Source organism: Bradyrhizobium sp. CCBAU 11386 (genome assembly GCF_028128955.1).
Classification (GTDB): domain Bacteria; phylum Pseudomonadota; class Alphaproteobacteria; order Rhizobiales; family Xanthobacteraceae; genus Bradyrhizobium.
Window position 1 is genome coordinate 1 of record NZ_LBKA01000260.1, and the last position, 57391, is coordinate 57391.

Sequence of the window (57391 nt, forward strand, 5' to 3'; positions counted from 1 at the left end):
GCGCAGCGGATGGCGCCGCGGTCGGCGCGACATTGGCCGGCGCCACCGGCGGCGTCCCGGGCCTTGCCGTCGGCTGGATCGTGGCGCTCGCCGGCATCGGCGCCTTGCCCTGCTGGATCAAGGCGGCGCGCTGCGCAACCGCCTGCGGCACGGCTGCACCGGCCGGATTGGCGCGGCCGGCAACCGCCGGCGCGAGATTGCCCGGTCCGGCCCCTGCTCCCACTCCCGCGGCAGGTGCCGGCGGCTGGTTGATCACGGTGTTGATGACCGTGGTGTTGTGGATGTTGGCGTAGATGATGTTGTTCGGCGGCGGCGCGACATAGACCGGCGGCCTGACGAACACCGGGATCGGCACGAACATCGGCTGCGGCAGCACGAACAGGCCGACCACGGGCAGCGGCGGCTCCAGCACGACGAAATCCGGCGGCGGCGGCGGCAGATAATAGACCGGCGGCGGCGGTGGCGGCGCGAAGCCAAAATCGGGATCGCTGAAGTAGAGCACGGGACGGTCGACATAGACCACCTCCTCCGGCGGCGGCGGCGGCACGTCATAGTCGATCATCGCGAAGGTCGGCGGCGGCTCGACCGGCGCGGTGAGGATCGCGAGGCGACGGCGCGCATCGCCTGCATGCGGGCCGCGCGGATAGCGGCGCAGATACGACCAATAGGCCTCCGGCGTGTCGGTGCGATAGGTCCGCCGCCAGGTGATCGCCTCGCGGCGCGCCGCAACGATCGCCATCACGCGCCTGGACATCGGATCGTTCGGATAGGCCGCGAGAAATTCCTCGTAGGCCGGCAGCGTGTCGCGCTGCAGCGCGGCGGCGTAGGCGTCTTGCACGCCGAGATCGCGGATCGGCTTGCTCCGGATCGCGGCGACCTGGTCGGCCGAGGCTTCCGGCGGCGGCGCGTCGGGCCCGCGATCGAAGAACGAGAATGGCGCCGATATCTTCTGCTCGTTCCAGGGCACCTGCGCGCCCTTGGAGGCCTCGTTGACGCGCAGCCGGACGCGATCGAACACCTCAGGCAGCGGCAGGCCGCCGGTGCGGATCATCTCGGCCAGCGACTGCGCATAGATGCCGTAGGGCCCCGGCTCCTGCGGCGCCACCGTGCCGGGCGCGGCGTTGAAGGCGATCAGCATGTTCGGATCGGGCTCGACCAGCGCCAGTCCGCTTGCGATCGGCTGGCCGCCCTCGATGAAGGGCTGCGCGCGGGCTGCGTCGAGCACGACGATGTTGGCCTTGAGCGGAATGGAAGCGAGCTGACGCGCATAGTCGCTGATGCGCAGGGCCTCGGTCGGGATGTCGGTGTCGCGGGTGATGTTGGAATCGACCGGGATGAAATAGTTCTCGCCGGCAAGCTGCACACCGTAGCCGGCAAGATAGATCATCGCGACGGTGCCGGGACCGGAGGCCTGCGCCTTCTGGATGAAATCGCGAAAGCTCTTGCGCAGCGTGTCGCCGTCGAGATCGCGCGCGCCGACCACGTCGAAGCCCGCCGCTTGCAGCGTCTGCGCGATCAGGCCGGCATCGTTCGCGGTCGTTGCCAGCGGCGACTTGGCATAGGCGCCGTTGCCGACCACGAGCGCGATGCGCTTTTCCTGCTGCTGCGCGCGCGCCTCATCCGGCGCGCCCGCGGCAAGGGCCACGATCGGCAGGAGAAGGCAGATGAAGATTCTAAGCGTCCCACGCATGGCTTGCCTGCCCGCTTTTGTTGTTGAGGTGCCGCCGCGCATCAGACGCCCGGCCGCCTGAACGGCGCTTGAACGAAAAGCTTGGATTGAGGCGGTGGCATGGCCACGCCGCCGGCGGCGTCAGCCCCGCGTCAGCCTTGCGCGATCAGGTCGACCGTTCCCGTCGTAAGCCGGTAGATTCCACCCACGACCTTGAGCTTGCCCTGTTCCACGGCCGCATTGAGAATCGGGGCGGCCGATTTCAGCTTGGCGATGTTGTCGATCACATTCTGCCGGATCGCATTGTTGAGCACGTCCCCGCCTTGCTGCATCGCAGCTTTTGCGGCGGGCGCGATCGCATCGACCAGCGAAGGGATGTGTCCCGGCGGCGGCTTGTCGTCCTTGATCGCCTTCAGCGTCGCATCGACCGCGCCGCAGGCATCATGGCCGAGCACGAGGATCAGCGGCGCATTGAGCACGGCGACCGCATATTCCATGCTGGCAATGGTCTCGGTGCCGGCAAAGTTTCCGGCCACGCGGCAGACGAAGAGATCGCCGCGGCCGGTGTCGAAGGCATACTCCGGCGCGATGCGCGAGTCGGCGCAGCTCAGCACGGCCGCGAACGGGTTTTGCCCGCCGGCCAGCGCCTCGCGCTCGTGCTTGAAATCGTGGCGCCGCGACACGCCGGCGACGTAGCGCGCATTCCCCTCCATCAGCCGCTTCAGCGCCGCGTCGGGCGACAGCACGTTCTCTGGCTTCGGCGGCGGCTTGGTCTCCTTGGCGAAGGCGGCTCCGCCCAAGGCCAATCCGAGCGCAGAGACAGTCAAGTGGATCAGCGACCTCCGCGAAGGCCCGATGTGGACGTCGCGATCGTAACCGCAATTCTCGCACATGCCTTGCTCCTCCCCACCGAGCCGCGTTCGTTGATGCAGCGGCAATCATGCCGCGCATCTTACTCGACCGCTTGCAACTCGGCGAGCTTGGTTCGCGCGGTCGTCTCGTCCAGCGCGACGAGCTCGGCCGGCCCGGGATTCGCCTCACCGGCCGTCGCGACGGAAACGACCGCAAGCCCGGCGAGGCCACCGAGGATCGCTCCCCCCGTGGCGGCATCGTGCCTGGGGCTGCTCTTGATCAGGTAAAAGTGCGTCCGGCCGGATTCCATGACGATCTCGCGCTTGGTGTCGCCGGGAAACATCAGCTCGCTCACCAGCACTTCGTGACGGCCGGCCGGCCGATCGGCGTAGGCATATTTGCCGGCCACGATCTTGCCGAGCGGCGCACCGTCGAGCTTCACCTCGCAGGCGCAGATGGCCATGCTGAGCCCATTCCTCTTGTCCTGCAGCAGGACGATGCGCGAATGCCCGGGGCGCGGCGGTCCGACCTTTTTTGACACCGATGCAAAGTCGGTTCCGACCTGATCGCTGACGCATCCCGTCAGCATGGCACCAACGGCCAACAACAACGCGCCCCGTCGCAGCATCGCACACCCCAGCCTATTCCCCGGATGTATGCTAGCCGGAAACAGCGCAAGGTTGCAACACTCTCCGACGACGACAACGACGACGACAGCGCAGAGTGGTTGCTAGAGCTGCTGCACGTCCACCACGCCCGCCACCGCCTTGATCGCGCCGGCGATCTGCGGCGAGACCTTGAAGCGGCCGGGCAGCTTCATCTCGACCTCGGTCTCGAGGTCGAGCATCATCACCAGCGAGACCTCGCCATCGCCATTGGAGCGCGGCGCAATCCCCGGGCTGCCGACCTTCGGCGCAGCGCCGTTCGACGCAGCCATGTCGGGTCCGGCGAGACGCTTGGCGATCGATTCCAGCGGCTTGGTGTCGCGCAGGAAGATGCGCAGGCCCTTCTGCGTCTTGGCGGCGGCATCGTCGAGCGGCTCGGCATGCAGCACGCGGGCGCGCACGTCCTCGCCCTGGAGCTCGGCGCCAAGCTGGAGCAGCACGGCGGCACCCGGCTCGAGCACGTCGCGATATTGCGCAAGGCCCTCGGAGAACAGCACCGCCTCAAAGTGCCCCGTGGGATCAGAGAGCCCCATGATGCCCATCTTGTTGCCGGTCTTGGTGCGCCGTTCCATGCGCGAGACCACGGTCGCCGCGACCTTGCCGGCGGTGGCGCCGGTCTTCACCGCGCGCGAGAACTCGGCCCAGCTCTGCACCCGCAGGCGCTTCAGCACGGTAGCGTAATCGTCGAGCGGATGGCCGGACAGGAAGAAGCCGATCGCGTCGTATTCGCGGCGCAGCCGCTCAGCCGGCAGCCACGCCTCGATCTGCGGCAGCATGATGGTCGGCGCATCGGCCGCGCTGCCGAACATGTCGTTCTGGCCGATGGTCGCGGCCTCATGCGCGCGCTGGCAGGCGGCGAGGATCGCGTCGGCGCCGGCGAAGACGCGCGCGCGGTTCGGCTCCAGCGTGTCGAAGGCGCCTGCGGCGGCGAGACTCTCGATGATGCGCTTGTTGATCGCACGCGGGTTGACGCGCGCGGCGAAGTCGGCAAGCGAGGTGAAGAGACCGTTCCTGGTGCGCTCCTCGATGATCTGGTCGATCGCCTGAATGCCGACGCCCTTGAGCGCGGCGAGCGCGTAGTAGATGGTCTTTTCTCCGACCTCGAAGGTCGCCCCGGAGCGGTTGATGTTCGGCGGCTCGACCTTGATGCCGAGACGCTGCGCCTCGGAGCGGAATTCGGAGAGCTTGTCGGTGTTGTTGAGATCGAGCGTCATCGACGCCGCGATGAACTCCACCGGATAATGCGCCTTCATGTAGGCGGTGTGGTAGGACACCAGCGCATAGGCCGCCGCGTGGCTCTTGTTGAAGCCGTAGTCGGCGAACTTCGCCAGCAGCTCGAAGATGGTCTCGGCCTGCCCCTTCGGCACGCCGTTCTTCACCGCGCCGGCGACGAAGATGTCGCGCTGCTTGTCCATCTCGGCGCGGATCTTCTTGCCCATGGCGCGGCGCAAGAGGTCGGCGTCGCCGAGCGAATAGCCCGACATCACCTGCGCGATCTGCATCACCTGTTCCTGGTAGATGATGACGCCGAAGGTCTCCTTCAGGATCGGCTCCAGCACGGGATGCAGATATTCCGGCTCCTCGTCGCCATGCTTGCGCGAGCAGTAAGTCGGGATGTTCGCCATCGGGCCGGGGCGATAGAGCGCGACCAGCGCGATGATGTCCTCGAAACGGTCGGGGCGCATGTCGATCAGCGCGCGCCGCATGCCCTGGCTTTCAACCTGGAACACGCCGACCACATCGCCGCGCGCCAGCATCTGGTAGCTCTCGGCATCGTCGATCGGCAGCGTCGCGAGATCGACATGGATGTTGCGCGGCTTCAAGAGCTTCACCGCGACGTCGAGCACGGTCAGCGTCTTCAGGCCCAGGAAGTCGAATTTGACGAGGCCGGCCGGCTCGACCCATTTCATGTTGAACTGGGTCACCGGCATGTCGGATTTGGGATCGCGGTAGAGCGGCACGAGCTCGCTCAGGGGGCGATCGCCGATCACGATGCCGGCCGCATGGGTCGAGGCGTGGCGCGTCAGGCCCTCAAGGCGCTGGGCGATGTCGAAGGCGCGCGCCACCACCGGATCCTCGTCGCGGAACGCCTGGAGCTTCGGCTCGCTCTCGATCGCGGCGGCCAGCGTCACCGGCGCGGCCGGATTCTGCGGCACCAGTTTCGTGAGCTTGTCGACCTGGCCATAGGGCATTTGCAGCACGCGGCCGACGTCGCGCAGCACGCCGCGCGCCTGCAGCGTACCGAAGGTGATGATCTGCGCGACCTGGTCGCGGCCGTAGCGCTGCTGCACGTACTGGATCACCTCGCCGCGGCGGTCCTGGCAGAAGTCGATGTCGAAGTCCGGCATCGAGACGCGCTCGGGATTGAGGAAGCGCTCGAACAGCAGGCCGAACTTGATCGGGTCGAGATCGGTGATGGTCAGCGACCAGGCGACCAGCGAGCCTGCACCCGAGCCGCGGCCCGGCCCGACCGGAATCCCTTGCGACTTCGCCCATTTGATGAAGTCGGACACGATCAGGAAGTAGCCCGCGTACTTCATGCGCATGATGACGTCGAGCTCGAACGCCAGGCGCTTGTTGTAGTCCTCTTCCGTGGTGCCGTGCGACAGGCCATGCACGCGCAGGCGGTTGGCGAGCCCCTCCTCCGCCTGCCGCTTCAACTCGGCCGCCTCGACCGCGGCCGCATCGGAGCTGCCGGCGGCGCCGACGGTGAAGAACGGCAGGATCGGCTTGCGCGTCATCGGGCGGAACGAACAGCGTTCGGCGATCTCGACCGTCGAGGCCAGCGCCTCCGGAATGTCGGCGAACAGCACCGCCATCTCGGCGCGGGTCTTGAAGCGGTGATCGGGGGTGAGCTGCACGCGATCGCTCTCGGCGATCAGCCGGCCGCCGGCGATACACAAAAGCGCATCGTGCGCCTCGTAATCGTCGGTCGCGGCGAAATACGGCTCGTTGGTCGCAACCAGCGGCAGGCCCTTGGCATAGGCGATGTCGATCAGGCCGCTTTCGACGCGCCGCTCCTTGTCGATGTTGTGGCGCTGCAGCTCGATGTAGAGCCGGTCCCCGAACAGCGTGGCGAGACGCTCGCAGCGCGCAGCCGCAAGCTCGGCATGGCCGCCGGCAAGCGCCAGCGAGATCGGCCCGTCAGGGCCGCCGGTGAGCGCGATCAGGCCCTCGGTCTCGCCATCGAGCCAGTCGAACTTGATGAAGGGTGCGTGGCTGTCGGGCGTTTCCAGGAACGCGCGCGAATTGAGCCGCATCAGGCTGCGATAGCCGCGCTCCTGCGCCGCCAGCAGCACCACGCGCGACGGGCCAATGGCGTTGCGTGCATTGGGATCCTGGTCTGCGAAGTCGATCGCGAGCTCGCAGCCGACGATCGGCTGGATGCCGGAGCCCGCCATCTTGTCGGAGAACTCCAGCGCACCGAACAGATTGTCGGTGTCGGTCAGCGCCAGGGCCGGCTGATGGTCCTTCTTGGCGAGCTCGGCGAGCTTGGCGATCTTGATCGAGCCCTTGAGCAGCGAATAGGCCGAGTGAACGTGAAGGTGGACAAATCCGGCGCTCGGCATGGTCGCGTGACGGCCTTTTGCAGATGAGATGGAGCGGTCGCCGACCTCAAGGGGATGCCGAGGGGATCATGAGAGCATCCTGCACCCGCGCTCCACCCGTCTTTGCCGACTCGCCGCATCATGGTGGGGCGTCGCTGCCGCAGAGTCCACGCCGGAGCGGCCGATCGGCCACCTCGTCCCGCTTTTCCCCAAGCGCGCCCAGGAGTTCCCGGGCGCCGGTTTTCCAACCGCTGCTCTAGAGCTGCGGAATCACCTGCGCCCAGATTGCGATCATCCCGACGAACAGCGTGATCGATGCCAGTGCGGCGGCTTCTTCCACGAAAATCCTGAACATGGCCTGCTCCCTTGCTGGAACGTATGAAGAACATTGTTCTCATTTCGTTCTAGGGAGTCAAGCCGCCTGAGCCATCCCGCAAAGGAATGGTTAACTCGTTGACTTCAAACAACAAAAAAAGCCCCGGCCAACGGGCCGGGGCTTTCGACAACCGCTTCTTGCGAAGCGATCAGTATCAGTAGCGGCCGAGGATCGGGCCACCGAACTTGTAGTTCAGGCGGACGAGACCCATGTCGACGTCCTGACGGATGCGCTCCGTACCGGCGAAGCCAGCGAAGGTCACGTCCTTGTCGGACAGGAAGATGTGGTTGTACTCGACGCCAACCGACCAGTTCGGCGCGAAGCCGTACTCGAGGCCGGCACCGACCGTACCACCCCAGCGGGTGTCGCTGGTCGAGGCGAGCAGCGCGCCCGCCGTGCTGGAGATCTCGTACTTGTCGCTGACCACAGCCGCACCGCCCTTGACGTAGATCAGGACGTTGTTCCAGGCGTAGCCGACCTGACCGGTGATCAGACCGAACGCATCGATCTTGGTGCGGTTGCGAGTCGCGAACAGCGCGCTGGCATTGTCGCCCGAGAAGTCGGCCCAGTTGCCCTGGCCTTCCACGCCGAACACCCACTGGCCGGACTGCCAGCGATAGCCGATCTGGCCACCGACCGTGCCGCCGGTCGCATCGTGCGAGCCTTCGCGACCAACGCCGACGAAATCCCAGGTCGCGTGCGACGAACCGCCGCCGCCGTTGATGCCGATGTAGAAGCCGCTCCAGTCGTAGATCGCGGCGACCATCGCAGGCGCCTTGGTGTACGGCCGAGCCGCGAGATCAGCAGCCAGCGCCGGTGCAGCCGCGCTCAGCGCGACGAGGCTCACAGCAGCAAGCAACAAATTCTTCTTCATTTGAATCCCGTTCCAGTTTCGTCGTTAGGCCCCCGGGCCGTTGCGTGGTCATAACAGCGATCGACGGAATTGCTGTAACCCCGACGCAACAGTTCGCTCCAAAGGGCCGCGCTTCATTAATGAAGATTGATCAGAGCGCGCTGGAAACCCTTTGAAACAAGAGTTTTCAGCGATTCCAATGTCGACGACACGAGATGCACTGCGGACGCGCGTAACATCGCCGCGCGCACATTCGCGTGATTGGAGATTCGAGATGCGTGCTTTGTTTACGCTCCTCATTGTCGCCACATTTTCGCTGGTAATCGCCACATTCGCGCTCGCGCTCAGCGCAAGCACACCGGCGCGCGTACGCAACGCATCATGCTTTATGCTTTTTGCCTGACCGGTGATGAATGCTTTGCCCTGCCCCATCCAGCGTTTCACGAACCCTGCCCTGGAACTGGACGTTGCGGCTGCAAGCAATTGCAGCGCGGCACGGGTCTCGAGCGATCTAGTGCCAGGGCGGCGCGCTTAGCGATGGCGCGATCTCGATCGCACCCGCCTCACCGCGCTGCGCGATACCATCACATCGCGACAGAGCTGCATCGTCCACCGCGCGATGTGGTTCGCGCGCGGCAGGCCCTTGCCGGCCTGCACACGCTCCCGCCATCGCCACCCGCAAATCGGGACGCTGATATGCGGCCAGCCTTGCATCGCGGCTCCGGTGTTGACGCAGACTGATCCCGGTTTAAGTACGACAGACAAATCTTGCAGGGGTGGCGACGTTCGCTGGGCTGGTTCCCGTTGACGCCACCAATGCAGGACACATGTCGATATCGCCTCAAGCGACCTCGCCCCGCGCGACCACGGCCTCCGCGCCCCCTCACCTCGCCATCGTCCTGTTCTCGCTCGCGATGGGCGGCTTTGCGATCGGAACCACCGAATTCGCATCGATGAGCCTGCTGCCGTTCTTCGCCGCCGACCTTGGGGTCGACGAGCCGACCGCGGGACACGCGATCAGTGCCTACGCGCTCGGCGTGGTGCTGGGCGCACCGCTGATCGCCGTGCTTGGTGCGCGCTTCGCCCGGCGCACGCAGCTCCTGGTCCTGATGGCCGTGTTCGCGCTCGGCAACGCGCTCACCGCGCTTGCGCCGGGCTATGGCTGGATGATCGCGGCCCGTTTTCTCGCAGGGCTGCCGCATGGCGCCTATTTCGGCATCGCCGCGCTGGTCGCAGCCTCGCTCGTTCCTCAACATCGCCGCTCAAGGGCGATCGGCCAGGTGATGCTCGGCCTGACTGGCGCCACGATCATTGGCGTTCCCTTGGCCAATCTGGTCGGCCAGACGGTCGGGTGGCGCGCCAGCTTCGGCCTCGTGTCGTTGCTGGCGCTGCTCACGGTCCTGCTTTGCGCCCTGTTCGCGCCGCGCGACCAGGCCGGCAGGTCGGACCCGCTGCGAGAACTCGGCGCCCTCAGAAGCGGCCGCGTCTGGATCACGCTGGCGATCGGCGCCATCGGCTTCGGCGGCATGTTCGCCGTCTATACTTACCTTGCGACGACATTGATCGAGGTCACCAAGGTCAGCCCCGCGGTGATTCCGTTCTTTCTCGCCGTGTTCGGCGTCGGCGCGACGCTCGGCAATCTGTTCGTGCCGCGCTTCGCGGACCGCGCCTTGATGCCGACGGCGGGCAGCATCCTGTTGTTTTCAGCGGTCGCGCTGCTGGTCTTCCCGCTTGCGGCCGGCAATCCCTGGCTGCTCGCGGCAGACGTCTTCGCGATCGGCGCCGGCGTCTCGCTCGGGGCTGTCCTCCAGACGCGCCTCATGGACGTCGCGGGCGACGCGCAGGCGCTCGCTGCGGCGCTGAACCATTCGGCGTTCAACACCGCCAACGCGCTCGGCCCGTTCCTCGGCGGCCTCGCCATTCGCGAGGGGCTGGGCTGGACTTCCACTGGCCCCGTCGGAGCCGCGCTCGCGCTTGCGGGTTTCCTGATCTGGATCATCGCCTCTCGCGACGCCGGATCTGCGCCGGTCAAGGTCACCTCGGGACTCGACGCTGCTCTGCTGAAGAACGCTGCCGCGAGACCGGCGCCGCCGCTGGCGCCGGATGACCGGGGCCGTTCGGCTTATCACAAGGATCCGGTGGCATGACGTCACCCCTGGCCGGGCGACGCTGAGACGTCTCGGGCTCTGGCCAGGGCGGCCCTTAACCGGCCATCGTAACGATCAACGGTCCGTGTCGGGTGGCGACAACAGTGTGTTCGTACTGCACGGTCGGCGCCTCGGGACAGCTGTAGAGCGTCCACGGATCATCACCATTCTCTGCCCACTCGGCGGCAAAGGACAGGAATGGCTCGACGGTGAACACAAGGCCGTCGCTCATGATGCGGCGTTCGGAGGAATCGGGCCATGTTGCGATCTCTGTCGGCTCCTCGTGGAGCGACAAGCCGACACCGTGACTGGCAAGGTTTCTGACGAGGCTGTAGCCGTTTTTCCGCGCAAAGGTCCCGATGGCTTGGCCAATGCCGGCAATCGGTTTGCCAGCCCCAACCTGCCGCAGGCCCGTCCACATGGCCCGCCGGCCATCTCGGCAAAGACGTTCGATCGCACGGGTTACGGGTGGAACGGCGAACGAGGCTCCCGTATCCGCAAAGAAGCCGTTCTTCTCAGCTGAAACGTCGATGTTGACCAGGTCGCCACGCTCGATCCGTCGGTCCCCCGGGATGCCATGAGCGATCTCCTCGTTCACGCTGATGCAGGTCGCCCCCGGGAAGGCATAGGCCAGCTCCGGAGCCGAACGTGCGCCGACAGTCTCCAGGAATTTTCGTCCGATCTGGTCCAACTCGGAGGTCGTCATGCCCGGTTCGAGCGCCTTCCCCATCGCCTCGAGGGTATTGGCGACGATGCGCCCGATCTCCTTCAGGCGGGTGAGGTCGTTGTCATCGGAGATTGTCATATCGGGCGCTCTCGAAAGCCCGGGCATAGCGGTTGCGAACTCGACTTGCAAACGCGAGAGCGCACGCGAATTCGCAAAAGCTCGCTCATGGGGCCGGATGAGGCTGCGTTCGTGGATGCGGAATAATCGGCGCTCCGATACGCCACCAAAGGTTGTGACCTCGCCGATCTTCATATAGCTTTCGCTTCTGTTTTCGCCCCGCGTGGTCCCGTCAGTTCATGCTCGCCCGTATTCTGCTCCTCGTGACCTTGCTGTCGATCCCCGGCGCATTGCGGGCAGAAGGAGCGCCGGCCGAGAAGGCCGGATTTGCATCCAGGCTGACGATCTATCTTGCCAAAGGTGCACCGGACGCGTGCGGGCCGGGTTGCGACCGCTGGATTGCCATCGAGGGCCAGATCGATCAGGACGCGGGGCCGCGCATTCGCCGCTTCCTCGCCGGCGTCAAGGACACGCAGCGTCCGATCTACCTTCATTCGCCCGGCGGCAACGTGGAGCAGTCCTACGTCATTGGGCGGTTGCTGCGCAGTCGCCAGGCAGTCGCCCGGGTTGGCCGCACCATTGTGACTGCGTGCGCCGCGGGCGCGCAGGTGGACGCCGCATGCCTGAAGGTGAAAAACGCAGGCGGCGAGATCGAGGCCGAGCTCACCACCCGCAATGCGATGTGCAACTCGGCCTGCGGTTACCTGTTTCTCGGGGCGACCTCCCGCGAGGTGGCGCCCGACGCGGCGCTGGCGGTCCATAACTCGAGGCTGGTCCTCGCCTTTCACGGGCATCCTCCTCCGGAGGTGATCGCGGAGGCCCGGCGGCGTCGAACAGCGACCGCCGACCGCGACCGCGCCGCCTTCATCGCGGCGATGGGCATCAGCCGCGAGCTCGATGCTCTCATCCGGACCGTGAAGTTCGAGAACCTGCACGTGTTGACGCGCCCCGAGCTCTATCGTTTCGGAATCGACACCCGCCCGCTGGCCGAGTCGATGTGGAAACTGGAGAAGGAAGCGCGCCCGTTTGTCCGCAAGATCGCGGTATTGAAGAAGGAGAACGGCGCTTCGTTCCGGATGATGGAGTGGCGCCTGTCTTGCGAAAGCAGGAAACGCGTGCCGCTGACGTTCGCGGGCGAAATCGACGAGGCAGTCACCGGCAAGAGCACGATCCTGGTGACGGCGGACGCCGACACGGACAGGGAGACCGGAGGCGCTCCGCTACGCGCCGGCAAGGTCGAGGTCTGGCGCGGCAGCATCGACCCCGACATGGTCAAGGCGATCCTGGCGTCCCGCTCGCTGCATGTCCGGGAAACCATTTCGATGCCGGACGACAAGACGGACATGACGAAATTCGACATCGACTTGACGGGCCTGGCGTCGGTGTGGACGCAGCTCAAATCATCTTGCGCTCTGTCGACGCTCAACCCGATAAGCCCTTGGCCAGCCACGCTGCCGAACGCCAGCACAACGCCTCCGGCCGCACCGGCACCGTAAGCGGCGGTTTAGCGGGCCAAGACGGGTTCAATCGCCTTCCGAGCGTTCAATTTCACCAGCGACCAGGCAGCCGGCTTCAACGAACTCTGGGCCTTGCTATTTAAGGACCAATTGGTCTATATATTAGCGATGAGCCGCCAAGCCCCCATGCAGTTGCCCCGCGGTCGCCCCCGCAGCTTCGACGTGGAAGCCGCCGTCGAACGCGCGATGGGTGTGTTCTGGTCGCGCGGCTATCACGCCACGGCGCTGCCGGACCTTCTTCGTGCGACGAAGCTCTCGCGCGGCAGCCTGTACGCCGCTTTCGGTGACAAGCACTCGCTCTTCCTGCGTGCGCTTGATCGCTACATTGCCGATGCCCTGACACGCATGGATGTCGAACTCGACCCCCGTAGAGAGCCGGTCGACGGCCTGCGGGCCTTCTTTGCCGGCTATGTCGAGCGCATGAGCGGCGCCAATGGCCGGCGCGGATGCCTGCTGGTGGCCACGGCCATGGAACTGGCCGGCCAGGATGCTGAAGCTGGTCGTCGCGTCGCGAGCTTTTTCAAAACCATGGAAGCCAGGGTGGCGGATGCATTGTCCCGTGCGAAGACGGCGGGCAAGTTGGCCGATGGTGTCGAACCTGCAAGTGCCGCCCAAATTCTCGTCTGTTTCCTTTGGGGGCTACGAGTGGTCGCCAAAACGGCACCGACGCGGATCACATGGCAAGCCACCGTTGACGCTCTTCTCGATCGCTTCATCAGGTAAACAACAGCCCATGGACGCCTTCGCTATTGGCGCGTCCATATCTAGACTGATCGGTCTTGAAAGGAAGATGCCATGTCTGCCATCCAGATCGTCTGCGCGGTGGCCGTTCCCTTGCTCTGGGGTTACCAGTTCGTGGCCATCAAGGTGGGCGTGACGGAGTTTCCGCCGCTCTTCTTCCTCGCGCTGCGCTTCCTGGCCATCGCGCTGCTGCTTGTTCCGTTCGTTAAACGGCCGACGCGTCAACAGTTCGGCCCTGTCGCAGCCATTTCGATTTTTCTTGGCGGACTGAACTTCGGGCTCTTCTATGTTGGCCTCGGGCTCGGCTCGGGAAGCATGTCGGCCGTCGCATATCAACTCGCGCCGCCTTTCACCGTCCTGCTGGCCTGGCCGCTGCTCGCGGAGAGGCCGTCTCTCACCACGTCCGCCGGCGTGGTGCTTGCATTCGTCGGCGTGGTCGTGCTGGCAGCGGGGCTCGGCTTGTCGGCCAACGCGCTTCCGCTGCTGCTTGTGGTTGGGGCAGCCTTCTCATTCGCTGTGTCCAACGTCTTGACGAAACGCTATGGCCCTTTTGATCCCCTGATGTTGATGGGGTGGTCGTCGCTGCTCACGGTGCCGCAGGTCATGTTGATGTCGTTGCTCCTTGAGCATGGACAACTGGCGAGCCTCGTCACGGCGGATGAACGTGGCTGGCTGGCCCTCGCCTACACGATCTTCATCGGAGGAATTGTCGGGTTTGGCCTCTGGTTCTGGCTGATCGCCCGTTGCTCCATGGGCCGCGTCGCCCCCTTCGGTCTGCTACTTCCGGTGTTCGCGTTGCTTTCAAGCGTGTTGTTCCTTGGCGACCGCATAACCCCGAAGTTGATCGTCGGTGGGCTGCTCGCGATCTCCGGCGTCGCCATGACACAAATCAGACCGAGCGTTCGCGCAACCTAAACCCCGGAAGCTCGTGAGTTTACCGCCATCTGACGAATGCCGAACCGCCCTGCCGCGGCCACGCCGGCAATTCGTCGAGCTCGCCGCCGCACCATCAACAAGCGTGATCAATTCCCGCCATTTCAGCGCCCCCCAAACACCCTGATCGCCAGCGTAGGGGATTCTCGGCTTAGATCTCGTGTGCTTCCCACCAACGGGATCGGCGACGTCAGCGCTTTCGCAATGACGCCACGATTTCCGCCGAGGCAGCCTGAAGATCCGCCAAATAGCGCGCCGCGAATGCTTCGACGGTAGAGGCAGGTCGGAGCCACAGCATGTTGATGGCTCCAATGACCCGGCCGGCATCTTGTAAGGGCACTGCGATCGCCAGCAACCCGTCGGAGTATGGCGGCCCACCATATTGTCCGCCGAGATGCATTGCATCCCGCGTTCCGTATCCGCGCGCGCGTGTCTCTGCGAGGATTGCATTCAGCCTTTCCGGATCCCGCGCGAGACGGTCCTCAGGCCTGGAGGATGAACGTAGCAAGTTGATGACCCGCTGCCGTTCCTTCGCCGGACAGAACGCGAGGTAAGCCCTGCCAACACCAGTTAGCAGCCAATTCACCTCCCAACCGACGCGCTCCCGGTCCAGTAAAAAAGGACTCCGGCTTCGGCTGGTTTCCCGGATTTCCATGTGATCTCCCGAGGGCACCACCAAATCGGATGGCCAGGAGGCGCGCTGACAAAGTCGCTCGAGGACTGGAGCGGCAGCCTCAGCGATGCGATCGCGATGCTCTCGACGGGACGGCGTCTGCGAAAGATTCGATCCGAGGCGGTAGCGTCCGTCGGCGAGACGCCTCGTAATGACCTCCGATTGCGCCAATGTATGCAGTATGCGCAGCAAGCTGGGCTTGGAGATGCGCGTCAGAATGTGCAGCTCATGCAACGATGAGTCAGGCTGCATTTGCAGAGCCTGAAGCACGCGCAGGCCCCTTTGCAAACCCTTGATAATGGGACCATCGGCCATTGCTCGGCATTCCTCAATGCGGAACGTAGCATTCCGCATTCCGGAATGCACGTCGTTTTCGGTAGCGCGCCGTGCCTCATGAGCCGAAGGTCCCATTGTCGCAGACCGCGATCCATCGTCCAGGAGCTTAGTCATGATGCAGCGATCGCTGTACCCGTTGATCGCGTCTGCCACGGTCCTTGTTTGGGCCGCCAGTGGAATTGCGGCCGGAGCACAACAGCACTCTTACCCTTCAGGGACCATTCGTTTTGTGGCTCCGAACTCTGCCAGTACACCGCCGGATATTATAAGCCGCATCGTCGCCAAGGAATTATCGGAGGCCGAGGGCTGGCGCGTGATCGTGGAGAATCGGGCGGGTGGCGTCACTACGATTGCGGCCCATGATGTTCTGACGCAGCCTGCAGACGGACATTCGCTTTTGGTGATGGCATTACCATCGACAGTTGCTCCTTCACTGGTTCCAAATATCTCGTATCATCTCGAGCAAGATTTCGAGCCCGTGATCAAGGCATCCGTGTCGTACAACGTGTTGGTGGTCAACCCGTCAGTACCCGCCAACACGGTTGCAGAACTTGTGAGCCTTCTAAAAAGCCAGCCGGACAAGCTGACGTTTTCCTCAGGCGGATTTGGAACGCCCGCGCATCTGATCGGCGAGCAATTCAAGCTGGAGACAGGGGTACGGGCGCAGCACGTGCCGTATCAGCAGTTTCCTCAGGCCATCGGCGATCTTCTCAACGGCACCAACGCATTCATGTTCATCACCATGCTTCCCGTCATAGACCTCATCAAGACAGGCAAGCTGCGTGCCCTGGCGGTTACCGGACCGAAACGGGTGGCGGCGCTGAGTGAAGTCCCCACCATCGTCGAGGCGGGATTTCCGTCGCTCGTGGTGGAAGACTGGACCGGCTTCGCGGTAAAGCGCGGAACGCCCCCGGCCGTCGTCGCTCAACTGAACGCCGCCATCAACAAGGCGCTCGCCAAGCCGTCCGTTCGCGAGGCATTTGCCAAGCTAGGCGCTGAGGCAGTTGGCGGCACTCCTGCTCAATATGGCAGCCTGATCAACGAACAGGCTGCACACTGGAAGAAGGTGGTGACCGAAGCCAACATCAGGCTGGCGCAGTAATGGCTTCGACGTTTCGGGTGACGTTGCTCGGGACGGGGGTTCCTATTCCCCGTCCCGACCGTTTTGGTCCGGCCACGCTGGTCGAGGCCGGCGACCAGACCATTCTCATCGACGCCGGCCGCGGCGCCACCATCCGATTGTTCGAACTGGACGTTCCGATCGGCCGTATCGATGCCTTGCTCCTCACGCATTTTCACTCCGACCACACGGTGGGCATTCCCGATCTGTGGCTTACGGGCTGGCTAGGTTCGTATTTCGCGGCGCGACGAAAACCGTTTCATGTGATCGGACCGGCGGGAACGAGCGAACTGATGCATCACCTGGAAGCAGCCTACGCTCGCGACGTTGACATTCGCGTGGAGGACGAAAAACTTGGAAGAGAGCACGCTGCCATCACGACGGAAGAGTTCGTGCGAGATGGCGTCGTCTACGAGAGAGGCGGCCTGCGGGTGATCGCCTTCACGGTCGACCATGGTGACGCTATCAAGCCGGCCTATGGTTATCGTATCGAATACGACGGTCGCTCCGCGGTGCTCTCGGGGGACACGCGCTACAACGAGAACGTCATCAAGTTCGGTGCCGGGGCCGACCTGTTGATCCACGAAGTTGCGATGGCACGACCCGAATTGGCGGGTGATCCCCACATACGGCGCATTCTCGATCATCACACAACGCCGCGAGAGGCGGGACTTGTGTTTGCGAGAGCGAAGCCGAAGCTTGCAGCTTACACCCACCTTGTCATGCTCGCGGGTGAGGACATCGCTCCCCCATCAATTCAGCAACTCATCGCCCAAACCCGGGAATCATACGCCGGACCTATCGAGGTCGGAGAGGACTTGATGTCATTTGAGATTGGCGCCACCGTAACCGTCCGGCGTTCGTCGCGATGAGCCTCCGCTATGGGACGCTACGATGATGCTCCGACTCTTATTTCGGGTTTGCCGCCAGAAACAGGAGCCCGTACCTCAGAGCACACACTCTGGATCTAACGGCGTGTAGATCACGAGCTTCAGCGCGGGATCGTCATTGGCCTGGAAACTCGTGTGCTCGAACCGGAGCAGGCCCTTGGTCGGATGGTTCATGGTCTTGAGGCCCGACGACGTGCTGCGGATCTCGTGCGCCTCCCACCATTTGACGAACTCCGGACTGCCCTGGCGCAGCCGCGTGAGCAACTCGGTGAAGGCGGGATCGCCGGCCCATACGTCGTGGGTGGCGCGAAACATCGCGACCATGCTCTTGGCAACGTCCGTCCAGCCCGCGCCGTAGAATTTCCGCGTCTGCTTGTTCGTCATCACCAGCAGCAGCGTGTTGCGATCCTGCTCGGGCAACTGCCCGAACCCGAAGATGTCCTCGGCGGCGGCGTTCCAGGCCAGGACGTCCCAGCGCCGCCCGGTGATGTAGGCCGGTTGCGTCAAGCTCTCGATCATCCGCCGTATCGGCGGCGGCACGATCTCCCGCACGAAGGCGCCCCTCGCGCCGTCGCGCGCCAGCGCCTTCAGATGCGCATGCTCGGTCTTGCTGAGCCGTAGCGCGCGGGCCAGCGCGTCGACGGTGGTCACCGACGGGCTGACGGTGCGGCCCTGCTCGAGGCGGATGTACCAGTCGACACCGATGCCGGCGAGCTGGGCGACCTCCTCGCGGCGCAGACCCGCGGTGCGCCGCCGGAGCCCCGCCGGAAGCCCGACAGTCTTGGGCGACAGCTTTTCGCGGCGGGACCTCAGGAAGTCGCCGAATTCGACGCGGCGTGGGTCGGCCATGATGTCGCTCCCGCGATGGAGGGTCCAAGGAATACTAGGATAATACCAGGCCTTCTTGTCCCCTCCAAGGCGGCGCATATGCGTTTCACCCCACTTCGAGGTGAACATCATGAAAGCCGCCGTACTCAAATCCTTCGGAACGCCGCTGATGATCGAGAATGCCCCTGAACCGGTGCTCGGCACCGGCGAGGTCATCGTCGACGTCGTCGCCACGCGCGTGCTGTCCTATATGAACGAAGTCTTCAGCGGCGAACGAAACTATGCGCTCGATTTGCCGATCATTCCGGGCCCAGGCGGCATCGGCCGGGTACGGGCGATCGGTCCCGACGCAACCAAGCTCAAGATCGGCGACTGGGTGTTCTGCGACCCGACGGTGCGCTCGCGCGACGACGCAATTGCGCCCGACATCGCCCTGCAAGGATTAACGGCCGCCGGCGCCGGCGGCATGCTTCTGCAAAAACATTTCCGCCACGGCTCGTTTGCCGAGCAGATGCGGGTGCCGACCGAGAACGTCAAACGCCTTGGCGCGATCACGTCCGAGGAAGCCACGCAATGGTGCGCGCTGGGGACGCTGCTGGTGCCCTATGGCGGCTTCCTCGCCGCCAACCTCCAACCGGGCGAAACCGTGCTGGTGAGCGGAGCGACCGGCAACTTCGGCAGCGCTGCGGTGTCGGTTGCGCTGGCGATGGGGGCGGCCTGCGTGGTGGCACCCGGCCGCAACGAAAAAATCCTCGCCGACCTCGTCCGCCGCTTCGGCAGCCGCGTGAAGCCGGTCAGGCTCACGGGCAACGAGGACGACGACCGCGAGGCGATGAAGCGCGCCGCGCCGGGGCCGATCGACTGCGTGTTCGACATCATGCCGCCTTCGGTGAGCCCCAATGTCGTGCGCGCGGCGATCATGACGGTGCGCGCTTATGGACGCGTCGTGCTGATGGGCGGCGTCGGCATGGCGGGGGGCGCGGGCCTCGAGCTGCCCTACCCCTGGATCATGCGCAACTGCATCAGCATCCACGGCGTCTGGATGTACCCGCCGGATGCGGCCAGCCGCCTGATCGCGCTGGTGCGATCAGGGCTGTTGCGCCTGGAGGAGTACGAGACCACGGCCTTCGACCTCGACCACGCCAACGACGCCGTGGCGCATGCCGCGGCCAACGGCGGACCGTTCAGATTGACGGTGATCCGGCCGTAAACGGTCGCCTGCCCCGGCGACGCGCCGTCGGCGCTGTTTTGCCTGCCACGTCAAGTACCTGGCAGGCCTCAGGCCGGCAGAGGCTGAAGCAGGCCGGCTACTGTGCATGGGGTTGTTTTCGCAGTTTTTACTCGAGCTCGACCACCTTGCCGTCCGACAGCGACACCCGACGGTCCATGCGGCCGGCGAGCTCCATGTTGTGGGTCGCGATCAGCATCGAGACCCGCGTCGCCTTGACGAGTTGCATCAGCGCCTGGAACACGTGGTCCGCCGTGTGCGGATCGAGGTTGCCGGTCGGCTCGTCCGCAAACAGCACGCGCGGCGCATTCGCCACCGCGCGCGCGATCGCAACGCGCTGCTGCTCGCCGCCCGACAGCTCCGCCGGGCGATGGGTGATGCGGTCACCGAGGCCGAGATAGCCCAGGATCTCCTTGGCGCGCTTGACGCTCTCGGACTTCCTCAGGCCGCGGATCATCTGCGGCAGCATGACGTTCTCGAGCGCCGAGAACTCCGGCAGCAGCCGGTGCGACTGGTAGACGAAGCCGATATCGGTGCGGCGCAGCTGCGTGCGCTCGATGTCGGGCAGCTGTGAGGTCGGCGCGCCGTTGACGTAGACCTCGCCGGAATCGGGCGCTTCCAGCAGCCCCGCGATGTGCAGCAGCGTCGACTTGCCCGAGCCCGACGGCGCCACCAGCGCGACCGACTGTCCGGCCCACAGCGCGAGCTTGGCGCCGTCCAGGATCGTCAGCGGCACCTCGCCCTGCAAGTACTGCCGCTTTATCTCGTGGAGATAAATGACCGGTACATCCTCGGCCCCCTGTTGCTGCTCCATCAGGCCCTCACTCGTACCGGAGCGCTTCGACGGGATCGAGGCGCGCGGCGCGCCACGACGGATACAGCGTCGCCAGGAACGACAGCGTCAGCGCCATGATGACGACGGCCGTGGTCTCGCCGACGTCGATCTCGGCGGGCAGTTTCGACAGGAAATAGAGCTCCGGCGAGAACAGCTCGGTGCTGGTGAGCCAGGACAGGAATTGCCTGATCGATTCGATGTTGAGGCAGATCACGAGGCCGACGAAGAAGCCGACCAGCGTGCCGACCACGCCGATCGAGGCGCCCGTGATCAGGAAGATGCGCATGATCGAGCCTTGCGAGGCGCCCATGGTGCGGAGGATCGCGATGTCGCTGCCCTTGTCCTTCACCAGCATGATCAGGCCGGAGACGATGTTGAGTGCCGCGACCAGCACGATCATGGTCAGGATCAGGAACATCACGTTGCGCTCGACCTGGAGCGCGTTGAAGAAGGTCGAGTTGCGCTGCCGCCAGTCGACCAGGAACACCGGGCGGCCCGCCGCTTCCGTCACCGCCTTGCGGAACGCGTCGATCTTGTCCGGATTGGTGGTGAACACCTCGATCGAGGTGACGTCGTTGCTGCGGTTGAAATAGGCCTGCGCCTCCGCCAGCGGCATGAACACGAAGCCGAGATCGTATTCGGACATGCCGATCTCGAACACGGCGACGATCTTGTAAGGCTTGATGCGCGGCGTCGTGCCCATCGGCGTGACCGCGCCCTTCGGCGCCACCAGCGTGATGCTGTCGCCGGCGTGCAGCGACAGCTGGTCGGCGAGGCGCCGCCCGATCGCGACGCCCTGCCCGTCGTCGAAGCCTTCGAGCGAGCCCTGCTTGATGTTCTTGGCGATCGAGGTGAGGTTGTTGAGGTCGTCGGAGCGGATGCCGCGCACCAGCACGCCCGAGGCGTTCCACGGCGAGGACGCCAGCGCCTGGCCGTCCACCACCGGCGCGGCAAGCCGGATGCCCTGGACCTGGCTGATGCGGTCGGCGACGTCCTTCCAGTCGGTCAGCGGCGATTCCAGCGGCTGAACCAGGATGTGGCCGTTCAGCCCCAGGATCTTGTCGAGCAGCTCCTTGCGGAAGCCGTTCATGACGGCCATCACGATGATCAGCGTCGCCACGCCCAGCATGATGCCGAGGAACGAGAACCCGGCGATGACCGAGATGAATCCCTCCTTGCGGCGCGCCCGCAAATAGCGCCCCGACAGCATCCACTCGAATGGCGCAAAAGGCGCGGTTTGCACGGTTTCGATCATGGTCTCATCCATCGCTCGATAATCCCATGATTCGGGGTCAATTGTGGCCGGATTGGCGGCCGCGATATCGGGCGATGAACAATATTCAGCCGACCAGCCGGGCGACCGCGTCCGCAGGCGACATGGTCTCGCGCGAGCCGTCGCTGCGGCGCTTGAGCTCGACCTTGCCGTCGGCGAGCCCCTTCGGCCCGATCATGATCTGCCAGGGGATGCCGATCAGGTCGGCAGCGGCGAATTTGGCGCCGGCGCGCTGATCGGTGTCGTCGTAGAGCACGTCGACGCCCTTGGCCTGGAGCTCCGTATAGAGCTTCTCGCAGGCCGCATCGACCGCGGCATCGCCCTGCTTGAGGTTCAGCACCACCGCGCGGAACGGGGCGACAGCTTCCGGCCATTTGATGCCGGCATCGTCATGGCAGGCCTCGATGATGGCGCCGAGCAGGCGCGAGACGCCGACACCGTAGGAGCCGCCATGGATCGGCACGTCGACGCCGTCGGGCCCCGCCACCATCGCCTTCATCGGCTCGGAATACTTCGTGCCAAAATAGAAGATCTGGCCGACCTCGATGCCGCGGGTGTTCAGGCGCTTGTCAGAGGGCACTTCCTGCTCGAACCGCGCGGCGTCGTGCACGTCCTCGGTCGCAGCGTAGACCGACGTCCATTGCTTGATGATCGGTGTGAGGTCGCTCTCATAATCGACGTCCTCACCCGGCACCGGCAGGTCCAGCACGTCGCGATTGATGAACACGCCGGATTCGCCGGTTTCGGCGAGCACAATGAATTCGTGGCTGAGATCGCCGCCGATCGGGCCGGTCTCGGCGCGCATCGGGATCGCCTTCAGCCCCATCCGCGCGAAGGTGCGCAAGTATGCGACGAACATCTTGTTGTAGGCGACGCGCGCCGCGGCCTCGTTGAGGTCGAAGGAATAGGCATCCTTCATCAGGAATTCGCGGCCGCGCATCACGCCGAAGCGCGGGCGCTGCTCGTCGCGGAATTTCCATTGGATATGATAGAGATTCAGCGGCAGGTTCTTGTAGGACTTCACATAGGCGCGGAAGATCTCGGTGATCATTTCCTCGTTGGTCGGCCCGTACAGCAGCTCGCGCTTGTGGCGGTCGGCGATGCGCAGCATCTCCGGGCCGTAGGCGTCGTAGCGGCCGCTCTCTCGCCAGAGGTCGGCGAGCTGGAGCGTCGGCATCAGCAGTTCCAGCACACCGGAGCGGTCCTGCTCCTCGCGCACGATCTGCTCGATCTTCTTCAGCACGCGGAAGCCCAGCGGCAGCCAGGCATAGATGCCGGCCGCCTCCTGTCGGATCATGCCGGCACGCAGCATCAGCCGGTGCGAGACGATCTCCGCCTCTTTCGGATTTTCCTTCAGGATGGGCAGAAAGAACCGCGACAACCGCATGGCAACACTCTGGGAATCAGTGAGGGGTTGCAGTGAAACCGGATTGGGAGCGAAAACACAAGACCGGGAATGAGGAAAAGCCGCTAACACGGCGGAATTCCTCGTCATTTTTCCGTCGACTTCAGATTCAGCTCGAGCCGCAGCAGCGCCCCTTACGGCGTCACTTCGAACTCGTCCTCGAGCGTGATCTTCTCGAAGTCGGTCACCAGCGCATCGATCCGCACATGCCAGCGGCCGGCAACGGGCAGCTCGACCTTGCGCACGTGCCAATTGCCGTCCGGCCCGAGCGAGGCGTTCCGCTCCATCGGCTCGATACCGCGCTCGGGCAGGCTCAGGGTCAGCGTCACCTCCTTGGCCGCCAGCGGCGTCGCTTCACCGGTCATGAGCTGGAGCACGAAGTCATCGACGCCGGCCTTGCCCGGCGAAACCAGGACCTGGAACATCGCCTTGTCGGTGTGGATGTGGATCGCCAGCGGCGTCTCCGGAACGATCGTCCGTGGCGGCGGCGTGAAGCGCCAGCCGGCGACGACGGCAAGGATCGCGAGGCCGAGCACGCATTCGAGCAGGATCGAGCGCTTCAGCGCCGGTGCAGCCGCCTCGTCCCGTGCCAGCGCCGGGGTCAGGCGAACGCGATTGAGCGCGGCCAGCGCCAATAGTGCAGCGACCAGCGCGAGCTTGATCGAGAGGATGAGGCCGTAGCGGGTCTCGACCAGCGCAGCCGGCTTTTCAAGCTGGACGACCGCGAGCGCAAGACCGGTCAAAGCCAGCATCGCGACGACAGGCACGGCGATCCGGGAGAAGCGGTTCACGACGGGCAATGCCGCCCCCGGCTTCGAGACGAGTGCAGCAAGCGGGGCCAGCGCCCCGATCCAGAACGCAACGCCGAGGCCGTGGAGGAAGATCGCCGGCCGTGTCACCATTTCGGGCGGTGCCGTTGCGGCGTGTCCGGTCATGGCCAGCGACAAGCCGACGCCGACAAACGCGATGGCCGCAAGCGCCCGCGCGTACCACGCACCACGCAGCGCCAGCATCGCCAGCAGCATCGCGGTAACGGCGACCAGCACTGCGGGACCGGCGCTCGTCGCGGACGCAACCTTCCAGGGGGTAACGGTCGCGAGAGCCGCTGGCGGCAAGCCGAGGAGATCGAGGCCCAGGACGCCAAGGGCGACAACAGCGCTCGGCAGGCCAATCACGAGCGCGACACGCGCCACGGCCGTTCCCGTCATCGACCATGCAATCCAGCGCGCAAAGAACACGCCGCCGACACCGACGAACAGCCCGAGATAGAGACCGACCCGCACCAGCCAGATCAGCGCGTTCAATCCGCTATCCGCAGTGGCCGAAGGCTTCGTCGCGGTCGGCGTGCCGATCGAAAAGACCACCGATCCCGCGACGGGATGGCCGTCCTCGGAGATCACGCGATAGCTGACCACCGCCGTTCCCTGCGGCAGGTCCGGCGGCATCGCGACCCAAATTGTCTCGCCCGACGCGCTGACGCTTGCATCGTCCCGCGCCCTGCCCGCGCCGTCGATCAGCAGAATCGCGCCCGGCGTCACCGCCTCGTTGAAACGCAGCTCCACCGCCTTCGGCGCGGTCTTCAGGATGCTGCCGCTCGCCGGCGCGACCGAGACGAGCGCCGCATGCGCCGACGCGCCGGTCGCGAAGCCGACAATCAGGAGCAGCGTCGCGAGTGCGGCGAGAAGGCGCATCAGGGTTTTGGCAACAGCTTCACGCCAGGCGCCGGCGACTTGCCCTCGTGCGAATGCCCTGCCCCCTCCGCCGGAATTTCGATCCAGCGGCTGACGCCGGTCTCGCACTCCTGGACGACGGGGAAGTACAGGGTCGTGTTCGGCTTGAGCTTGTCGGTCAGGACTGTGTGCATGACGAACTCGTCATAGTTCTTGTCCGGCAGCTTGCCGCCGGACCACGACACTTCCTTGACGCCCGAGGAGAGCCTGTTGCCGTGATAGTCGTACTCGCTGGCATATTTGCCCTCGACGACATCGACGCTCCAGCCCGCCTTCGGCATCGGCTTCACCGCGATCACCCCTTCCGGGATCTGGACGCGGATCTTCACCGTGGGCGAGCCTGCGCAGCCATGCGGCACGGCGAAGACGGCCTTGTACGATGCCCCCACACTCGCCTGCTTGCCTTCGAGGAAGACGTGCGCACTTGCCGGCGCTGCCGCAAGCACGCCGAGAAGGATCAGCCAGGTTCGCTTCGACATGTTCGCTCTCCCGAAGGTTCTGATCACGCTCGTCACATCTTCATTCCCGAATGGTCCGGCATTTTCTTCATCATGTGCCCGCCATCGCCGGGCGCCTGCGCGCCGACGCCCTGGACGTCCAGGGAGACGGCGACCTTGCCGGCCTTCTCGAACTGAAGCGTCACCGGCACCTTGTCGCCCTGCTTGAACGGACCCTTCAGCTCCTGGAGCATCAAATGATAGCCGCCGGGCGCGAACTTCACGGTCTTGCCCGGCTCGATCGCCAGCCCCTTGTCGAGATGACGCATCTTCATCACACCATTGTCCATCGCCATCTCGTGGACCTCGGCCTTGCCGGCGATATCGGCGGAAACGCTGACCAGCTTGTCCGCCACTGAGCCCTTGTTCTCGATGGTGAGATAGCCGCCCGCGACCTTGGCGCCACCAGGCGTCGCCCGGCTCCACGCCTGCGAGATGACGAGATCGCCGGCCTTGACGTCGTCGGCGCGCACCGGGGCTGCAAACATTGCGGCGGAGAGCGCTGCGAGCGCGAGCATGCGTGAGAGCCTGTTCATGTCGTTTGCCTTTCTTGTCGTCGTGAACATCATCCCACCCGTCAGAACGTGTACTTGCCGGCGAGAACGAAGGTTCGCCCCGGGAACGGATGGAACAGGAAATACTGCTCGTTGAAGAGATTATCGATGCCGAAGTCGAACGCGAAATTCTTCGTCGCGTTATAGTGCATCTTCAAGTCCACAACGAAAAAGTTATCGAATGCGCCGTAGACGTGGGAGACACGGTCAGTGTTGTCCAGCGTCGAGTACTGCTTGCCGCTGTAGCGTGCGGCAACGGTATAAGCCCAATTCTCGTTCGGCCGATAGGTGACACCGAATTTGGCGCGCCAGTCCGGGACGTAAGGCACGCGCTTGCCGACGGCGGTCGTGGCAAGGTTCGTCAGAGGATCAACGCCTGCCCAGCTTGTATCGGCCAGAATTCGGGAATCGACGTAAGTCACGCTGCCGAACAACTGTAGACCGTTCATGAGAACGTTGTCCTTGTCGGCGGACAACTCGACACCCTGCAACCTGATCGCATCGACATTGCTGAACGTGGTCGCGCTCTGGGTCGCGTTGATCATGTTGGTCTGCGCAATGATCGCGCTGTTGGTCCGCTCCCTGAACAGGGTCAACCGGACCCGGCCATCATTCCAGTGACGCTCGATATTGAGCTCGCCGGTAAAGTCCTGCTCGGGTTTCAGGAAGGGATTGGCTACCGTGATCGTATTGCCGACGGTCACGTTCTGATACAGTTCGAGAACGGTCGGGTAGCGATAGGCCTCGCCGAAATTGACCGTGATGTTCCAATCCTTGTTCGGGTCGTAGGAGAGCGACGCCTTCGGCGAGAAATTCGTCGACGCAAGGCCCGGCTGGTTCTTCGTGAACGACGAGGTGATGACACCCGTCCCGCTGGCCAAGGTCACGACGTTCTGACCATCGAGCGATTGCCAGGTCTCCAGCCGCCCGCCCAAGGTCAATTTCAGATCGGGCTGGATCTTCCAGGCATCCTGGAGCCAGAGCGCGCCGGTGCGGGTTTCCCCCTGATTGTTCGCGTAAAGCTGTCCCGTGCCGGTCGAGGCCTGATACCAGACGGCCGAGCCATAGGTCGGGTTTTCCAGGCGGTACCGATCGCCGTGGATGCCGAAGCTGATCTCGTGCGCCCCGCCGTAACCGAGCGGGCGCCAGATGCCCTTGGCGTCGGCGTTCTGCCAGTTGGTGCCGTCCATGCGCTGGATCTTGCCGTTCTGCGAGAAGCCGACGCCGGTGGGAGTTACGGTATAGGGATTGAGCTGGGTGTCCTCGAGATAATTGTAGCTCGACGCCGACAGATCGAAATCGAAAGTGCCCTTGGTGTCGCTCTTGATCGCGACCGCGTTGCTCACATGGGTTTCGTCCCAGATATATTTGGCGTTCGCGAAGGTCGTGATGTTGTTGAAGGTCGGCAGCCCGGTCGCCGCCGACCGCAGGTAGGTCTGGGGATCGGAGACCAGATGGTTGTTCCATATCCCGAATGAATAAGTCGCCTGCACCTGCGCCGTTACGTCATAGGCGAGGCGGATATTTCCGGAAGTCTGCTGCGAATGCGCGAGGATGCCCGTGCCGACAACATTGGCGGGAACGCCTTGCTTGTTCAGCGCGGGAAACGTGCCGGTCGTACCGGCCGGGATCGTGCTGCTCGTCGTATAGGTCAACGGCTGCTGAAAACTGTCGAGATAATTGGCGCTGACAAGCCAGGACAGCTTGCCGTCGCGATTGCCCGCGGCCGCACTGGTCTGGCTGGTCACGTAGGTGTCCTTGGTGCCGTACTGATTCCACGGCATCACCGAGACCGTTTCCTTGGCGACCGCAAAGGGCCTGTCCGGCATCTTGGACGAGATCAGCAACACGCCGCCGATCGAATTGCCGGGATAGGCCGCGGCGAACGGGCCATTGAGGTAGTCGACCCGACCGATCGCTTCAGGCGAGATCAGGTTCCACCGTGGCGAGGAGTTCGTGTTGTTGTTGCCGATAAGCGCCGAGATGAGGAGGTCGTCGTAATAGATCAGCGTGCGCGCGCTGGAGTTCACGCCCCAGCTTCGCGTCGCCAGCACCGCCTGGTTGTCGCCGTCGTTGCGCTTCCGCACGAACAGGCTCGGCATGTATTTGACGGCGTCCTCGGGGTCCTTGAGGTTGATGGTCTCATCCATCTCCCTCGCGGTGATGCTGAACGACCGCTGCGGCAATTGATAGCGCGCCACGGCAGCCGGCGGTTCCAGTGACGCGCGGGCACTGCCCGTCCCCTGCTCGCCCGTGAGGGTGGGAGCCGCCCGCTCGCCGGCGGGCTTTGCCGACCGGCTCCTGGCGGCGGCCGTATTCACCGCCGGCTTGCGTGGCTTGGGCTTCACTGCGGCGGGCGCGTCGACGGTCACCGGCGGCAGCACTGCGCTGCTGCTTTGGGCGAAGGCTCCGCTCGACGACGCAAGCAGCGCGGCCTGAACGGCAACGATGCTCACGCCACGGCGGGCATGACAACGTAACATGAGGCATTCCTGACGCCGGCTTTCATCCCGGCTGTTCGACAGCATCAATCGCCAGCGGACGGACCGCGGCGACACCGAGGGTCGTCAGGAAAAGCTTGGAGGCGCGCGCGCCTGGGCACTTCCGCCCTTATGGACGGAAACAGCGGACGTATCCGCCACGTGCCACGCCACGCGCTCGGCGTGGCGGAAGGGAACGGCCAGCGCAACCTCTGGCGACGAATCGAGCGACGCGTTGGCCTGGGCCAGACAGCAGAGCGCGCACGCAGCGCCATGCGCGGTTGGGGTGCCGGTCTGATCGTTCAGGCCGCCCTGTTCATTCGCGCTGTGGCAGATGACGGCGGCGGACAGCGGATCGGCAATGGCCTGACCGGCCGCCCAACAGGCGGCAATCGGCGCCAGCACCTGCATCACCAGGGCGAGCAGGACCAGGGGTAGGAATTTTTGCAGCCGTGCGCGCATCCACCGAACCATTCGTTCGTGCGCTAACTAAACACCCGCCGGGACCTGAGTCGAGGTCAGTTCCGCCGCCCGCTTGGCCCAGCGCAAATTTGCCGAAAACTGTGGTCGGAGCGCCCCGTCGGGGGTCGGGTCCGGCATTTGAGGCAGTCGACCCGCCCCGCCCATCCACAGATTTCTTATATTTGTCATATGCTTACATGGCTAAAAGCCCGATCGTTTCGTTAACTGCTCTTATTTTGAACATTCGTTGCCGAAAATGATGACAAGTGAGAAAAGTTGATCTAGCATCCCTCTTGCTCAGGCTGGCCGAGAGGTCGAAGTCTGGTGGTCCAAGTCTCGGGAGGAGCCCCTGGCGCGCAAAACGCAGCGTCGCCCCGTCAATCAAGAGCAAATCTTAGAATCGGGGATAATAGGGTCGACACAATTTTTGAGCGGGGCTAGGGCCCCGCTCTTTTTTTTGCCTGCATGGCGCCTACGCCGATGAATGTCTCCCCCAATCCGATCGAACGGAGCTTTGAACGCGCGGCCTTGCGCTGCGCGGATCTCACGCCGCTGGTCTACCAACGTCTTTTCACTGAGCACCTGGAAACGCGAGCGATGTTCCGCTCGCAAGGCAGCGAGCTGGTGAAGGGATCGATGCTTGCGCTGACGATCGAGGCGATCCTCGACTTCGCCGGTGAGCGCCGTGGCCATTTCCGGCTGATCGCCTGCGAGGTCGTCTCGCACGATGCCTATGGCACGCCGCGCGCGCTGTTCATCGCCTTCTTCGCCGTCATCAGGGATACGCTGCGCGAGCTGCTCGGCGCCGAATGGGCGCCAGATATCGCGCAGGCCTGGGACACGTTGCTCGTGGACATCGACATATACGCCGCCGCTCAGGCCTGACGCTTTGCGCTGCACCAACGCGGCTGCGGCGATCTCGCGACTGATTGCAGATTGAGTGGCATCAACTCTTGTGAGACACTTTCGGACATCGGTCGCGCAATCAATGACGCGCCGACGATAAATATATGGGAGCGAGCGATGTCCGGGACGAAAGATTTCTCGACGACGAGGCGCGATCTTCTTCAGGCGGCAGCGACCGCCGGCGCCGCAACTGCCATCCTCGGCAGCATGGGCATAAACCCCGCATTGGCAGCCGAGGTCGGACGATCCGAGAAGCCGCTGAAGGCGGCGTTCTCGAACGCGGGCCTCCAGGCGACCTGGTGCGCGCAGGGCAAGCAGGCCGCGGAATTCTGGGGCAAGCTGTTCAACGTCGAAGTCACCTGGTTCGACGGCCAGCTCGATGCGGTGAAGCAGCGCGCCGCGATCGACAACATGGCCTCGCAGAAATGGGATTTCGTCGCGATCCAGGCCTTCGGCATCGGCACCCTCACCCAGCCGGTGCAGAAGATGATCGATGCCGGCACGCCCGTGATCGACATGGACACGCTGATTGCTCCGCTCGACCAGATCAACGTCCACTCCTTCCTCGCCCCCGACAACGAGTTCATGGGCGCCTCGGTGACGCAGGCGCTGTGCAACGCCATGGGCGGCAAGGGCAAGATCATCATGACGCAGGGCGCGCTCGGCCATACCGGCGCGCAAGGGCGCGCCAAGGGCTTCACCAGTGTCGTGAAGCAATTTCCCGGCATCGAGGTGCTCGACACCCAGCCGGCCGACTGGGACGTGTCGAAGACCGCGCGCCTCTGGGAAACGTACCTGACGAAATATCCGCAGATCGACGCGGCGTTCTTCCACAATGACGACATGGCGCTCGCCGCCGCCAACATCATGAAGGCGCGCAATCGCACCAACATCCTGATCGGCGGTGTCGACGCGATGCCGCCCGCGATCCAGGCGGTGAGCGAGGGCCGCATGTTCGCGACCGTGCGCAATCCGTCCTGCCGCATCCATGGCGGCGCGATCATCGCGGGCGTTTCCGCCGTGGTCGGCGGCGAGAAGAGCGGACAGGGCATCCCCAAGAACGTCGTCACCGACGGCCCGGTCGTGACCAAGGCCAACGCCGCCGGAATGCAGTGGATGCAGGATCATTTCCTGATCTGAGCCTCCATGCGAGAGGATCATTCGCCCATCCTGGAACTGCAAGGCATCACGAAGAGCTTCGGCGGCGTCGAGGCGCTTCGTGGTGTCGACTTCGCGCTTCATCCCGGCGAGATCCACGGTCTCGTCGGCGAGAACGGCGCCGGAAAAAGCACGCTGATGAAGATCATCGCCGGCGTGCACACCGAATTTTCCGGCCGCTTCCTGATCGACGGCAAGGAGACACATTTCCGCTCGGCGCGCGACGCGCATGCGGCCGGGATCGCCATGGTGCATCAGGAGCTCAGCGTCGCGCCCGACCTCACGGTCGCGGAGAACGTCTTCCTCGGCAACCAGCCGACCAACGCCCTCGGCCTGGTACAGTGGCGGCGCATGGCGCGCGAGGCCGGCGAGCAGCTTGCCCGCTTCGGCATTAACGTCGATCCGATGAGCCGGCTCGGCGACCTTCCGATCGGGCTCCAGCAGCTGATCGAGATCGCCCGCGTGCTGTTCTCCGGCGCCCGCATCGTCATCCTCGACGAGCCGACCTCCGCCCTCTCCCCGCCCGAGGTCGAGCGGCTGTTCGCGACGCTCAGGCGCTTGCGCGAGGAAGGCACTGCAATCGTCTTCATCTCGCATTTCATCGAGGACATTTTGCGCGTGTCGGACACAGTGACAGTGTTCCGCAACGGACGGAAGGTCGCGGAAACAGCGAGCGCGGCGACCAGCAAGGGCGCGCTGATCGAGGCCATGATCGGCCGCGGCGGCGAGGCGCTCGAGCACAGCTACACCGATGATCTGATGCTGCCCCAGCCGAGCGACAGCTCGGTGATCCTGAAGGTCGACCAGCTTTCGCTGGCCCGCAGCCTGAAGGACATCTCCTTCGAGGCGCGCGCCGGCGAGGTGCTCGGCATCTACGGCTTCATGGGCTGCGGCCAGCAGGAGCTCTCGCGCATCCTGTTCGGCAAGCTGAAGCCGGACGGCGGCACGCTCGCCGTCGAGGGCACGCCCAAGACCTTCGCCAGCACGGCGGCGGCCCGGCGCGCGGGCGTTGCGCTGGTGCCGGAAAGCCGGCGCGACATGCTGTTTCACCAGGAGCCGGTCTACAAGAACATCTCGATCAGCATTCTGGACCGCATCTCCGCATTGCTGCTCAAGCCGGCGCAGGAGCGCGACATCGCCAAACGGCAGGTCGAGCAGCTCCAGATCCGGCCGCCGGTGGTCGGCCTCGATCTCGGCATGCTCTCCGGCGGCAACCAGCAGAAGGTCGCGCTGGCGAAATGGCTGACCTATCCGCCAAAACTGCTGGTGCTGTGCGAGCCGACCCGCGGCATGGATGTCGGCGCCAAGAACGACGTCATCAACATCGTCCGCGACCTCCGCGCCAGGGGGCTCGCGATCATCGTGCTGTCGACCGAGCCGGAAACGGTGCTGTCGCTGGCCGACCGCATCCTCGTGCTCAAGCGCGGCGCGGTGGTGCGGGAGTTCAAGAACGAACCGGTCAGCAAGGACCGCCTGCTGGAAGCGGCGTGACGGAGAAGCACAATGGCGAGCAGTGAGACGGCCTTTGCTGAAGCTCATCGGGCGCGTGGCCTCGCGCCCTTCCTGCGCTCGCAGATGCGCAACATCGCACCGTTCCTGACGCTGATCTTCCTCTCCGCCTTCTTCGCCTTCGCCAGTCCCTCCTTCGCCACGCTCGACAATCTCGGCAACATCCTGACGCAGGTGTCGGTGACCGGCATCATCGCCGTCGGCCTCACCTTCGTGATCCTCTGCGCCGAGATTGACCTCTCGATCGCCAGCATCGCCAACGTCACCGGCATCGCGGTCGCCTACTTCACGCTGCAAGAGTCCTACGTCAACATCGCCAACATCCCCCTGCCCGGCGCGGTTGCGATCCTGCTGTCGATCCTGCTCTGCGCGCTGCTCGGCCTCGTCAATGCGCTGGGACTGACCGTGATCGGCATCCCCTCCTTCATCATGACCTTGGCGATGATGCAGATCGCGGCCGGCATCTCGGCGCTGCTGGTGCGCGGCCAGATCGCCTACAAGGTGCCCGGCCTGATCACGACGCTCGGCTCGGGCTCGATCGGCGGCATCCCATGGATCGTCATCGTCGCGGCCATCATGCTGCTCGGCGGCCATCTGGTGCTGACCTACACGCGCTTCGGCCGCTACGTCTACATGGTCGGCGGCAACCGCGAGGCGGCCGAATATTCCGGCCTCAACGTCAAGCTCATCCTCGGCGCCGTCATGGTGATCTCGGCGGTGTGCTCCGGCATCGGCGGCATGCTGGGCGTCGCCCATTTCGGCAGCGCGCAGCAGAACGAGTTCGACACCTATCTGCTCGACTCCATCGCCGCGGTCGTCGTCGGCGGCACCAGCCTGTTCGGCGGCCGCGGCGGCATCGGCAACACCATCGTCGGCCTGTTTGTGCTCGGCGTCCTCAACAACGGCCTCGACCACGTCAACATCGACAGCTTCCTGAAGATCCTGATCCGCGGCCTGATCCTGCTGGTTGCGCTGGTCATCAACGTCTATGCGCAGCGGCTGAGGGAGAAAGCGGCGGAGTAGACCGCCTCAAAACAAAAAATGCGAAAACAACCCCATGCACAGTAGAAACTGTGAGGAAGTTCAGCCGCTTACCAAACCCGCAATTGCGTGAGTGCGACCGCGCCGACATTTGACTCGTCGGGCAAAACAGGGGCACAACGCCATCTTGGCGCCGATCCCGTAGGGAGCACAGAGCTCAGGGGAGCGGTTCGACCTTTGCCGCCATGTCGGGGACGCGGGTAATTCTGAACCTGGCGTTGCTGCATTTCAGAACCCAAACGTCGCGATCAGGTCGAGACAACCTCGCATTCTTCTTTGCGCCGAGTGGCTTTTCGCAAGTGAAGCCTTGTGTGCGGATCTGGGCCGCCAGCATTCCCTGAATCGTTTCGGCCGGAATTTGCTGCGCCCGCACTTGCGGACCGAAAAGAATAAAAGCGAAGACAAACAGTAATGATCCAGATGCTCTATGCATGATTGCAACCCTTGAAGCAGCCGCCCCGCGAGTTCGAATGTCGCACTATAGCAGAAACACCGGTGTTGTCCGCGCCCGGACGAACCCGCGCGGCCTGCTCCAGTTCGCCTCCGTACTCACAGATACGCCGTGCAGGAACTGACCCACACCAGGATCGAGGCGAACAGGCCGATCACGCCTGCATTCTCGGCAAACACAGCGGCGCTGCCGGACATTCCCAGACGAAGCGAGTCACGGCTCATCCCGTCAGGTATCGATATCTCGGCCGGAAATACCGTCGTACCGCCAAGCGCGTTTGTACACGCCGGCCCATAGCGCGACGAGGTAGAGGCACAAAATAATGACCAAGGCTGGTCCTCACTGGACGGTTGTGCTAGCGTTCCATTCGCAGGGAGGTTTCAAGAAATATCTATCATCGCCTCATCGCAACTCTTTCACCACGCCTCATTTCGAATCACGCATACGCCGTCAGGCGTTTGATGCATTGCACATTGCCTCGCCCTGGCGCGCCCAAGCACGAGTGTTTCAAGTCGTTCCGTAGTTTTTTGTACAAGGAATGATGTCATGCCTATCGCAATGCTGAATCATATTTTCGGAATGCTCGCCGTAACCGCGACGTTGCGCGGGACCGAAACAGCGTTCGCCCGGAACGCGGCAGCCCCACCTCCGCCCTGTCATTGAGACGAACGAAGACGCGGGGAACGCGCGCGACGCGTGGGTCAAGGCTTCCGCGATATGATGTGGATCAACTGATCGAAAATTCGCCGGGCTCGACCGTCACGAGAGGCGAGACGATTCCGACGTTGGACAAGGAGAATTGAACGAAGCCGTAAATCCAAATCAAAAATCAACAGAGGAGGTTCGAGATGTTTCGAGGATTCCTGCCACTGACATTGTCTCTCTGCCTTGGTGCGGCGACAGCACCAGCGGCGCTGGCTCAATCGGCGCCGCCGATCACCGAACAGGAGGCGCACGCCATCGCGGTCGACGCCTATGTTTACTTCTACTCCATCATGTCGATGGATGTATCCCGCAAGCAATTCACCAACGGCACGACCGATTTCAGGGGGCCGATGAACACGTTCGTCAACGTGCCCGAATACCCGCCGGCGGATTTCAAAGGCGTGGTGCGTTCCAACTTCGATACGCTGTATTCCGTCTCCTGGCTCGACATGACCAAGGAGCCGGTTGTCATCTCAGCGCCGGATACCGATGGGCGCTACTATCTGCTGCCGATGCTCGACATGTGGACGGACGTCTTCGCATCGCCGGGCTGGCGCACGACGGGCACCAAGGCCGGGACGTTCCTGGTGGCGCCGGCGAACTGGCGGCCGGATCTGCGCGACAGATTCGCTGAGGAGTTCAAGCTTCCAAAAGACACCCAACGCATCGACGCGCCAACGCCCTACGTCTGGCTGATCGGCCGGACCAAGACCGACGGGCCGCCGGATTATGATGCGGTCCACAAGATCCAGGCCGGCTACAAGGTCACTCTGCTTTCCGAGTATGGCAAAACGCCCAGGCCGGTCGAATTCAAGCCGGACCCAAGCGTCGACATGAAGACGCCGCCAAAGGCGCAGGTCGATACCATGACGGCAGGGGTGTATTTCGCCTATGCCGCGGAATTGCTGAAGCTGCATCCGCCTCACATCACCGACGAACCGATCCTCGCGCAGATGAAGAAAATCGGCATCGAGCCCGGCAAGAGCTTTGACATCGGCAAGCTCGACCCGGCCGTGCAAAGGGCGCTGGAGACCGCACCGCAGGACGCGCAGAAGCTGATGGCCTGGAAGGTGCCGACGCTGGCGCGGGTTGCCAACGGCTGGGGGATGAACACCGACACGATGGGTGTTTACGGCAACTACTACCTGAAGCGGGCCATTGTCGCGCAGCAGGGGCTTGGCGCCAACGTGGTCGAGGATGCCATCTATCCGCTCAATCTCGCCGACGACACCGGTAAGCCGCTCGATGGCGCGAACAAATACACCGTCACCTTCGAGAAGGGCGCCACGCCGCCTGTCAACGCGTTCTGGTCGATCACGCTCTATGATCAGGACGGCTTCCAGGTCGGCAACACGCTGAACCGCTTTGCGGTCTCTAGCTGGATGCCATTCAAGTACAATGCGGATGGCTCGCTCGACCTCTATTTCCAGAACGCGAGCCCCGGCAAGGAGCTCGAAGCCAACTGGCTTCCTGCACCGAAGGCGCCGTTCAATCTGACCATGCGCCTGTACGCGCCGAAGTCGGAAGCGCTGACCGGCAAATGGAATCCGCCGCCGGTTGTGAAGTCGCAAACAACGGTGGGCATTTCTGCCCAATAAAAGTTGACGGCACGCCGGCGCTTCGGCGCCGGCGTCCGACCGCTTGAACCCGCGGCTTGGCGGTCAGGCTCGACGGTTCTGGTGCAAGTCCGTTTGAAAGGGGCAGTACTCCTTCCGTAGTTCTCCAAGTACGAACATAGTTCCGCCCTCCTCGGCTGCGTTAAAAATCAACACCGAGCGGCTGGCAAGAAACAATCCTCGCAGTCCCAGGAACCGATGCGTTGAGTGTTCGCTCGCCGTAGCGCAGATGCGCGGATCGCTCTCACGCGATTGCCATTGCATTTTGATACGGAGCATCAAATGAACTCCATGTTTGACGACAGGCTCGTGGAAGGGCAGATCGCAAGCTTGGAGGAGCAACTGTCGAACCTGGCACGCGAAGCAGGGTCAGTTCTTCGGCCGCGCCGATCAGCATCAAGCAGTCCCCCATCACCCTCGCAACGCTTCAGGCGGATTGGCGATATGTGGCTTTCGTCGGTTCCCTGTTGGCGGCATCCCTTGGTGTGGTTGCCTGGTGGTGGTCATTCTCCGCTGATACAGCAAAGATGCCTCCCTCAGACCCAGCACCTCTGGCTCGCGCCGCGCCGGAGGCGGTCGTGCCGAGCGCCGTTGCCCTGCGTTCCGAGTTGTCGCAGCAGTTTCAACCGATGGCGCGTGATCTCGCTGCCTTGAGCCAAACGGTCGAACAGCTTAAGGCGAGGCAGGAACAATTGATCCGCGACAATGAAACTCTGGCAAGCCAACTCATGGCGAGTCGAGAGGAATCGGAGCGCAACAACGGCATCATCTTCGAGATCAAGGCCGATCAGATGTAAATGGCGCGCGAAAGCCAGACGCTCACCGAGCGGCTCAACGCAAGTCAGGACCAACTCGCCCGCGTCATCGCCAACGCTTCACAGCCAAAGGCAATCCCCGAAACGTCACCAACGACGAGCCCCGAAGAACCAATGACGATGCCCGAAGCGTCACCAACGGTGAGCTCTGAAGAACCCAAAGTGGCACCTGACATACCGCTGCCACGTCCGCGGCAGTCGGCCAATGTCGTCCAAACGCAAAGGCCGGCGCGAACCCTGGAGCGGCCCGAGGCCAAGAAGCCGCGACCGTCAATCTCATGGCCATGGTCAGCGCACTAAAGCGGGCATCGACGTTCCACAGAAATTGACGCTGCGAGCGGTGGCAGCCGGCGAACTTGGGATGCGGCAACGGACGCGCTCTCCATTCTAGGGATGTCCGCTTTCGGTCGAGGCCAATGCCGCCTGCCCCGCAATCTCCTCACTTCGCCAACACCTCACTGCATGCCCGTCCGGCCGCGTCTCCAGCGACGGACCGGGCTCGCTCCGGCACACGGCTTCGGCGTGACGGCAGCGTGGGCTGAAGGCGCATCCGTTCGGCGGATCGAGCGGATTGGGAAGGTCACCCCCTGTCGTCGCCAGCGGTGCATGGTGCAGCGGATCGGGGATGGCGGCGATCAGGGCCTGCGTATAGGGGTGCGCCGGCCGTTCGAAAATCTCGCGCCAGTCGCCATTCTCCACGATGCGGCCGAGATACATCACGGCGACCCTGTCGCTCATGTGCTCGACCACGCCGAGGTCGTGGCTGATCATGATGTAGGAGAGGCCGAGCGTCTCCTTCAATTCCAGCAGCAGATTGATGATCTGGGCGCGGATCGAGACATCGAGGGCCGAGACGGGCTCGTCGCAGATGACGATCTTGGGATTGAGGATCAGGGCGCGCGCAATGCCGATGCGCTGGCGCTGGCCGCCCGAGAATTCATGCGGGTAGCGGTCGGCCTGTTCGGGCCGCAGGCCCACATGCCGCAGCATCGTCGCGACGCGGTCCTCGATCTCGCTTGCGGCGGTCACGCCATGCACCCGCAGGGGATCCTCGAGCGTGCGGCGAACGGTCTGGCGCGGGTTGAGCGAGGCGTAGGGATCCTGAAACACCATTTGCACGATGCGGGCCAACGCCTTGCGATCGCCGGATTGCCTGTTCGTCACGACCTGCCCGTCCAGCACGATGCGGCCGTGCGTCGGGGTCAGCAGACCAAGGATCGACAATGCGACCGTCGACTTGCCGGAGCCGGACTCGCCGACGAGGCCGAGGCATTCGCCGCGCTTCAGCCTGAGATCGACACCGTCGACGGCACGGAGCAGCCGCCGGCCGCGGCCCAGCAAGCCGCCCCCCAGCGGAAAATGAACCGCGAGATCCTCGATGCTGAGAATGACGTCGCCGTCCGGCCTGCCCTGCGGTTCATGCATGGTGGTGACACCTCACCAATCCGCCCGCCTCCAGCCATGTCGTCTCCGGCGCAGTGGTCCGGCAAATATCGGTCGCCTGCGCACAACGTGGATTGAACCTGCAGCCATCAGGGAAAGCCGTGATCGCCGGGACGACGCCCGCGATCTCCTGGAGCCTGGTACGGCCGAGTGCCGCGCGGCTGCCCAGCCGCGGCAACGAGTCGACCAGGCCTTGCGTATAGGGGTGCGAGGGCGCACGGAAGATATCGGCCGAGCCGCGCTCCTCGACGATGCGGCCGGCATACATCACGGCCACGCGGCGACAGACATTGGCGACCAGGCCAAGATCGTGGCTGATCATCAGGATGGCCGTTCCTCTCTCGGCACAGAGATTCCGCATCAGTTCGATAATCTCCGCCTGAACGGTCACATCGAGCGCGGTGGTCGGCTCGTCGGCGATCAGAAGATCCGGGCCGCATGCGAGCGCGATGGCGATCATCACGCGCTGGCGCATGCCGCCCGACAGCTGGTGCGGGTAGTCCTTCACGCGCCGCTCCGGCGCGGGAACACGGACGCTCGCCAGCGCCTCGACCGCCAGCTGGTCGGCCTCGCGCCAGCTCTTGCCCTGATGCAGCACGAACATCTCGGCGATCTGCCGTCCCACCGGCGAGACCGGATTCAGCGCCGTCATCGGCTCCTGGAAGATCATGGCGATGCGGTTGCCGCGCAGCGCCCGCTGCCCGGCGGCTGGGAGCCGCTGGATCTCCCGCCCCTCAAACCGGATGACGCCGCCGCCGATCGACAAGGGCGGCCGCAACAGGCCGATCAGGGCCAGCGCCGTAATGCTCTTGCCGCAGCCGGATTCGCCGACCAGGCCGAACGTCTCGCCGCGATCGATGCGGAATGAAACGCCCTCCACAGCGGGAACCTGGCTGGAGCCGTGGTTGAGGTCGATGCGCAAATCCTCGACTTCGATCAGCGGCGAGCCCGTCATGTGCGCCGGCTCCGCGATTGCGGATCGAGAATGTCGCGCAGGCCATCGCCGAGCAGGTTGAGGCCGAGCACCGTCAGGAAGATGGCAAGGCCGGGAAACACCGAGAGCCACGGCGCCGTGGTGATCTGGTCGCGGGCTTCCGACAGCATGCTGCCCCAGCTTGGAAAAGGCGGGCGGACGCCGAGGCCGAGGAACGACAATGCGGCTTCGGACAAGACCGCGCTGCCCATGCCAAGCGTGCCGATGACGACGATGGGTCCGAGCATGTTCGGCAAGAGCTGCGTGATCATGATGCGCACATCGCCGTAGCCGAGCACGGTTGCAGCCTGCACGTAGCCCTGGCTCCTCAGCGACAGCGCCGAGGCCCGTGCGATCCTGCAGGTGAAGGACCAGTTGGTCAATCCAAGTGCGATGAGCAGGCTGGTCAGGCCGGGTCCCAGCACCGCCATGATGGCCAACGCGAAGATCAGCGAGGGGATCGCGAGCATGAGATTGGTGAGGCCGTTGACGACGTCGTCCCACCAGCCGCCCCAATAGCCGGCGCTCAGCCCCAGCGCCACGCCGATGACGCTGTTGATGAGCTGCGAGACGATGCCGACCGTCAGCGAGATGCGCGCGCCGTAGACGACGCGGGAATAGATGTCGCGGCCCTGCCCGTCGGTCCCGAACCACCAGGTCCAGCTCGGGGGCTCTTCCGCGTTCATCAAATTGGCGTCCAGGACAGGATCGGTGTGCGCCAGCCAGGGTGCGAGCAGGCCGACCAGGATCGCAAGCGCGAACAAGGCACCACCGATGACGAGATTGGCGCGGAGCTTCATGCGTATCTGATCCTGGGATCGATCACGCCGTAAAGCACGTCGATCAGCAAGTTGATCGCGAGAAAGAACAGCACCACCACGAGAATGGAGCCCTGGACGGCGGGAATGTCGCGTTGCAGGACGCTGTCGACGAGCAGTGAGCCGATGCCCGGCCAGGAGAACAGTTTCTCGACGACGACCGCCTGCCCCATCAGCGCGCCGAATTGCAGGCCCATTGTCGTGAGAATCAGGACGAGCGCGTTGCGCATCACGTGCCACTTCACGACGCGCGTCTCGCTCATGCCCTTCGATCGCGCCGTGCGGACAAAGTCGGCGTGCATGATCTCGAGGACTGCGGCGCGCGTCGTCCGGGCCAGCAGCGCCATCGGCGAGACGCCGAGTGTCACGGCCGGCAGGATCAGATTTTTGAGGCCGCCATCACCATAGCCGAAACTCGGCAGCCAGCCGAGCTTCAACGCGAACAGGTACATCAGCAGCAGTCCGAGCCAGAACTTGGCCATTGAAAGACCCGACACCGCCACGACCATCGCCGCGCTGTCGACGATACCACCCGGCCGCAAAGCCGCGACGAAGCCGAGCGGCACGCCGATCGCGACCGCAAATGCCATGGACGCGAAGATCAATTGCAGGGTCGGCCCCATCCGCTTGGCGATCATGGTCGTGACCGGCTCGCGCGTCCGGAACGACGTCCCGAAATCACCGGTCGCGAGCCTGGCAATGTAGGAGCCGAACCGCAGGTAGACGGGCTCGTCGAGGCCGAGCTGCTTCTTCATGCGCGCCTCGACCTGCGGATCGCTGTCGTCGCTCATGGTCGAGACGATGCTGCCGGGAACGACGCTGAACAGCACGAAGACCAGCATCACCACGGCAAGCACGGTCGGAATGGTTTGCAGGAGTCGACGGATCAGGAAGGAGAGCATCGTCACTTTTCTTCTCTCCCTCCATCGCTTGTGGCGATGGAGGGAGCGCGTGTCACTTCGCGGGCGAGGTTTCGTCGACCCAGAGGTCTTCGACGGTCTGATGGGTCAGCTCCGTCGCATTCAGCTGAACTCCCTTGAGCCACGGCTGCACCGCCATGACCGCCTTGTTGTAGTTGAAGAACCAGACCGGCGCCTCGTCATAGAGCAGCGCGTTGGCCTTTTGCAGCAGCTGGCCGCGCTTTGCGGCGTCGTCGGTCTGCCCGGCCTCGTCGATCAACTTGTCGAAGTCTGCGTTCTTGAAGTTCATGTAGTTGCAGGCTGATTGCGGCGTCGACGAGTGGAAGCATTTGAGGGCGGCCTGCGGATCCGGGCCGGTCTGCTGGGAGTAGATGAAGGCCTGGTAGTCGCCGCTGCGAACCACCTCCGCCAGAACCGCGGTCTCGACCTGCTTGACCTTCGCCTTGATGCCCACCTTGTCCAGCATCGGGATGACGGCCGTGACGATCGGCAGGCCCCAGCTTTCATTCTGGCTGGTGGTCCATTCGAACTCGAAGCCTGAGGGATAGCCTGCGTCGGCCAGCAGCTGCTTGGCCTTGGCGGGATCGAAGGCATAGGGCTTCATGGTCTTGTCGTAGAGCGGCGAGGTCAGCGGCAGCCAGCTGGTGGCGCGATAGGCCTTGTTCTTGACCAGCTTGTTGATGATCAGGTCGGTGTCGATCGCATAGTTGATGGCCTGCCGGACGCGCTTGTCGGCGAACGGCTTGAAGCCGGTATTCATCCCCATGTAACGCGTGAAGACCTCGGCGACCTCGACGATGGTGCCCTTGAGGTCCGCGTCGGACTGGTAGGCGACATACTGCGCGGGTCCCAGCACCGAGGTGTCGATCTCCTTGTTGCGGAAGGCGACATCGCGGGCCGCGGCCTCGCCCATGACCGACACGATGACCTTGTCGGCGTAGGGCTTGCCGGGCTTGTAGAACCGGTCCCACCGCTCCAGGACGATGCGCGATCCCGGCACGTGCTCGACGAACTTGAACGGTCCAAGACCGATCGGTTTCTGGATAAAGCCCTCCTTGGCGGCCTCGTCGGCGGGATAGATCGAGGTCAGCGCGGTGAAGAAGTAGAAGCCCGGATCGACCTTCTCGGTCAGCTTCATCTCAACGGTGAAGTCGTCGATCTTCTTCAGGCCGGAGATTTCCTTGGCCTGGCCCTTCTCGACTGCGGCGGCGCCCTCGATCACGCGGACGTAGCGCGCGCCGGGATAGGCCTTGGCGCCGTCCATGATGCGGTTGTAGGACCAGATGACGTCGTCGGCGGTCATCTTGCGGCCATTGTGGAAATAGGCGTCGTCGCGCAGCTTGAAGGTGTGAACGAGGCCTCCGCCCGAGACCACGTCCTCCTTGGCGAGTTCCAGGACAGGCTTGCCTTCCGCGGAATTCCAGATGTAGAGCGACCGGTGCAGGCCCTTGGCGTAGATCTCGTCCTGGGCGCGCTGGGTGGTGTGAATGTCCAGACTGGTGAAACTCGAACCGTAGGGCGCGGTCATGCGGATGGTTCCGCCCTTGCGCGGTGTCTGGGCCTCCGCCGTGGCGGCGAGCGCCAGTCCCAAACCAGCGACGATCGCCACAATCCTGAACATCATGTCCCCTCCGGCACTGCAGGCATATTCCAGTCACGGAGTTGACCACTCGCGGCACGTCGAGTGCAAGCTCCTCTTTTCGCCTTGGATGCCGCAGTTCCTTGCAACGCATCGTTCGAGACGCCCGCTTGGCGGCGGGCCGTCGGGATCCGGTCGTGCATTGCGGCGAAATCCTCAACCCGTTGGGAATCGGGAGCGGAAACAACGATCTACGAGCGGTGAACGTCCTGCGTAATCGATGCGACCAAGCTCAGGACAAGGGCCTTCAGCCCAGTGATCTCGTCGAGATGGGAATCCGGACATGAAAAGCCGAACGCTAGGTGCTTTGCTTATCGGCGGTCTGGTCGCCGCCACGGCCGTGCTGGCAAGCCCGGTCGCGGCCAGCCTCGGCCGGTACAGCGAGGCGGACAGCATCCGGTTCAGCTGGAGTCGCACCACAGGCGTGAACGACTATCTCGACGAAACGTGGTGGGCGGTCCGGGGCCATGACACTCCGGACAATTTCGTCGAACGACTGCTCAGCATCCCCGTCGGAGCGGTCGCACGAGGCGCAGGTGCGGGTTTCGAAGCCAGGGTTTCCCAGGGCACCGGTCTGCCACTGCCAGAGAGCTGGAGCATCGCTACGGCGAAGAATTCGCCGTTCATCACGTCGGTCTACGCCGAGACCCCGCGCGATCTCGCGGCGGTGCTCGGCTTCTATCGCGCCGAGCTCGGCAAGCGTGGCTGGATCGAGACGGTGGTCGAACCAGACCGGGCCGTGATCACCTTCACGACGGCCCGTGGACCGGTCCTGCTCCGGCTTTCCCGTCAGAACGACAGGACAATCGCCGAACTTTCGCTGCGCAAGCCGGGTATCGCGAATGCCGGCCTCCTGCCGAGGCCGAGGCAGGCAAAGCTGATGCTCGGCAACAAGTCGGACGAGGGGGCGGTCATCACCGTCGCCGACCAGACTATCGAGCTGGCGGCGCACGCCGGCGAGAAACTGGCGCACTCCGACTCCGCTGCATCCGAAATACCGGACAGCCAAAAGATCGATCTGCCGCCCGGCAAGTACAAGGTCACCCTCAAGGTCGAGGGCGGCACGGTCCAGATCCGGGAGTTCGAGGTCGCGGCCAACGAGACCTGGGGTCTGCTGGTTGGCACAGACGGCGTACTGCTGCCCATGCACCTCTATTGATCAGTACCTGCGCGCTGGCCGCTAGCCTGTCGCAAACTCCGGCACAAGGGAGCGCAACTCGCGGGCTGCTGCCGTGACGCTGGCGATATCGGGAAATCTCCCCGCCTCCACCATCATCGCCCTCGCCAGCCGCACGGCGCGGGCCTCGCTGACCGCCCGCCTGCGCGGATCCTCGATCAGCTCGAAATCGATGTTGTGGGCGAGGCCGAAGATGCGGCGGATGGTTTTTGCCGCGGCGAAGCCGACGGTGTCGGCGAACAGCCGCTGCATATAGGCCTGCCGCTCCGCCTCCAGGCGGGCGGCGCCCTTCTCACCGGCGAAGAGCGAGACCGGATAGGCGTCGCCGGCGGCTCCGGCGCGCCAGAGGTCGAGGAATTTGCGGGCGAACTCGGTCCAGACCTGCTCGACCGTCTCCAGCACCCAGCCCTCGAACGCAGCCCGTTCGCCCGGCGAGTGCTCGTGACCGGCGGAGGCGAAATAGGCCATCAGCAGATTGGCCAGCACGGCGCCGACGTCGAATCCCATCGGGCCGTAGAACGCGAATTCGGGATCGATCACCCGTGTCTGGCTGTCCGTGACCATGATCGAGCCGGTGTGGAGATCGCCGTGGAGCAGCGCCTCCGGGCTTGCCATGAACTTCAGCTTCAGCCGGGAGATCGCGACGTGCAGGTCCATGTCGTCGCGCAACGACGCGGCCAGGCCGTCGAGGTAAGGCGCGGTCCAGCGGTTCTGCTCGGCGATACGGTAAGGATCGGTGAAGATCAGGTCCTCGGTGATCTTGCACAGCGCATGGTTGCCGGCGAAGGCCGCGATGCCCTGCTTCTTCTCGGCCGCGGAGAGCGCGAGGTCGGAGGTGAAGAACAGCGTCCGGGCCATGAAGGTGGTGATGTCGCCCGCAAAGCGCGGATATTGCGTCGCCGCGACCAGCCCCTTGCGCATGATGATGTGGGGCTCGAGCAGCTCCATCACCGTCAGCGCCAGGTTCTCGTTGTGATGCAGCAGCGCCGGCACGAGGCCGGGGGCGAGCTCGGCCTGCCGTGACAAGGCCAAAAATTCGTAATGGGCGCGCGACAGCGGCAGCGGCCAGCTTTCGCCGACAAGACGGACATAGGGCAGCGCCTGCTTCACGGCGACGCCGCCGCGGTCGCCCTTGACGATGAAGACGAGGTTGAGATTGCCGTCACCGACCTCGGTGATCGACCAAGACACCGGCTCGGCGCCGAGCAGCGCCGCGAGATCCGGCAGACCCGCGAGATAATCCCGCAAGGCCGCCTCATGCAGAATACGGTAGTCCCCTGCCCGATCCCCGGTCATGACGATCCCATCCCGTAAAGCGCGATGAAATCGCGCTTTGTTTTTCTATTTGAGCATGATCTTCTCGGAAAACCGCTTCACACTTTTCCGGATCATGCTCTTGGCATGGCCGGATCGTTACTCCCGCTCCAGGAAGCTCGAGCCGATCTCGGCCTTTCTTTTGATGGGATCGTAATCACAATAGACGCCGTCCGCCAACAGCGTGTAGCTGGCGCTGACGTTGTATTTGTCTGGCTTGACCGAGTTCAGCCCGATCACCGAGGTGCTCTTGCCGCCGTTCCACTTGAACGGCGTCGAGCTCTTGGCCTGCTCGCAGGCCATCACGGCTTCGTTGAAGACGTAGCCCTCGACGAACGCCTTCAGCGTTCGCACCTGCACGGCCATCTTCCACTCAAAATAGCCGATGGCGCCCAGGCCAACGACGATCAGCACCAGAAGCGCGACGACGATCCTCTGAAAAGTCATTCGTCCCCCAAAACAATATCGTCAGCAAAAAACGTCTAGAACGGCATGCCCATCAATTTCGACAGCCGTTCGATCGAGAGGTAGCCGGCCTGATAGGCCGCGAGCCCAAGGCCGTAGATGATCGCGGAGATGATGGTGGTCCAGATCAGCTTGCGGCCCATCCGCGTCAGGATCGGCGCGCCGGGATCGGTGCCGGGTGCGCCCACGCCGTCCTCGTGCTGGCTGCGCACGCCGAACGGCAGCGTCAGGAACAGCGCGATCCACCAGATGATGAAGTAGATCGCAAGCGCGGTCGAGATCTGGATGGCCATGGGGCGGCCTTACGCCTGCTCGATTTCGACCAGCGCGCCGGAAAAGTCCTTCGGGTGCAGGAACAGCACCGGCTTGCCGTGGGCGCCGATCTTCGGCACGCCGTCGCCGAGCACCCGCGCACCCTCCTTCACCAGGGTGTCGCGCGAGGCGATGATGTCCACGACCTCGTAGCAGACATGGTGGATGCCGCCGTCGGCGTTGCGTTCGAGGAACTTTGCGATCGGGGAAGCTTCACCGAGCGGCTCGATGAACTCGATCTTGGTGTTGGGCAGCGTCGCGAACACGGTGGTGACGCCATGCTCGGGCAGCGGCACGGCCTCCGAGATCTGCGCCCCGAACGCGGCGCCGTAGATTTTTGCGGCCTTGACGGCATCCTTGGTCGCGATCGCGACATGGTTGAGCCGGCCCAGCATGTTTCTCTCCCTCAGAGCATGATCCGGAAAAGTGTGAAGCCCTTTTCCGAAAAGACCATGCCTCAATCAGACTGCCAGCACATGTACCAGACAGGCGGGCTTTTTGCCCCAATGTTCGTTGATCACGGCCCGGACCGCGCGTCGCACCGACTCAGCCAGGGCGTCCGGATCGCGGCGGCGCGCTTTCGGCAGCCCCTCGATCGTGGACATCACGGCCTCGAAGACCAGGTCGTCAAAGGCCTCGCCCGCCCTGTTCTTCTCGGGAACGCCGACGAGATCGACCTCGGGTTCGTCGACAAGCTCGCCCTGCGCGGTCATGGCGATGGCGACGAAAGCGCAGCCGGAAAAGGCCATGCGGCGGCGTTCGACCACCGCGCGGGACTTGGAATCCTCCAGGATCGTGCCGTCCTTGTAGAGCCGGCCCGAGGGCACCTCGCCGACGATGCCGGGATCGCCGGGGCCGAGCTTGACGAGGTCGCCGTTGCGGCAGACCAGCACCCGCGGCACGCCGGCGGCGCGCGCGAGCTTGGCGTGCTCGTGCAGATGCAGGGCCTCGCCATGGACGGGGATCAGGAGCTGCGGGCGTACCCAGGCGATCATGTCGCGCAGCTCGTCGCGGCGGGGATGGCCGGAGACGTGGACCAACGCGTCGCGGTCGGTGATCACCTCGACGCCCTGGAGCACCAGATTGTTGATGATCGAACCGACCGCCTTCTCGTTGCCGGGAATGGTGCGCGAGGAGAAGATCACGCAATCGCCGCGGTTGAGCGTGATCTCGGGATGGTCGTCATTGGCGATGCGCGCCAGCGCCGCGCGGGCCTCGCCCTGGCTGCCGGTGCAGAGCGCCAGCACCTTGTCCTGCGGCAGATGGCCGTAGACGTCGGTCGAGCGAAAGCTCTGCACGCCGTCGAGATAGCCGGTCTCGCGCGCGACCTGCGACACGCGGTCCATGGCGCGCCCGACCACGACGACCTCGCGGTCGGCGGCCTTGGCAGCGTCGGCAACGGCTTTGATGCGGGCGACGTTGGAGGCGAAGGTCGTCACGGCAACCCTGCCCTTGGCGGCCTTGACCAGACCGGCAATGGTCTTGGCGACCTCGGCTTCCGAGGGCGAGCGGCCGTCGCGCACGGCGTTGGTGGAATCGCCGATCAGGGCGAGCACGCCCTCGTCGCCCAGTTCGCGCAGCCGTTTTTCGTCGGTCGGGCGGCCGATGATCGGGGTCGGATCGATCTTCCAGTCGCCGGTGTGCAGCACGATGCCGGCTTCGGTGTGGATCGCCAGCGCATGCGATTCAGGTATCGAATGCGCGACCGGGATGAACTCGACGTTGAACGGGCCGATATCGACGCGGCCTCCCGACGGCACCACCGTCACCGGAATCTTTGGCACGTTGCGCTCGGCGGCGCATTTGGCCTCGAACAGCGCCGCGCTGAACTGGGTCGCATAGATCGGGCATTTCAGCCTGGGCCAGAGGTCGATGATGGCGCCGAAATGGTCCTCATGGGCGTGGGTCAGCACCAGGCCCATCAGGTTCTTGCGTTCCTTCTCCAGGAAGCTGATGTCGGGCATGATCAGGTCGATGCCCGGCAGATGCTCCTCGTCGCCGAAGGAGACGCCGAGATCGACCGCGAGCCAGGCGCGCTGATGGCGGTTGCCAAGGCCGTAGATCGACAGGTTCATGCCGATCTCGCCGACACCGCCGAGCGGCGCAAACACCAGTTCGTCAGGCCTTGCCATCACGCAGCTCCCACGGAGGCGGCCGAGCCGAAGAACACCTCGCCGGCCGCCACCGGCAGGCATCGGCCGTCAGCAGTGCGGACGATCAGGCAACCCGTATCATCGATCGTGTCGAAAATGCCTTCCAGCGTCGTCGTTCCCGTGTTGATCGCAACCCCCTCGCCAAGACCGGCGGCCCGCTTCAGCCAGAGCTTGCGGATCTCGGCAAAGCCGCGGCCATTGTCCCAGATGCCGCGGAACTCGACCCAGGCGTCGGACAGGGCGGAAAACAGCTCCTCGGCGCTGATCTGGACGCCCAGCGCGGCCAGCGACACTGCGGGCGTCGGCGTGCCCTCCGGCGCGGCGACGACGTTGGTGCCCATGCCGACGACGACCGCGAGGCGGTCGCCGATGACTTCGGCCTCAAGCCCGATGCCGACCAGCTTCTTGCCGCCGACAAGCACGTCGTTCGGCCATTTCAGGGCGTAGCGGGGACGGCCCTCGCCGAGGCGCAGCGCGGCCTCCAGGCTCACCTTCTCCAGGGCCGCCTCCTCCGCCAGCCCCGCGGCAAAGCCAAGCGTGGCCGCGACGGCGGGGGGAACATTCATGACCTCGAGGATGCTGGCGGCAAGATTACCCCGTGGCGCGATCCAGGCGCGCTGGCGCCGGCCGCGGCCGGCCGTCTGCTCGGATGTGACGAACCACATCGGGCCGCGTTCGCCGCCCCTGGCGCGCTCGATCGCCTCGGTATTGGTCGAGCCGGTCCGCTCGAAAGCTGCGAGCTTGTAGCCCGCCGAGAGTGCGCGAGGACCGAGCGCGAACCCCATCCTAGAACAGCGACTTTGCGGCGGCGGAGGCGACGCTCACCACCGGCCCCGCGAACAACGCGAACAGAATGTTGAACGCACCCGCGACCGCCAGCACCGTCTTCACCTCGACGCGCACCGGATCGACCTGGCCGGCCGGCTCGTCGAAATACATCGTCTTGACGATGGCGAGATAGTAGTAGGCACCCACCACGCTGGAGAGCACGCCGATCACGGCGAGCGTGAACAGGTTCGCCTTGATGGCGGCAACGAAGACGTACCATTTGGCGAAGAAGCCGGCGAGCGGCGGAATGCCCGCGAGCGAGAACAGCAGCATCGCGAACATGAAGGCGAGCAGCGGATTGGTGCGCGAGAGACCGGCGAAATCGCTGATCTGCTCCACGGCCTGGCCGTTGCGCTTCATGGCGAGGATGACCGAGAACGAGCCGAGCGTCATCGCGACATAGATCACAATGTACATCAAGACACCCTGCGCGCCCTCGACGGTGCCGGAGGCAAGGCCGACCAGGGCAAAGCCCATGTGGCCGATCGAGGAATAGGCCATCAGGCGCTTGATGTTGCTCTGGCCGATCGCGGCGAACGAACCCAGCGCCATCGAGGCGATCGCCACGAACACCAGGATCTGCTGCCACTGCGAGACGATGCCGGGGAAAGCGGTCAGCGTGACGCGAGTGAAGACGGCGAGCGCAGCCACCTTCGGCGCCGAGGCGAAGAAGGCGGTGACCGGCGTCGGGGCACCCTCATAGACGTCGGGCGTCCACATGTGGAACGGCACGGCCGAGACCTTGAAGCAGAGGCCGGCGAGCAAGAACACCAGACCGAACACCAGACCGACATTCGCCGCCGTCGCGGTGGCCGCGATGCCGGTGAAGCTGACCGTGCCGGTGAAGCCGTAGATCAGCGAGGCGCCATAGAGCAGCATGCCGGAGGACAGCGCGCCCAGCACAAAATACTTCAGGCCGGCTTCGGTCGACTTGGCGTTGTCGCGGTTCGAGGTGGCGACGACGTAGAGCGCGAGCGACATCAGCTCAAGGCCGAGATAGAGCGAGATCAGGTCGCCGGCCGAGATCAGCACCATCATGCCGAGGGTCGAGAGCAGCACCAGGATGGCGTATTCGAAGATGCGCCGCGACGGATCGGACAGGAACTCGGTCGACAGCACCAGCGTCACCGCCGAGCCGATCAGGGTCAGAATCTTCATGAAGCGGGCGAAGTCGTCGACGATGAAGCTGCCGCCGAAGGTCACCTGCTTGCCCGCGGGCAGCATGTATTCGAGCACGCCGACCACGACCAGAAGCAGGACCGCCAGCGTCGTGATCGTCTTGGTCGTCCCCTGCCCGCGATAGGCCCCGAGCATCAGAAGGGCCATTGCGCCGACCGCGAGCACGAGCTCGGGCAGCACCGGCGCCAGTTGATAACCTGCAGTCTCAAAGCTCATGGCGATATCCTGACCTGCCCGATCACTGGAGCAGTGCGGCGGCCTTCACGGCCGTCACAGCGGTGTTGTAATTGTTGACGAGTTGCTGGACCGAGGCCGCCGACATGTCCAGCACCGGCTTCGGATAGACCCCGAACAGGAGCGTCAGCGCGATCAGCGGGAACAGCGTCAGGCACTCCCGGAAGGTGAGATCCTTGATCGTCATCAGCGACGGCTTGACCAGCGTCCCGAACACGACCTTGCGGTAGAGCCAGAGCGCGTAGCACGCCGACAGGATCACGCCGGTCGAAGCGAAGAACGCGGTCGGGATTGAGGTCTTGAAGGTGCCGAGCAGCGTCATGAACTCGCCGACGAAGCCGGACGTGCCGGGCAGACCGACATTGGCCATGGTGAAGATCATGAAGGTCAGCGCGTAGAGCGGCATCCGGTTGACGAGGCCGCCATAGGCCGCGATCTCGCGGGTGTGCAGGCGGTCGTAGACCACGCCGACGCAGAGGAACAGCGCGCCGGAGACGATGCCGTGCGAGATCATCTGGAACACGCCGCCGGCGACGCCCTGCATGGTGCCGGCGAAGATGCCCATGGTGACGAAGCCCATATGCGCCACTGAAGAGTACGCGATCAGCTTCTTCATGTCCTCCTGCATCAGCGCCACCAGCGAGGTGTAGATGATGGCGATGACCGAGAGCGTGAAGATCAGCGGCGCGAAGTCGTGCGACGCCAGGGGGAACATCGGCAGCGAGAAGCGCAGGAAGCCGTAGCCGCCCATCTTCAGCAGGATCGCGGCCAGGACCACGGAGCCGGCGGTCGGCGCCTCGACGTGCGCGTCGGGGAGCCAAGTGTGCACCGGCCACATCGGCATCTTCACCGCGAAGGAGGCGAAGAAGGCGAGCCAGGCCCAGGTCTGTAACGACCGCGGCACGGCGGTGTGCATCAGTGTCGGGATGTCGGTGGTGCCGCCGTTCCAGTACAGCGCCATGATGGCGAGCAGCATCAGGACCGAGCCGAGCAGCGTGTAGAGGAAGAACTTGAAGGACGCGTAGACCCGGCGCGGGCCGCCCCAGACGCCGATGATCAGGAACATCGGGATCAGGCCGCCTTCAAAGAACAGGTAGAACAGCACGAGATCGAGCGCCGAGAAGGTGCCGATCATCAGCGTTTCCAGAATCAGGAACGCCATCATGTATTCGCGGACGCGGCTGGTGATCGCCTTCCAGCTCGCGATGATGCAGAACGGCATGATGGCGGTGGTCAGGATCACGAGCGGCAGCGAAATGCCGTCCACACCCATGTGGTAGGTGATGCCGGTGGCGAGCCAGTTCGCCTTCTCGACGAACTGGAAGTCGGCGTTCGCCGGATCGAAGCGCATGACCAGGATCACCGACACCGCGAAGGTGATCAGCGTGGTCCACAGTGCGATCCAGCGCGAGTTGCGCCGCGCCGCCTCGTCGTCGCCGCGGCTGAGATAGACGATCAGCGCGCCGACCAGCGGCAGGAACGTGGTGACCGATAGAATGGGCCAGGTCGTCATTTACTGGCCTCCAAAGCCGAACATGAACCAGGTGATCAGGCCGGCGGCGCCGATCAGCATGGCGAATGCGTAGTGATAGAGATAGCCGGTCTGGATCTTCACGACGTTGCGGGTGACGTCCAGCACGCGGGCCGAGACGCCGTCGGGCCCGAGGCCGTCGATGATGAAGCCGTCGCCCTTCTTCCAGAACTGGTAGCCGATCCACTTCGCCGGACGGACGAAGATGAGGTCGTACAGCTCGTCGAAGTACCATTTGTTGAGCAGGAACTGGTACAGCATCGGCTGCTCTTTAGCGAGCCGAACGGGGATGTAGGGCCGGCGGATGTAGAACAGGTACGAGACCAGGAAGCCCAGCACCATCATCACCGTCGGCAGGACGGCGATGGTCTCGGGGATGTGGTGCATCTCCTCGATGATGTGCGGGTTCATCTTCACGGACTCGCGGAAGAACTCCTCGACGCCGTGGCCGGCGAACAGCTCCTTGAACGGGAAGCCCGCGACGATCGAGCCGACCGCGAGCACGCCGATCGGGACCAGGATCCAGAGCGGGGCCTCATGCGCGGCCTCGTAGTGATGCTCGTCATGGGGCTCGCCGTGGAAGGTCTTGAAGATCAGGCGCCAGGAGTAGAACGAGGTCAGGCCGGCGGCGGCGATCGTCATCAGGAAGCCGTAGATCGCGAACGGATTGTGCGAGGCGTAGGCCGATTCGATGATCGCGTCCTTGGAGAAGTAGCCGGCCGTGAGCGGGAAGCCGGTCAGGGCCAGCGTGCCGACCACCATCACCGCGTAGGTGTAGGGGATCTTCTTCCAGAGGCCGCCCATGTTGCGGATGTCCTGCTCGTGGTGCATCGCGTAGATCACCGAGCCGGAGCCCAGGAACAGCAGCGCCTTGAAGAAGGCGTGCGTGAACAGGTGGAACATGCCGACCGAATAGGCCCCTGCTCCCATCGCCACGAACATGTAGCCCAGCTGCGAACAGGTCGAGTAGGCGACGATGCGCTTGATGTCGTTCTGGACGAGGCCGACGGTCGCGGCGAAGAACGCCGTGGTCGCGCCGAAGAACATCACGACGGCCTGCGCGTTCGGGGCGAGCTCGAACAGCGGCGACAGGCGCGCCACCATGAACACGCCGGCGGTGACCATGGTCGCGGCGTGGATCAGCGCGGAGACCGGGGTCGGGCCTTCCATCGCGTCCGGCAACCAGGTGTGGAGCAGGAACTGCGCCGACTTGCCCATCGCGCCCATGAACAGCAGGAGGCAGGTCAGGGTCAGCGCATCGGCGTGCCAGCCGAGGAAGTCGATGGTCTTGCCGGTGAGGCCGGGCGCGGCGTGGAAGATGGTCTCGAAATCGGTCGAGCCGGCCAGCATGAAGATCGCGAAGATGCCGAGCGCGAAGCCGAAATCGCCGACGCGGTTGACCACGAAGGCCTTGATGGCGGCGGCGTTCGCCGACGGCTTCTGATACCAGAAGCCGATCAGCAGGTAGCTGGCGAGACCCACGCCTTCCCAGCCGAAGAACAGCTGCACGAGGTTGTCCGCGGTCACCAGCATCAGCATGGCGAAGGTGAACAGCGAGAGATAGCCGAAGAAGCGCGGCCGGTACGGATCCTCGTCCATGTAGCCGATGGAATAGAGGTGCACGAGCGAGGACACGGTCGTCACCACCACCAGCATCACGGCGGTGAGCGTGTCGACCCGCAGCGTCCAGTAGACCTGGAGATCGCCGGAGAGGATCCACGGCAACAGCGGAATCCGCATGTCATGGTGCATGAAGCCGACATCGACCAGCGTCATCCAGGACAGCACCGCCGACACGAACAGCAATGCCGTCGTGATCAGCTCCGCCGCGCGTGAGCCCGCCGCAGCCGGCTCGACCGGTCCGTGCCCGTGGTCGTCGTGCGCGTGATCGTCGTGACCATGGTCGTCATGGGCGGCGGACGCATGCGCATCGCCGTGACCGTGGTCGCCGTGATGCTCGACCTCGTCGCCCGAGGGGTTGCGGGCATGAGCGCCGAACAGCGCAATCAGGCCGGCCAAGATGGCGCCCAGGAGCGGCAGGAATACGATTGCCTGAACCATGACTGAGCTCAGCCCTTCATCAGATTGACGTCCTCAACCGCGATCGAGCCGCGGTTGCGGAAATAGACCACCAGGATGGCGAGACCGATCGCGGCTTCGGCAGCAGCGACCGTCAGCACCAGAAGCGCGAAGACCTGGCCGACGATGTCGCCGAGGAAGGTCGAGAACGCGACGAGGTTGATGTTGACCGAGAGCAGGATCAGCTCGATCGACATCAGGATGATGATGATGTTCTTGCGGTTCAGGAAGATACCGAGGATCCCGAGCGTGAACAGGATCGCGCCGACCGCCAGATAGTGTCCGAGCCCGATCGTCATTTCACCCACTCCGCCGCATCGGCATCCGAGAGCCCCTGCCCCGGCGCCACCTTGCGCATCGCCATCGCCATCTCAGGCGTGCGCGCGTTCTGAACGTTGATGTCCTGCCGCTTCACGTTCGCCTTGTGCCGCAGCGTCAGCACGATGGCACCGATCATGGCCACCAGCAGCACCATGCCCGCGAGCTGGAAGTAGTGGATGTACTTCGTATAGAGCACGAGGCCGAGCGCCTCGGTGTTCGAGACGTTGGTCGGGATCGCCGCCGTGATGGTCTTGGAGACGCCGGGGTTGATGACCCAGAAACCGACGGTGAGCAGCAGCTCGAACATGAAGATGCCGCCGATCACGAGACCGACCGGCAGATACTCGATGAAGCCCTCGCGCAGCTCGAGGAAGTCGACGTCGAGCATCATGATCACGAACAGGAACAGCACCGCGACCGCGCCGACATAGACGACGATCAGCATCATGCCGAGGAACTCGGCGCCCATCAGCACGAACAGGCCGGAGGCGTTGACGAAGGCCAGGATCAGGTACAGCACGGAGTGCACGGGATTGCGCGAGACAATCACCATCACCGCCGAGGCGACGCAGATGCCGGCGAAGAGATAGAAGAACAGCGCGGAAAGGATCATGCTCTCATCTCACCGGTACGGCGCATCGAGCTCGATCGCTTTCGCGATCTCGCGTTCCCAGCGGTCGCCATTGGCGAGCAGCTTGGCCTTGTCATAGAACAGTTCCTCGCGGGTCTCGGTCGCGAACTCGAAGTTCGGACCTTCGACGATGGCGTCGACCGGACAGGCCTCCTGGCAGAGTCCGCAATAGATGCACTTCACCATATCGATGTCGTAGCGCACGGTGCGGCGGGTGCCGTCGTTGCGGCGCGGGCCGGCCTCGATGGTGATGGCCTGCGCCGGGCACACGGCTTCGCACAGCTTGCAGGCGATGCAGCGTTCTTCGCCGTTCGGATAGCGGCGCAGCGCGTGCTCGCCGCGGAAGCGCGGCGAGATCGGCCCCTTCTCGAAGGGATAGTTCAGCGTCGGCTTCGGCTGGAAGAAATAGCGCATGGCGAGGAAGAACGCCGAGACGAATTCCGACAGCAGAAGCGAGCGTGCAGTGGCGTTGATGTTGATACCCATGACGGCCCTCACTTCGGCGCGATGCCGGCGAAATGCAGCACGCCGGCCACCACGATCACCATCGCCAGCGACAGCGGCAGGAACACCTTCCAGCCGAGGCGCATCAGTTGATCGTAGCGGTAGCGGGGCACGATCGCCTTCGCCATCGCGAACAGGAAGAACATGAAGAAGACTTTGAGCGAGAACCAGATGATCCCCGGCACCCAGTTGAAGGGCGGCAGGTCCACCGGCGGCAGCCAGCCTCCGAGGAACAGGATCGTCGCCAGCGCGCACATCGTGACGATCGCGACGTACTCGCCGAGCATGAACAGCAAATACGGCGTCGAGCCGTACTCGACCATGAAGCCGGCGACGAGCTCGGATTCGGCTTCGACGAGGTCGAACGGCGGACGGTTGGTTTCGGCCAGCGCCGAGACGTAGAACACCACGAACATCGGGAACAGCGGCCAGACGTACCAGTTCAAGATGGTGAGCTGCGGCAGCCCGATCAGGCTGGCAAGGCCGCGGGCATGCTGGGCCTCGACCACCGCCGACAGGTTCAGCGTGCCGGCGCAGAGCAGCACGGTGATGATGACGAAGCCGATCGAGACTTCATAGGACACCATCTGCGCGGCCGAGCGCAGCGCGGCCAGGAACGGGTATTTCGAGTTCGACGACCAGCCGGCCATGATGATGCCGTAGATCGACAGCGACGAGATCGCGAAGATGAAGAGGACGCCGACATTGATGTCGGAGATCACCCAGCCGAGATTGGTCGGGATCACCGCCCAGGCGGCGAGCGCAAGCACGCATGAGACCAAGGGAGCAAGGAGAAACACGCCCTTGTTGGCACCGGCCGGGATGATCGGCTCCTTCAGCACGAACTTCAGCAGGTCGGCGAACGACTGCAGCAGGCCCCAGGGGCCGACCACGTTCGGACCGCGGCGGATCTGCACCGCCGCCCAGATCTTGCGGTCGGCGAGCAGGATGTAGGCGATCGCGACCAGGAGGACGACGAGCACCAAGACGCTCTCCGCGACCATGATGATCAGCGGCCAGAGGAAACCGGTCCAGAATGCGCTTTCGAAGAATTCCATCAGATCACGCTCACTCCGCTGCGGTCAGCATCTGCCCGGAGGCAAGCCGCGAGCACTCCGCCATCACGGCGGACGCACGCGCGATTGGGTTGGTCAAATAGAAGTCCTCGACCAGAGGCTTGAACGGCGCCTTCTCAGGCGAGCCGCCCTTGCCTGCCAGCTTCTTGATCTGGTCGGCGCTGCCTAACTCGATCTGGTCGAGACGGATCAGATGCGGCACGGCCTTGAAGATCGCCTGGCGCAGGGCGGCAAGCGAGTCGTAGCCGAGCTTCTTGCCGAGCGCTTCCGACAGCGCGCGGACGATCGCCCAGTCCTCGCGGGCTTCGCCCGGCGGGAATGCGGCGCGGCCGGTCATCTGCACCCGGCCTTCGGTGTTGACGTAGATCGCGGACTTCTCGGTGTAGGCGGCCGCCGGCAGGATCACGTCGGCGCGGTGCGCGCCGCGGTCGCCATGGGTGCCGATATAGACGACAAAGGTCCCGTCCGGCGCCTTGATCTCGTCGGCGCCGAGCAGGAACAGCAGGTCGAGCGTCCCGAAGGTCGTCATCTGCGCGGCGTTCAGGCCACCGGCGGTGGCGGAGAAGCCGATGTCGAGCGCGCCGACGCGCGAGGCGGTCTCGTGCAGCACGCCGAAACCGTTCCAGCCGTCCTTGACCGCGCCGACATCCATCGCGAGCTTGGCGGCGGCGGCCAGAATGGCGGCGCCGTCGTGACGCGAGGCCGCGCCCGCGCCGACCAGGATGATCGGGTTCTTGGCGTTCTTCAGCACGTCCATGAAGGAGTGCTTCCCGGCCGCGAGCTCACCGAGCGTCTCGGTGCCTGCGCCGAGATGGTCGTAGTCATAGGTCAGGTCGGCCTTGGCGCCGATCACGCCGACCTTGAAGCCGCCGGAGCGCCAGCGCTTGCGGATGCGGGCGTTGAACACGGCCGCTTCCTTGCGCGGATTGGCGCCGATGACGAGCAGAGCGTCGGCCTGCTCCACGCCTACAAGCGTCGGGTTGAAGATGTAGGAGCCGCGGCCGAGCGCGGGATCGAAGGCGTCGCCGCCCTGAACCGCCAGATTGCTCGAGCCGTATTTGGCGAGCAGATCCTTCAGCGCGAACATCTCCTCGACACCGGCAAGGTCGCCGGCGATCGCGCCGATGCGCTTGCCGTCGGTGCGTGCCGCTTTCGCAGCGATCGCGGCAAAGGCCTCGGGCCAGCTCGCCGCGCGCA

General features: G+C 64.3%; 52 protein-coding genes (1 of these 52 cut by a window edge). 14 read left to right on the forward strand and 38 right to left on the reverse strand.

Annotated elements, in window-relative coordinates; translation table 11 throughout:
- From XI09_RS41905 to XI09_RS41930, 6 genes are all read right to left on the reverse strand, one after another.
- Positions 1 to 1690 (reverse strand): caspase family protein (locus XI09_RS41905; protein WP_271572172.1); only part of this gene is annotated, 1690 nt, incomplete at its 3' end.
- 131 nt (positions 1691 to 1821) lie between these two features.
- Positions 1822 to 2562 carry a carbonic anhydrase gene (locus XI09_RS41910; protein WP_271572173.1) on the reverse strand — a complete coding sequence of 247 codons (741 nt, stop codon included), beginning with the start codon at positions 2560 to 2562 and terminating at the stop codon, positions 1822 to 1824.
- A 59-nt stretch (positions 2563 to 2621) separates the two neighbouring features.
- Positions 2622 to 3149 carry a DUF2846 domain-containing protein gene (locus XI09_RS41915; RefSeq protein ID WP_333939198.1) on the reverse strand — a complete coding sequence of 176 codons (528 nt, stop codon included), beginning with the start codon at positions 3147 to 3149 and terminating at the stop codon, positions 2622 to 2624.
- Positions 3150 to 3251: 102 nt separating this feature from the next.
- Positions 3252 to 6755 carry a DNA polymerase III subunit alpha gene (dnaE, locus tag XI09_RS41920; RefSeq protein WP_271572174.1) on the reverse strand — a complete coding sequence of 1168 codons (3504 nt, stop codon included), beginning with the start codon at positions 6753 to 6755 and terminating at the stop codon, positions 3252 to 3254.
- A gap of 509 nt (positions 6756 to 7264) precedes the next feature.
- Positions 7265 to 7984, reverse strand: coding sequence for an outer membrane protein (locus tag XI09_RS41925; RefSeq protein WP_271572175.1), 720 nt, complete (start codon positions 7982 to 7984; stop codon positions 7265 to 7267).
- Positions 7985 to 8032: 48 nt separating this feature from the next.
- On the reverse strand, positions 8033 to 8407 hold the full coding sequence (locus tag XI09_RS41930; protein WP_271572176.1) for a hypothetical protein: 375 nt from the start codon (positions 8405 to 8407) through the stop codon (positions 8033 to 8035).
- 383 nt (positions 8408 to 8790) lie between these two features.
- Here XI09_RS41930 and XI09_RS41935 point away from each other — a divergent pair, with 383 nt between their 5' ends.
- A complete protein-coding gene (locus tag XI09_RS41935) occupies positions 8791 to 10110 on the forward strand; it encodes an MFS transporter (protein ID WP_271572177.1) in 1320 nt (439 codons plus the stop codon).
- A gap of 55 nt (positions 10111 to 10165) precedes the next feature.
- Here XI09_RS41935 and map read toward each other — a convergent pair whose 3' ends face one another.
- Complete coding sequence (map, locus tag XI09_RS41940) at positions 10166 to 10915, reverse strand: type I methionyl aminopeptidase (protein ID WP_271572440.1); 750 nt, start codon at positions 10913 to 10915, stop codon at positions 10166 to 10168.
- 218 nt (positions 10916 to 11133) lie between these two features.
- On the opposite strand from map, the gene XI09_RS41945 reads away from it, so the two are divergent.
- From XI09_RS41945 to XI09_RS41955, 3 genes are all read left to right on the forward strand, one after another.
- A complete protein-coding gene (locus XI09_RS41945; RefSeq protein ID WP_271572178.1) occupies positions 11134 to 12390 on the forward strand; it encodes a hypothetical protein in 1257 nt (418 codons plus the stop codon).
- 147 nt (positions 12391 to 12537) lie between these two features.
- Positions 12538 to 13134, forward strand: a complete 597-nt coding sequence (locus XI09_RS41950; RefSeq protein WP_271572179.1) for a TetR/AcrR family transcriptional regulator — start codon at positions 12538 to 12540, stop codon at positions 13132 to 13134.
- 72 nt (positions 13135 to 13206) lie between these two features.
- On the forward strand, positions 13207 to 14067 hold the full coding sequence (locus XI09_RS41955; protein ID WP_271572180.1) for a DMT family transporter: 861 nt from the start codon (positions 13207 to 13209) through the stop codon (positions 14065 to 14067).
- A gap of 208 nt (positions 14068 to 14275) precedes the next feature.
- Here the strand turns inward: XI09_RS41955 and XI09_RS41960 are convergent, their stop codons facing one another.
- Positions 14276 to 15073 (reverse strand): IclR family transcriptional regulator domain-containing protein, encoded by a 798-nt coding sequence (locus XI09_RS41960; RefSeq protein WP_271572181.1) that lies wholly within the window; start codon positions 15071 to 15073, stop codon positions 14276 to 14278.
- Between the two features lie 133 nt (positions 15074 to 15206).
- Between XI09_RS41960 and XI09_RS41965 the strand changes: the two genes are divergently transcribed.
- Together XI09_RS41965 and XI09_RS41970 are read left to right on the forward strand one after the other, a co-directional pair.
- Positions 15207 to 16196 (forward strand): Bug family tripartite tricarboxylate transporter substrate binding protein, encoded by a 990-nt coding sequence (locus XI09_RS41965; RefSeq protein ID WP_271572182.1) that lies wholly within the window; start codon positions 15207 to 15209, stop codon positions 16194 to 16196.
- A complete protein-coding gene (locus XI09_RS41970; RefSeq protein WP_271572183.1) occupies positions 16196 to 17086 on the forward strand; it encodes an MBL fold metallo-hydrolase in 891 nt (296 codons plus the stop codon). The genes XI09_RS41965 and XI09_RS41970 overlap by 1 nt, the downstream gene beginning before the upstream one ends.
- Positions 17087 to 17161: 75 nt before the next feature.
- Here XI09_RS41970 and XI09_RS41975 read toward each other — a convergent pair whose 3' ends face one another.
- A complete protein-coding gene (locus XI09_RS41975; protein ID WP_271572184.1) occupies positions 17162 to 17953 on the reverse strand; it encodes a helix-turn-helix transcriptional regulator in 792 nt (263 codons plus the stop codon).
- 109 nt (positions 17954 to 18062) lie between these two features.
- Between XI09_RS41975 and XI09_RS41980 the strand changes: the two genes are divergently transcribed.
- Entirely contained in the window at positions 18063 to 19142 is a 1080-nt protein-coding gene (locus XI09_RS41980; RefSeq protein WP_271572185.1) for a quinone oxidoreductase family protein, read from the forward strand.
- Between the two features lie 127 nt (positions 19143 to 19269).
- Here XI09_RS41980 and XI09_RS41985 read toward each other — a convergent pair whose 3' ends face one another.
- The 8 genes from XI09_RS41985 to XI09_RS42020 all read right to left on the reverse strand — a co-directional run bounded on the left by XI09_RS41985 (position 19270) and on the right by XI09_RS42020 (position 28396).
- A complete protein-coding gene (locus XI09_RS41985; protein WP_271572186.1) occupies positions 19270 to 19974 on the reverse strand; it encodes an ABC transporter ATP-binding protein in 705 nt (234 codons plus the stop codon).
- Positions 19975 to 19981: 7 nt separating this feature from the next.
- Positions 19982 to 21262, reverse strand: a complete 1281-nt coding sequence (locus XI09_RS41990) for a lipoprotein-releasing ABC transporter permease subunit (protein WP_271572187.1) — start codon at positions 21260 to 21262, stop codon at positions 19982 to 19984.
- 73 nt (positions 21263 to 21335) lie between these two features.
- Positions 21336 to 22655, reverse strand: coding sequence for a proline--tRNA ligase (gene proS / locus XI09_RS41995; RefSeq protein WP_271572188.1), 1320 nt, complete (start codon positions 22653 to 22655; stop codon positions 21336 to 21338).
- A 152-nt stretch (positions 22656 to 22807) separates the two neighbouring features.
- On the reverse strand, positions 22808 to 24364 hold the full coding sequence (locus tag XI09_RS42000) for a copper resistance CopC/CopD family protein (RefSeq protein ID WP_271572189.1): 1557 nt from the start codon (positions 24362 to 24364) through the stop codon (positions 22808 to 22810).
- Entirely contained in the window at positions 24364 to 24882 is a 519-nt protein-coding gene (locus XI09_RS42005; protein WP_271572190.1) for a YcnI family copper-binding membrane protein, read from the reverse strand. The genes XI09_RS42000 and XI09_RS42005 overlap by 1 nt, the downstream gene beginning before the upstream one ends.
- 32 nt (positions 24883 to 24914) lie before the next feature.
- Complete coding sequence (locus XI09_RS42010) at positions 24915 to 25436, reverse strand: copper chaperone PCu(A)C (RefSeq protein ID WP_271572191.1); 522 nt, start codon at positions 25434 to 25436, stop codon at positions 24915 to 24917.
- A gap of 41 nt (positions 25437 to 25477) precedes the next feature.
- A complete protein-coding gene (locus XI09_RS42015; RefSeq protein ID WP_271572192.1) occupies positions 25478 to 27937 on the reverse strand; it encodes a TonB-dependent receptor domain-containing protein in 2460 nt (819 codons plus the stop codon).
- Positions 27938 to 28021: 84 nt separating this feature from the next.
- Positions 28022 to 28396 (reverse strand): DUF2946 domain-containing protein, encoded by a 375-nt coding sequence (locus tag XI09_RS42020; RefSeq protein ID WP_271572193.1) that lies wholly within the window; start codon positions 28394 to 28396, stop codon positions 28022 to 28024.
- A gap of 480 nt (positions 28397 to 28876) precedes the next feature.
- Here XI09_RS42020 and XI09_RS42025 point away from each other — a divergent pair, with 480 nt between their 5' ends.
- From XI09_RS42025 to XI09_RS42040, 4 genes are all read left to right on the forward strand, one after another.
- Positions 28877 to 29281: a globin gene (locus XI09_RS42025; protein ID WP_271572194.1), complete on the forward strand. Its 405-nt coding sequence runs from the start codon at positions 28877 to 28879 to the stop codon at positions 29279 to 29281.
- A gap of 138 nt (positions 29282 to 29419) precedes the next feature.
- Entirely contained in the window at positions 29420 to 30442 is a 1023-nt protein-coding gene (locus XI09_RS42030; protein WP_271572195.1) for a sugar ABC transporter substrate-binding protein, read from the forward strand.
- Positions 30443 to 30448: 6 nt separating this feature from the next.
- Positions 30449 to 31951 carry a sugar ABC transporter ATP-binding protein gene (locus XI09_RS42035; protein ID WP_271572196.1) on the forward strand — a complete coding sequence of 501 codons (1503 nt, stop codon included), beginning with the start codon at positions 30449 to 30451 and terminating at the stop codon, positions 31949 to 31951.
- A gap of 12 nt (positions 31952 to 31963) precedes the next feature.
- A complete protein-coding gene (locus tag XI09_RS42040) occupies positions 31964 to 32992 on the forward strand; it encodes an ABC transporter permease (protein ID WP_271572197.1) in 1029 nt (342 codons plus the stop codon).
- A gap of 175 nt (positions 32993 to 33167) precedes the next feature.
- Here the strand turns inward: XI09_RS42040 and XI09_RS42045 are convergent, their stop codons facing one another.
- Complete coding sequence (locus XI09_RS42045) at positions 33168 to 33443, reverse strand: hypothetical protein (protein ID WP_271572198.1); 276 nt, start codon at positions 33441 to 33443, stop codon at positions 33168 to 33170.
- A gap of 116 nt (positions 33444 to 33559) precedes the next feature.
- Positions 33560 to 33685, reverse strand: a complete 126-nt coding sequence (locus XI09_RS42050) for a hypothetical protein (RefSeq protein ID WP_271572199.1) — start codon at positions 33683 to 33685, stop codon at positions 33560 to 33562.
- Positions 33686 to 34309: 624 nt separating this feature from the next.
- Between XI09_RS42050 and XI09_RS42055 the strand changes: the two genes are divergently transcribed.
- Together XI09_RS42055 and XI09_RS42060 are read left to right on the forward strand one after the other, a co-directional pair.
- On the forward strand, positions 34310 to 35764 hold the full coding sequence (locus XI09_RS42055; protein WP_271572200.1) for a DUF1254 domain-containing protein: 1455 nt from the start codon (positions 34310 to 34312) through the stop codon (positions 35762 to 35764).
- 464 nt (positions 35765 to 36228) lie between these two features.
- Positions 36229 to 36579 (forward strand): hypothetical protein, encoded by a 351-nt coding sequence (locus XI09_RS42060; RefSeq protein ID WP_271572201.1) that lies wholly within the window; start codon positions 36229 to 36231, stop codon positions 36577 to 36579.
- 405 nt (positions 36580 to 36984) lie between these two features.
- On the opposite strand, the gene XI09_RS42065 is transcribed toward XI09_RS42060, so the two are convergent.
- From XI09_RS42065 to XI09_RS42085, 5 genes are read right to left on the reverse strand one after another with little or no spacing between them, the layout of a single operon-like run.
- Complete coding sequence (locus tag XI09_RS42065; protein ID WP_271572202.1) at positions 36985 to 38022, reverse strand: ABC transporter ATP-binding protein; 1038 nt, start codon at positions 38020 to 38022, stop codon at positions 36985 to 36987.
- Complete coding sequence (locus tag XI09_RS42070; RefSeq protein ID WP_271572203.1) at positions 38015 to 38995, reverse strand: ABC transporter ATP-binding protein; 981 nt, start codon at positions 38993 to 38995, stop codon at positions 38015 to 38017. Before XI09_RS42070 ends, XI09_RS42065 begins: the two co-directional genes overlap by 8 nt.
- Positions 38992 to 39813, reverse strand: a complete 822-nt coding sequence (locus tag XI09_RS42075; protein ID WP_271572204.1) for an ABC transporter permease — start codon at positions 39811 to 39813, stop codon at positions 38992 to 38994. The genes XI09_RS42070 and XI09_RS42075 overlap by 4 nt, the downstream gene beginning before the upstream one ends.
- Positions 39810 to 40733: an ABC transporter permease gene (locus tag XI09_RS42080; protein ID WP_271572441.1), complete on the reverse strand. Its 924-nt coding sequence runs from the start codon at positions 40731 to 40733 to the stop codon at positions 39810 to 39812. The genes XI09_RS42075 and XI09_RS42080 overlap by 4 nt, the downstream gene beginning before the upstream one ends.
- Before the next feature lie 52 nt (positions 40734 to 40785).
- The gene (locus XI09_RS42085; protein ID WP_271572205.1) at positions 40786 to 42375 is read right to left on the reverse strand and encodes an ABC transporter substrate-binding protein; all 1590 of its coding nucleotides are present in this window, start codon (positions 42373 to 42375) and stop codon (positions 40786 to 40788) included.
- A 298-nt stretch (positions 42376 to 42673) separates the two neighbouring features.
- Between XI09_RS42085 and XI09_RS42090 the strand changes: the two genes are divergently transcribed.
- Complete coding sequence (locus tag XI09_RS42090; protein ID WP_271572206.1) at positions 42674 to 43549, forward strand: hypothetical protein; 876 nt, start codon at positions 42674 to 42676, stop codon at positions 43547 to 43549.
- 21 nt (positions 43550 to 43570) lie between these two features.
- Here XI09_RS42090 and mtnK read toward each other — a convergent pair whose 3' ends face one another.
- The 14 genes from mtnK to nuoG form a co-directional block, all read right to left on the reverse strand.
- Entirely contained in the window at positions 43571 to 44863 is a 1293-nt protein-coding gene (mtnK, locus tag XI09_RS42095; RefSeq protein WP_271572207.1) for an S-methyl-5-thioribose kinase, read from the reverse strand.
- A gap of 117 nt (positions 44864 to 44980) precedes the next feature.
- Positions 44981 to 45328, reverse strand: a complete 348-nt coding sequence (locus tag XI09_RS42100; protein WP_271572208.1) for a hypothetical protein — start codon at positions 45326 to 45328, stop codon at positions 44981 to 44983.
- Between the two features lie 35 nt (positions 45329 to 45363).
- Positions 45364 to 45639 carry a DUF1467 family protein gene (locus XI09_RS42105; protein ID WP_271572209.1) on the reverse strand — a complete coding sequence of 92 codons (276 nt, stop codon included), beginning with the start codon at positions 45637 to 45639 and terminating at the stop codon, positions 45364 to 45366.
- A 9-nt stretch (positions 45640 to 45648) separates the two neighbouring features.
- The gene (mce, locus tag XI09_RS42110; protein ID WP_157330446.1) at positions 45649 to 46053 is read right to left on the reverse strand and encodes a methylmalonyl-CoA epimerase; all 405 of its coding nucleotides are present in this window, start codon (positions 46051 to 46053) and stop codon (positions 45649 to 45651) included.
- 66 nt (positions 46054 to 46119) lie between these two features.
- Positions 46120 to 47790: a ribonuclease J gene (locus XI09_RS42115; protein WP_271572210.1), complete on the reverse strand. Its 1671-nt coding sequence runs from the start codon at positions 47788 to 47790 to the stop codon at positions 46120 to 46122.
- Positions 47790 to 48596, reverse strand: coding sequence for a biotin--[acetyl-CoA-carboxylase] ligase (locus tag XI09_RS42120; RefSeq protein ID WP_271572211.1), 807 nt, complete (start codon positions 48594 to 48596; stop codon positions 47790 to 47792). Before XI09_RS42120 ends, XI09_RS42115 begins: the two co-directional genes overlap by 1 nt.
- 1 nt (position 48597) lies before the next feature.
- Positions 48598 to 50034, reverse strand: coding sequence for an NADH-quinone oxidoreductase subunit NuoN (gene nuoN, locus XI09_RS42125; RefSeq protein ID WP_271572212.1), 1437 nt, complete (start codon positions 50032 to 50034; stop codon positions 48598 to 48600).
- A gap of 22 nt (positions 50035 to 50056) precedes the next feature.
- Positions 50057 to 51565, reverse strand: a complete 1509-nt coding sequence (locus XI09_RS42130) for an NADH-quinone oxidoreductase subunit M (RefSeq protein ID WP_271572213.1) — start codon at positions 51563 to 51565, stop codon at positions 50057 to 50059.
- The gene (gene nuoL / locus XI09_RS42135) at positions 51566 to 53644 is read right to left on the reverse strand and encodes an NADH-quinone oxidoreductase subunit L (RefSeq protein ID WP_271572214.1); all 2079 of its coding nucleotides are present in this window, start codon (positions 53642 to 53644) and stop codon (positions 51566 to 51568) included.
- 8 nt (positions 53645 to 53652) lie between these two features.
- Positions 53653 to 53961, reverse strand: coding sequence for an NADH-quinone oxidoreductase subunit NuoK (gene nuoK, locus XI09_RS42140; protein ID WP_092180923.1), 309 nt, complete (start codon positions 53959 to 53961; stop codon positions 53653 to 53655).
- On the reverse strand, positions 53958 to 54596 hold the full coding sequence (locus XI09_RS42145; RefSeq protein ID WP_271572215.1) for an NADH-quinone oxidoreductase subunit J: 639 nt from the start codon (positions 54594 to 54596) through the stop codon (positions 53958 to 53960). The genes nuoK and XI09_RS42145 overlap by 4 nt, the downstream gene beginning before the upstream one ends.
- A gap of 9 nt (positions 54597 to 54605) precedes the next feature.
- Positions 54606 to 55094 (reverse strand): NADH-quinone oxidoreductase subunit NuoI, encoded by a 489-nt coding sequence (nuoI, locus tag XI09_RS42150; protein ID WP_026232873.1) that lies wholly within the window; start codon positions 55092 to 55094, stop codon positions 54606 to 54608.
- Positions 55095 to 55108: 14 nt separating this feature from the next.
- Entirely contained in the window at positions 55109 to 56176 is a 1068-nt protein-coding gene (nuoH, locus tag XI09_RS42155) for an NADH-quinone oxidoreductase subunit NuoH (protein ID WP_084302793.1), read from the reverse strand.
- Positions 56177 to 56186: 10 nt separating this feature from the next.
- On the reverse strand, positions 56187 to 57391 hold the 3' portion of the coding sequence (gene nuoG / locus XI09_RS42160) for an NADH-quinone oxidoreductase subunit NuoG (RefSeq protein WP_271572216.1). The gene runs 871 nt beyond the window's last position; 1205 of the gene's 2076 nt are visible here — the last part of the coding sequence; its start codon lies off the right edge, out of view; its stop codon occupies positions 56187 to 56189.

Bases quoted from the DNA above. Each gene is read 5' to 3' on its own strand.
- XI09_RS41910 (WP_271572173.1), bottom strand. From the start codon at position 2,562: ATGTGCGAGAATTGCGGTTACGATCGCGACGTCCACATCGGGCCTTCG.
- XI09_RS41915 (WP_333939198.1), bottom strand. From the start codon at position 3,149: ATGCTGCGACGGGGCGCGTTGTTGTTGGCCGTTGGTGCCATGCTGACG.
- dnaE (WP_271572174.1), bottom strand. From the start codon at position 6,755: ATGCCGAGCGCCGGATTTGTCCACCTTCACGTTCACTCGGCCTATTCG.
- XI09_RS41925 (WP_271572175.1), bottom strand. From the start codon at position 7,984: ATGAAGAAGAATTTGTTGCTTGCTGCTGTGAGCCTCGTCGCGCTGAGC.
- XI09_RS41935 (WP_271572177.1), top strand. From the start codon at position 8,791: ATGTCGATATCGCCTCAAGCGACCTCGCCCCGCGCGACCACGGCCTCC.
- map (WP_271572440.1), bottom strand. From the start codon at position 10,915: ATGACAATCTCCGATGACAACGACCTCACCCGCCTGAAGGAGATCGGG.
- XI09_RS41945 (WP_271572178.1), top strand. From the start codon at position 11,134: ATGCTCGCCCGTATTCTGCTCCTCGTGACCTTGCTGTCGATCCCCGGC.
- XI09_RS41950 (WP_271572179.1), top strand. From the start codon at position 12,538: ATGCAGTTGCCCCGCGGTCGCCCCCGCAGCTTCGACGTGGAAGCCGCC.
- XI09_RS41955 (WP_271572180.1), top strand. From the start codon at position 13,207: ATGTCTGCCATCCAGATCGTCTGCGCGGTGGCCGTTCCCTTGCTCTGG.
- XI09_RS41960 (WP_271572181.1), bottom strand. From the start codon at position 15,073: ATGGCCGATGGTCCCATTATCAAGGGTTTGCAAAGGGGCCTGCGCGTG.
- XI09_RS41965 (WP_271572182.1), top strand. From the start codon at position 15,207: ATGATGCAGCGATCGCTGTACCCGTTGATCGCGTCTGCCACGGTCCTT.
- XI09_RS41970 (WP_271572183.1), top strand. From the start codon at position 16,196: ATGGCTTCGACGTTTCGGGTGACGTTGCTCGGGACGGGGGTTCCTATT.
- XI09_RS41975 (WP_271572184.1), bottom strand. From the start codon at position 17,953: ATGGCCGACCCACGCCGCGTCGAATTCGGCGACTTCCTGAGGTCCCGC.
- XI09_RS41980 (WP_271572185.1), top strand. From the start codon at position 18,063: ATGAAAGCCGCCGTACTCAAATCCTTCGGAACGCCGCTGATGATCGAG.
- XI09_RS41985 (WP_271572186.1), bottom strand. From the start codon at position 19,974: ATGGAGCAGCAACAGGGGGCCGAGGATGTACCGGTCATTTATCTCCAC.
- XI09_RS41990 (WP_271572187.1), bottom strand. From the start codon at position 21,262: ATGGATGAGACCATGATCGAAACCGTGCAAACCGCGCCTTTTGCGCCA.
- proS (WP_271572188.1), bottom strand. From the start codon at position 22,655: ATGCGGTTGTCGCGGTTCTTTCTGCCCATCCTGAAGGAAAATCCGAAA.
- XI09_RS42000 (WP_271572189.1), bottom strand. From the start codon at position 24,364: ATGCGCCTTCTCGCCGCACTCGCGACGCTGCTCCTGATTGTCGGCTTC.
- XI09_RS42005 (WP_271572190.1), bottom strand. From the start codon at position 24,882: ATGTCGAAGCGAACCTGGCTGATCCTTCTCGGCGTGCTTGCGGCAGCG.
- XI09_RS42010 (WP_271572191.1), bottom strand. From the start codon at position 25,436: ATGAACAGGCTCTCACGCATGCTCGCGCTCGCAGCGCTCTCCGCCGCA.
- XI09_RS42015 (WP_271572192.1), bottom strand. From the start codon at position 27,937: ATGTTACGTTGTCATGCCCGCCGTGGCGTGAGCATCGTTGCCGTTCAG.
- XI09_RS42020 (WP_271572193.1), bottom strand. From the start codon at position 28,396: ATGCGCGCACGGCTGCAAAAATTCCTACCCCTGGTCCTGCTCGCCCTG.
- XI09_RS42025 (WP_271572194.1), top strand. From the start codon at position 28,877: ATGAATGTCTCCCCCAATCCGATCGAACGGAGCTTTGAACGCGCGGCC.
- XI09_RS42030 (WP_271572195.1), top strand. From the start codon at position 29,420: ATGTCCGGGACGAAAGATTTCTCGACGACGAGGCGCGATCTTCTTCAG.
- XI09_RS42035 (WP_271572196.1), top strand. From the start codon at position 30,449: ATGCGAGAGGATCATTCGCCCATCCTGGAACTGCAAGGCATCACGAAG.
- XI09_RS42040 (WP_271572197.1), top strand. From the start codon at position 31,964: ATGGCGAGCAGTGAGACGGCCTTTGCTGAAGCTCATCGGGCGCGTGGC.
- XI09_RS42045 (WP_271572198.1), bottom strand. From the start codon at position 33,443: ATGCATAGAGCATCTGGATCATTACTGTTTGTCTTCGCTTTTATTCTT.
- XI09_RS42050 (WP_271572199.1), bottom strand. From the start codon at position 33,685: ATGAGCCGTGACTCGCTTCGTCTGGGAATGTCCGGCAGCGCCGCTGTG.
- XI09_RS42055 (WP_271572200.1), top strand. From the start codon at position 34,310: ATGTTTCGAGGATTCCTGCCACTGACATTGTCTCTCTGCCTTGGTGCG.
- XI09_RS42065 (WP_271572202.1), bottom strand. From the start codon at position 38,022: ATGCATGAACCGCAGGGCAGGCCGGACGGCGACGTCATTCTCAGCATC.
- XI09_RS42070 (WP_271572203.1), bottom strand. From the start codon at position 38,995: ATGACGGGCTCGCCGCTGATCGAAGTCGAGGATTTGCGCATCGACCTC.
- XI09_RS42075 (WP_271572204.1), bottom strand. From the start codon at position 39,813: ATGAAGCTCCGCGCCAATCTCGTCATCGGTGGTGCCTTGTTCGCGCTT.
- XI09_RS42080 (WP_271572441.1), bottom strand. From the start codon at position 40,733: ATGCTCTCCTTCCTGATCCGTCGACTCCTGCAAACCATTCCGACCGTG.
- XI09_RS42085 (WP_271572205.1), bottom strand. From the start codon at position 42,375: ATGATGTTCAGGATTGTGGCGATCGTCGCTGGTTTGGGACTGGCGCTC.
- XI09_RS42090 (WP_271572206.1), top strand. From the start codon at position 42,674: ATGAAAAGCCGAACGCTAGGTGCTTTGCTTATCGGCGGTCTGGTCGCC.
- mtnK (WP_271572207.1), bottom strand. From the start codon at position 44,863: ATGACCGGGGATCGGGCAGGGGACTACCGTATTCTGCATGAGGCGGCC.
- XI09_RS42100 (WP_271572208.1), bottom strand. From the start codon at position 45,328: ATGACTTTTCAGAGGATCGTCGTCGCGCTTCTGGTGCTGATCGTCGTT.
- XI09_RS42105 (WP_271572209.1), bottom strand. From the start codon at position 45,639: ATGGCCATCCAGATCTCGACCGCGCTTGCGATCTACTTCATCATCTGG.
- mce (WP_157330446.1), bottom strand. From the start codon at position 46,053: ATGCTGGGCCGGCTCAACCATGTCGCGATCGCGACCAAGGATGCCGTC.
- XI09_RS42115 (WP_271572210.1), bottom strand. From the start codon at position 47,790: ATGGCAAGGCCTGACGAACTGGTGTTTGCGCCGCTCGGCGGTGTCGGC.
- XI09_RS42120 (WP_271572211.1), bottom strand. From the start codon at position 48,596: ATGGGGTTCGCGCTCGGTCCTCGCGCACTCTCGGCGGGCTACAAGCTC.
- nuoN (WP_271572212.1), bottom strand. From the start codon at position 50,034: ATGAGCTTTGAGACTGCAGGTTATCAACTGGCGCCGGTGCTGCCCGAG.
- XI09_RS42130 (WP_271572213.1), bottom strand. From the start codon at position 51,565: ATGACGACCTGGCCCATTCTATCGGTCACCACGTTCCTGCCGCTGGTC.
- nuoL (WP_271572214.1), bottom strand. From the start codon at position 53,644: ATGGTTCAGGCAATCGTATTCCTGCCGCTCCTGGGCGCCATCTTGGCC.
- nuoK (WP_092180923.1), bottom strand. From the start codon at position 53,961: ATGACGATCGGGCTCGGACACTATCTGGCGGTCGGCGCGATCCTGTTC.
- XI09_RS42145 (WP_271572215.1), bottom strand. From the start codon at position 54,596: ATGATCCTTTCCGCGCTGTTCTTCTATCTCTTCGCCGGCATCTGCGTC.
- nuoH (WP_084302793.1), bottom strand. From the start codon at position 56,176: ATGGAATTCTTCGAAAGCGCATTCTGGACCGGTTTCCTCTGGCCGCTG.